The sequence below is a fragment of the Mucilaginibacter lappiensis genome (assembly GCF_900155965.1).
Lineage (GTDB): Bacteria > Bacteroidota > Bacteroidia > Sphingobacteriales > Sphingobacteriaceae > Mucilaginibacter > Mucilaginibacter lappiensis.
Genome location: NZ_FTMG01000012.1, coordinates 57,672 through 115,342, shown reverse-complemented (window position 1 = coordinate 115,342; position 57,671 = coordinate 57,672). Strand labels below are relative to the sequence as shown.

Sequence of the window (57,671 nt, the reverse complement as noted above, 5' to 3'; positions counted from 1 at the left end):
GCTGTAATTGATCCCGAGCATCATCGCAACATTCCTTTATCGCGTTCTTTAAAAAATGCAAGGTAGCCAGGTTTTCAATTTCGTCAAAAAACTGTATCAAATGTTGCTTGCCGCAATAAATACTGTTCAGGTGCTCCAGAAATATCTTTTTCAAATGAGCGTCATCAAATTTTACATCCTGGGGAGATAGGTTGTTAACGGGGGACTTGGTCATCACAACTAATTGATTAGAATATTTTATAAATATACCGTATTATATTGTCATAAAAAGCAAACCAACTGCGTAATAAAAATGCCGCACGGCAACCATTAAAACAATTATATTTGCCCTTATAATTTTTCAATATCATGCTGCAACGTATTCAAAGCATTTACCTGTTGTTTGCCAGCCTTGTGCTGTTTGCTCTTTTCTTTTTCCCTTTGGCCCATAACGTTTATGTTTCCGGCAAACCAGTGACCATTATGGTTACCGGCATATTTCAGGATGTGAACGGCGCGCAGCAAAACACAGAGTCTTTTACAGCACTTACCGCCATAACCGCCATTGCGGCCCTGATACCCTTGGTAATTATTTTTTTATATAAAAATCGTAAACAGCAGATAGCCATTTGCTACAGCGCTATACTGGTATTAATTGGCTACAGCTTTTGGATGGCCCAAACAGTTAAAAAAGCAGTAGGTGGCATACAGCTTGATACGCATACCATGGGAATAGGACTGTTTCTTACATCGATAAGTATCGTATTATTGATACTGGCAGCTAAAAGTATACAGCGCGATGAAAAACTGGTAAAATCAGCCGACAGACTGAGATAGTTTTTTTGTTGGACTGTAGGATTTTAGGACTATAAGACTGAGGGACTTTGAAATTTTTAGGACCGGAGGATTAAGGTCAAAGTTTTTTGATAACAGATAAAAGGAGCAAAGGATAAGGACATAAAAATATTCATCCTTAATCTTTGCTCTTTTTTATTACCCCCTCTTGGTTCTTTACTCCACAAATCCTTACTCCTTGCTCTCGAAATCCAACAGTCCTAAAATCCCAAAGTCCAACAGTCCCCTAAGAATAATCGAAGCTTCCTTTTTTGAACGGTAGTTTAAAAAAGGCGGTTACCACATTTGCTATATGCTTTAGGCGATATCTCAGGTTCTTTTTAACTTTTGCCACACCGTGAACCTCCAGGTTCATAGGTGGGGTTTTGATGGTTCCGGTTTGTGACGAAGTAGGTTGTGGCGTTGGGCGTTTTTCCACAACTACTATCGAATCATAATAATGCACAGAATTTACCGAACGGGTGAAAGAACTCACCGGTAATGATTTTTCGACCGAATGATAAGCATTCAACTGATCAATAAAGTTTTTGGAATACTCAATAAAGCTGCCCCGCCTTTTGTGGCCTCCACCATATTTGAGCCAGTACGAAGTGTGTATATCTTCGCACAAGTAGACGCCATCGGGCTTAACGTGATCAAAAAGCTCTTCATATGATACAATTTGCTGCAGCATAGTGTGCCCACCATCGTCAATTAAAATATCAATTGGTGGAATTTCCTGCTTCACCTGTCTTAAAAACTTACGGTCTGTTTGGGAACCTATCAGTACTTTAATATTTTCCTCTTCAACCGCTTTACAGGCAGGGTTAATATCCATTCCGTAAATTTTTGCTTTATCGCCAAAATAGCTTTTCCACATTTGCAGACTGCCGCCGTGCAGGGTGCCTATTTCTAATATTACAATTTCTTTATCACGGTATTTACTAAAGTGACGCTCATAAACATCAAAATAATGAGCCCATTTATATATTACCCGCTTATCATTCTTATTAAAATATAACTCCAGATCGTTCATTTCAGCTTAATTAACGGCTTTAAACCTACATAAAAAAATTCGACTGCCAAATTGAAATTCAATTCACAGATCTACATATCACCCCATCCCACCATAACTCCCAAATTATCAAAAAGTTATGATATTTTTAAAAATCCACATTACTATTGTATATGAAATATATAATCCCTATCTTTGCGCCCGATTTGGCGATGTTGCCAAATTCGTTATTTTAATTCATGAACCCATTTATTCAACTGGGAATCCGTCATGATATTGTTAATGCCATCTCTGAGTTAGGGTTTGAAAACCCAACGCCAATCCAGGAACAGTCAATTCCGGTATTGTTAACAGGCAGCAACGATTTTGTCGGATTAGCCCAAACCGGGACCGGTAAGACTGCTGCCTTTGGCCTACCATTATTAGAGCTGTTGGATTTCGAAGAAAATCATCCACAGGCACTTGTTTTATGCCCAACACGTGAACTTTGTTTACAGATCACGAACGACATTAAAAATTACGCCAAGCATATGAACAACGTTCACGTTGTTGCTGTGTATGGTGGTGCAAGTATTTCTGATCAGCTACGCCAGATTAAACGCGGTGTACAGATCGTTGTGGCCACACCAGGCCGCATGCTTGATATCATCAACCGCAAGGCGATAGATTTTTCGCAGGTAAAATTCGTAGTATTGGATGAAGCTGATGAAATGCTCAACATGGGCTTTCAGGAAGACATTGACAGTATTTTATCTACCACGCCCGACGAGAAAAAAACCTGGCTGTTCTCAGCCACCATGCCTGCCGAAGTTAGGCGGATCGCCAAAAAATACATGGAGAATCCGTTTGAGCTTACTATGGGCACCAAAAACACTGGCAATGCCAACATTGAGCATGAGTACTATATAGTACGTGCCCGTGACAAGTATGCCGCGTTTAAACGTATTGTTGATTTTAACCCTGATATTTTTGGTATTGTTTTTTGCCGTACCAAGATTGAGACCCAGGATATTGCTGAAGCCCTGATCAAAGACGGTTATAATGCCGATTCTTTACATGGCGATTTGTCACAACAACAACGTGACAAGGTAATGAAACGCTACCGTGAGCGTAACCTGCAGCTATTAATAGCTACAGACGTTGCGGCCCGTGGTATCGACGTTAATGATGTTACCCACGTGATCAACTATTCGTTACCTGACGAAATCGAGAACTACACCCACCGTAGTGGCCGTACAGCCCGTGCAGGTAAAACCGGTATATCTATCGCTATCGTTAACGGTAAAGAATTAGGCAAAATACGTCAGATTGAGCGTGTTATAGGTAAAAAATTCATTAAAGCCGAGATCCCTACAGGTTTTGACGTTTGCGAAAAACAATTGTTCTCCATTGTACATAAAGTACATAACGTAACCGTTAACGAAGAGCAGATTGAACAATACCTGCCACGCATTATCGAGGAGTTTAAAGATATCAGCAAAGAAGATTTTATCAAACGTTTTGCTTCTATCGAATTTAACCGTTTTCTGGATTATTACAAAAATGCTCCTGACCTGAATGCAAGTGTTGAAGAAGGCCGCACCAGGGACAGGGACGATCGTCCGGAACGTGGTGCATCAAGCGGTCCATCAGCTTACACCCGTTTATTTATAAACTTAGGTTCTGTTGATGAATTTAACCGCGGCGATTTGCTGGGTTACATTTGCAACACAACCAAAATAAGCGGCCGTACCGTTGGTAAAATTGATGTAAAAGGCGTTTATTCATTTTTCGAAGTTCCACATGAGGATGTAGAAAAAGTAATGACTGCTTATAAAGAGATCGAATACAAAGGCCGTCCGGTTAGGATAGAAATATCCGGCGAAGGCACCAGTGATAATCGCAGCAGCGGCGGTGGATACCGTGGCGGTGGCGAACGCCGTGAAGGTGGATATCGTGGTGGCGAGCGTCGCGAAGGCGGTGGCGGTTACCGTGGTGGCGAACGTCGTGAAGGCGGTGGTCATCGTGGTAGCAGCGAAAGAAGCAGCTCTGGTGGTGGTTTCCGTGATTTCTCTGGCAAAAGCCGCGAAGATCGTCCGGAACGTCGCAGAAGATTCTAATTAGAAAGGGTCAAGAGATTAGAACCAAGAGTCAAGACAAAGGCCGCCAAAAAGGCTCATTTCTTGATTCTTGACTCTTACTTCTTGATTCTAATAAAAGATTTGTTTTTCATGTAGCTTCTCTGGTAAAGAAGCATTAGTTTTAGTTTAGTTTTGTTAACAAAGCCTTCAGTTGCATCCGCAACATGAAGGCTTTTGTTTTTAGCGGGAAAATTCAACCACGTCTGAGTCTGGGTAAAACAGGGTGAGCTTATGATCGTCCAGATTTTTGATCAGGAATTTGGTAAATGGCCTGCTACCTTGATAGGAAGTGAAGATGGTATCATTCGTTACAAAATAATCTTCAGTAACGGGTTTGCCATCATCCATCGTAAATCCTTTATCAGATATTTCAAGCTTGGTTTCACCATCTTTTGATTGCCATTTGCCTACCAGTTTTTTGTTAACCTGGTGCTCAGGAGCCCTGTTACAAGCAAAAACCAATAGCATCAATCCAATTGTCGGGATCAATAAAGCTTTATGTTTCATATTTAGTTTTTATGCCCCTGGCCCACGCTGCCGGGTTTTGTTATTTTTTCTCTACAGGTTTATCTTTCAATCTAGCTTTGCTAACATAAACATGTTTCCCTTTTTTATTTACATAAAAGTAGTGAGAGTTTTTGTCGATATAAATGGTTTGTCCGTGCGGACCCACTTTTTCAGCATACTTTTTATCAGCTACGGTTGCAGCACCTTTAGATGCAATTTCAGCTGTTTTATGACCAACGCTTGTGGCAACTTTGCCTGTTTTGTCGCCAACTTTTTTAAAAAAGCTAGTATCCTTCTTTGTTTTAGTTTGTGAAAAAGCCGGTGATATTACAAACGTACACACAGCAAGTAAGGCGATTTTGAATAAATTTTTCATAAGGAATTATAGTTAAGTTTATTACTAATATAACAAAATAATCAACTCAATTTTTCGGCCAAATTATTCATTTCCAATGCCGGAGGGCTTTTCCGATATAAAATGGCATAAACAGCATCGCAAATAGGCATATCAACATTGTATTGTTTATTCACCTCTTGTAGGCAATTTACTGCATAATACCCTTCGGCTATCATATTCATCTCCAGTTGGGCCGATTTTACCGTATACCCCTTACCTATCATATTACCAAAGGTGCGGTTGCGGCTAAACTGCGAATAAGCGGTCACCAACAGATCGCCCAGGTAAGCCGATTCCTTGATATCTCTATTGATGGGATGTACCGCATCAACAAAGCGTTCCAACTCCCGTATAGCATTTGATATGAGTACCGCCTGGAAATTATCACCATAACCCACCCCATGGCAAATACCGCTTGCAATGGCATATACATTTTTTAACACAGCACCATATTCGGTGCCATATATATCATCAGATACGATGGTTTTGATATAGCGGGTATTGATCATCCCGGCAAATTCGGCAGCCAGGTCTGTATCCCTTGATGCTATAGTGAGATAAGATAATTTTTCAAGCGCAACCTCTTCCGCGTGACAGGGGCCGCTGATTACCATAAAATCATCAAACGAGATTCCCATCTTCCGGTTTAAAAATTCACCAATGATCAGATTTTCATCAGGCACTATCCCTTTTATGGCTGATACTATTTTTTTACCGGCCAGGTCGGCAGGAGTTATACCTGTCAAGGCGTCTTTTAAAAATGCCGCCGGTACGTTAAGTAAAATAATATCAGCATGCTGTATGATCTCTTTTAGATTGACAGAGATATTTTGTTTTGGCAGTTTAATTTCAACCGAACTCAAATAATGCGGGTTATGCCCAAATTTATGCAGATGTTCAACCGCCTGCACATTCCTCATCCACCAAAAAATTTCCTTTTCTGTGGTATTATCAGCCAGCATTTTTATATTGGCTGTAGCCCAGCTCCCTCCGCCAACAACCGCGATCTTCTTTTTATTTGTATGCATTAAATAGTATTGCCAGGTTTTAATTGACAAAGCAAATTAATGAAAAATTGAGGTAAAAGGAGAAAGGTTTTTTGGAGCAAGGAATAAGGAGAAAGGACTTTTGGAGTAAAGATGGGTTTAAGTATAATTCCTGAACAGGCCGCCACTTTGTTACAAAAGTGGGTTTACATGGTTTACACTTTTCATGGTTAACATTAATTCATTTAATTGATAATCAATTAATTAAATTAATTTACTACAAAATAAGTGTAAACCCAGATTTTGTTAAGTTTAAGTCCACTCCATGTCATTTCGACGAGCAGCAACGGACAGCGTGGAGGCGTGAGGAGAAATCTTCTGCATAGTGCAGGGCTTCAATTGCAAATCGTAGAAGATATTTCGCTGCCGCTCAAGAGATAGTTTCTCTTCGTACCTCGTTCGATGACAACTTCAAGTCCAAGAGACTCCAATGGGACTGTAGCCGGCAGCTAGTTATTCCAAAATTACCTGCTCCAAAATCCTTGTTCCTTGCTCCTAAAATAGTAAGTTTGTTTATAAGCTATATCTATGGATCCATCAGCCAGAGCAATATTTAACCAGCATTTTACAGCAGAAAAATACGAGACTTTCTTAACGAGCCTCAATGATGGCTTGCCCAATCCCGTACCTTTCCGCGTAGCCGAAACACCGATTTTCCTGACCGATGACTTTCGCGATAAACTGGTGGCGGCAGGTAACAGCATCATCGATACTGTTTTGCAACCCGGATTTAAAGAACTTACCGAACGCTCCATTCCCAACAAATGGCGTTTGCCTAATGAAAATGACCACCCTCATTTCATTGCGCTTGATTTTGGTGTTTGTAAAGATGCGGATGGGCAGATAGTACCTAAGCTGATCGAATTACAGGGTTTCCCTTCCTTGTATGGTTTCCAGGTTCATTTGGGTAATACCTATCGTGAAGTTTTCAATATCGATACCAACAAAACCATCTACTCTAGCGGACTTAACGAACAATCATATCTTGAGCTGTTGAAAAAAACCATCCTCGGCCCCTATCAGCCCGACGAGGTGGTACTGATGGATTTAAACGCTCCCGAACAAAAAACCGCGGTTGATTTTTATATCACCCAGCGATACCTGCGCATCCCGGTTATCTCGTTAAGCGATCTGCAACAACAGGGTGATCAGCTTTTTTATGAGGTCAATGGCGAACAAAAACGCATCAGGCGTATTTATAACCGGCTGATATTTGATGAGATAGATGGTGATGATCATATTTTCAACCAGGTAGTTGACATTCGCCAGCCACTTGATGTGGAGTGGATAACACACCCAAACTGGTTTTACCGCATCAGTAAGTTTACTATGCCATACCTGCATGGCGATCATATCCCCAAAACACAATTTTTGCATGAATTAATTCAAATACCTGCCGACCTAGAGAATTATGTGCTCAAACCCCTATTCTCCTTCGCTGGCCAGGGAGTGATCATCGACGTTAAGCCGGATGACATCAAAAATATTACTGATCCTGAAAATTGGATATTACAGCAAAAAGTAAATTATGAACCTGTGATACAAGCGCCGGATGGCGGGGTAAAGGCAGAGATTAGATTATTGTACTTATGGCCCGATGGCAATACCAAGCCTACACTGGCCATCAGCCTGGCCAGGCTTAGCCGGGGCAAAATGATAGGTGTGCGTTATAATCAGGATTTTGACTGGGTGGGCGGAACAATTACTTTCATGTCGAAATAAATAGGAATATTTATTTCGACATGAAAATAACTACTAATAAATTACAACATAAACCTCAAACAAGGCTAAATATTATAACTTTAGCAACCATCACAATGATAATGACAGTTTGGCAAACCCTGATTCTCAATATAAGATACACATAACGAATTAGCCCCAGAGCCAAAACCAGAGCAACCTCCATCGGATCTTACAACAACGCTTTTATAAGCTACATGCTGTATATTACCAGCAGGATCAGGTGCAACAACCATAAAGTTACAAGTGGTCGTCCCATTACTACCATCTCCATTAGGAAAAGGCTGTAAGATACCTCCTAATATGTTTTTTAATTCATTCCTGGTAAGTATTCTACTTACCCCTAAATCAAATGTATTTACTTTCAATCTTTTCATAATTTATCATTCTGCTTTATGACAGTCCAATATATAATATTTATATTAATATAATATACAAAAAAATAGAAAAAATTGTGACTCAACATATTCAAACATAATTTTAGCTTTGGCAAGCTATTTGTTATTTGTTAAGTTTGTATTATGAATATTCAAACCATTATAGTAATTATTCTTTTTGCAGGTGCGGTTTTTTACATCAGCCGTATGCTGTATAAGAGCTTTACAGCAAAAAAGGGATGTGGTGGTAGTTGTAAATGCGGTGTTGATTTTTCTGGTGTAGAACCGGGTAAAACACATAAATAACGCAGTACCCATTCATTAAATCTTCATTTGTAACCCGTACTTTTAAATTTAGAAGTAAACTCACTTAATGTCTTCAAATAAGCAAGTTTTTCAGGCTGATTCACCAGGTAGATGGAATAAATTCAAGTGGCTCAGCCGCATACTTCTTGCAGTACTCATCATTGGGATCATAGCCGTAATAGTTACCATTAAATCAACTTATTACCCCGATCTGCCTAACCTGAACCCGGCTCCGAAAAAAATGTCGAAAGAAGAGCTCGACCAGTTAAAAAGATCAACCAAGTACAAAGCCTTCAAGATTCAAGAATCTGAAATTGAAAAAATGGAGCGAACCAAGCGTCTCCATCAACTTAAACATCCCAATAACAAAGATCGGATAAATGCCGCTTTCTATCATCCTTGGGAGCCGCAAGCCTATTATTCGTTACTGGATAATATAAACAAATTAGATATGATTGTGAGCGAAGGTTTTTCTATTGCTCCACATACTGATACTGTCATTACAAAAATCGATACAGGACTTATCAATCTTAATAAAAAATATAATAAGCCTATACTGCTAACTCTATCAAATTATGTTAATAAAGACAACTTAACTGGGGGATATGATAGCAAAGATGTAGAACGCATATTTAAAAGTAAAACTCTACGGGCAGGATTTATTAAAAGCATAGTAAACGCACTTTATAAATACAAGTTAAAAGGAATCAATGTTGACCTGGATGAAATAAAGGATCGTAATAGCAAAATTTACATTACCTTTCAAAAAGAATTATATGCGACATTAAGTGCCAAAAAGTTTTTGGTAACTCAAAATGTAATCCCTGGAGATGATGAATATGACATCCTGAGATTACAACATGTAAATGATTTTCTTTTCGTTATGGCCATCGATGAGCATAATGAATATAGCAATGCAGGAGACATTTCTAATCAACATTGGGTTGAACAAATACTTGATGATGTATGCAGTAAAATACCCAGTGAAAAAGTTATTTTAACTTTTGCTGGTGGAGCTTATGATTGGCCCGAAAAAAGCGTTGGTCGAGCAATAGGTTACCAACAGGCCATCAGTACCGCGCAGGAAAAACAAAGCAAGATCATTTTTGACCCCTTGTCTGCCAATCTGCATTTTAATTATGTTGATCAGGATAGTCTTGATCATACTATCTATTTTGCAGACGCCGCCACTAACTTTAATGTGATCCGTATGGCTGATGATTGGGCAACTGGTGGTGTTGCATTATGGCGTATGGGAACGGAAGATCCACGGTTATGGTCTTTCTTTCAAAAAAATCTCTCTATTGACTCATTACACAAAACGGGCGTTGACCTCAAGAAATTAACATCTGTAGGTTTAAATAGTCGTAAAAATGTGGAATATGACGGTGACGGTGAAGTACTTGACCTGATCACAACCCCAACTATAGGTGAGATCAATGTAAAACTGGATACCAACAATTTCACGATAACAAATCAACACTACATTAAACTGCCCACCAAATATGTAATACGGCGCTATGGTTATAAGCCTAAAAAAGTGGTTTTAACGTTTGATGATGGTCCCGATCCGGATTTTACCCCGCGTATTTTAGACATTCTTAAGAAGGAAAATGTACCGGCAGCCTTCTTCGTGGTAGGCTCCATGGCCGAAAAGAACATGCAACTGGTACGGCGTGAGTATGAAGAAGGTTATGAAATTGGTAACCATACGTTTTTCCACCCCGATATTTCGACGATTAGTCTTGACCGCGTTGTTTTGGAGCTTAACTCTACCCGCAAACTCATTGAATCCATAACCGGGCGAAGTACCATCCTGTTCAGGCCGCCATTTAATGCCGATGCCGAGCCGCAAACATTGGCCGAGGTTATCCCGGTTGCGGAAAGCCGCAGGCAAAGTTATATTACCATTGGTGAATCTATTGACCCCTGGGACTGGCAGCCTGGTGTAACAGCCGATAGTATTATTGCCCGCACCATCAGGCAAAGAAATGCCGGATCAATGATATTACTGCATGACGCAGGTGGCGACACCCGCGAAGAAACGGTAAAGGCATTGCCCGAAATTATCCACTACTTTAAATCGCATGGTTACCAATTCACTACCATTGCCGATGTATTGGGCAAAACCAAAGCCGATCTGATGCCGCCTATTCCAAACGACCCGCACACCGGGATCCTGGGACCGGTATATGATGTTGCCGTACACGGTTATTATTACATTAACTGGATATTGATCTATATATTTTTATCTGCTATTTTCCTGGCTATTGGTCGTATTGTTTTAATTGGCGTACTGGCGGTAAGGCAACATAGCGAAAATAAAAAGATGGTAAAGGCACGTGGCACCGATTTCCCTTTGCCACCGGTGAGCATCATAGTGCCTGCTTTTAACGAAGAGGTGAATGCTATTGCTACCATACAAAGTCTATTAAAAACAGAATACCCTTCCTTCGAGATCATTTTTGTAGATGACGGATCAAAGGATAAAACATTTGAAGTGGTTTCCGCGGCTTATGAAGGCAATCCGCTGGTCAAGATATTAACTAAACCAAACGGAGGCAAGGCATCAGCCCTGAACTTTGGTATTACCCACGCAAAAAATGATTATGTAATTTGTATTGACGCTGATACCCAGCTAAAAACAGATGCCATTTATCATTTAATGACCTATTTTACTGATGAAGAAATAGGCGCGGTAGCGGGTACGGTAAAAGTGGGTAACGAAACCAATATTATTACCCGCTGGCAATCTATCGAGTACATTACGGCTCAAAATATGGATCGCCGGGCATTTGATCTCATCAATAGTATTACCGTAGTACCGGGCGCTATTGGCGCGTTCCGGAAATCGGCTATATTTAAAGCTGGCGGCTTTACTTACGACACGCTTGCCGAGGACTGCGATTTGACCATGCGCATATTAAAGCAAGGCTATATTGTAAAAAATTGTGCCGATGCTATTGCCTACACCGAAGCGCCGGAAACTATTAATATGTTGCTCAAACAGCGTTTCCGCTGGAGCTTTGGGGTGATACAGAGTTTCTGGAAAAACCGGGATGCGCTGTTTAACAAAAAGTATAAGTTTTTCGGGATGGTGGGTATGCCTAACATTCTCATCTTCCAGATCATATTGCCATTATTTTCACCACTGGCAGATCTGATGATGATATTTGCCCTCTTTGGCGCCAAGCCCGAGAAAATGCTGATTTACTATGTAGCCTTTGTCCTGATTGATTTTATTGTGGGCATCATCGCCTTCCGCATGGAAAAAGAGGATTACAAAAAGCTCATTTACATTATCCCGCAGCGTTTTATGTGGCGCCAGTTGATGTATTATGTGTTGTTTAAATCTATCAGGAAAGCTTTAAAAGGTGAGCTTAGCGGCTGGGGTGTACTCAAACGTACGGGTAATGTTAATGTAGGGAAAGATCAAAACAAGAAAACGCAGCCAGTATACATTATTGCAATAGTGCTGGTGTTAGCTTTAATATCATTCCTATTATATAAACATTTTAGTTAAGATTTGATCGCGCTTACATGAAGTTACTAACTTGGGATGGGCGCGATCAAATTCTAATCAATCGCGCTCAATAAGGCAAACCGCATAAGCTACTACACCCTCCTCGCGGCCAATAAAGCCCATTTGCTCGTTAGTGGTTGCTTTAATGGATATATCCTCTTCGCTGATGGATGCGGCTTCGGCTATATAGGTTTTCATGGCCGGTATATGTGGGTTTATCTTGGGAGCTTCCAGGCACACCATCGCATCAATATTGCCAATACTAAAACCCTTTTCTTTGATCAGCACTACCACATGCTGTAACAGTACCAGGCTGCTGATCCCTTTCCAGCGGTTATCGGTATTAGAGAAATGAAAGCCAATGTCGCGTAAGTTGGCGGCGCCCAACAGAGCATCACAAATAGCGTGTAACAATACATCAGCATCTGAATGGCCATAAGCACCGGAATGGTGCTCTAACTTTACGCCGCCTAAAACAAAGGGATGCTGTTCTTTTAACTGGTGAACATCAAACCCAAAACCTACTTTTATCTTACCCATTATCTCCTGCCCACATTTGTTATACCACCGAAATTTGCTGATAGGGTAAAGCGCAGTGTATTAGCCAAAGGACTATTTTGCTGGCTGGCCGCCAGGTACGAAAAATCGAAATTAAAAATATTATACTTCATGCCTAAACCCAGGGTAAGGTAATGTCTGTCGCCCTTGTCCGGGTTTTCATAAAAATATCCGGCCCTAACCGCAAATTGATGGTTATACCAGTATTCCACACCCGGAGAGAAGCTGATTTCTTTCAATTCTTCACTAAAGCCGCCCGGAGCATCGCCAAATGACTGGAAGATACCTGCCGGTACAGATACATCGTCATCGTGCCCTTTGATAATGTTCCCGTTGGCATCACGTATGGGAGGTGTGGGTACTAATAATTTATTAATATCAAAAGTGGCGGTCAGCTCATTGGTTTCGTCAAGCTCCCAGGTATTGGCCACCCCCAATTTTAAATTCGTAGGTAAAAAGTATTTCGGCCCCACATCGCTATAGCTAATTTTTGTACCAATGTTGGAGATATGTGCACCAAGGGCAAAAAGGTTATTTTCACCATAAGGCTTCTTGTAAAATAGCGACACATCCGCAGCAACTGCATTACCTGGTTTGCTAACCTGTCCGGATCCCTGCGCAAAAGATATACTTGATATACTCGAACGTATATAACGCAGCGTTAATCCTAAAGAAAGATTTTCACCAAATTTACGGGCAAATGAACCATCTATCGAAAACTCATTGGGAGTATACGTACCCAGATCATTTGACTGATCGTCTGTTAATTGTACCGAGCCGTAATTAAAATAGCGCATAGAAGCCCCTATGGTATTACGATCATTTAATTTATGTGCATAGCTCAGGTACGAAAGGCTGATGTCGGGCACCAGGTGCCTTAACCATGGACTGTACGACAATGAAAGTGCATCATTACTCTCCAAAAATGCGAGTTTAGACGGATTCCAGAAATTCGCATTAACATCAGGCGAAATAGCCACGCCGGCATCGCCCATAGCACCCGAACGTGAATCGGGGGATATATTTAAAAAAGGAACCTGCACCGGTATCGCCTTGATATTGCTACCATCAGTACTTGTACCTACTGGCGTTTGTGCAATAGCCGAAATCGGCAGCAAAAAGAGCACGGAATAAACAAAATAGCGAAAGGTAGAAAACTTCATTGGGTGCAATTTAGCTTTAATAATTTAATTCATATACAGGTACGCCCAAAATTTACTCAGCATTTTTAAAGAACGATTGCAATAATTGCTCAATCAAAAAAAGCAAACCAGTGCAACTAATTTCAACAAATTTTCGTTCAAATGCCTGATAATAGTTTGAATTATTTTGAATAATGGTTTGTGCGAAGTAGCATTATATCCATTTTTTTCTAAATTTACCCTATAATATAACCGTAAAAATATGAAAATACTTTTTACTAAAACTGCTTTCGTGCTGTTGGCTGTAAGTGCCGTGGTAAGCAGCTGCAGTAAACAACACGAAACTTCGCAAAAAACCGGGATCGCTTATAACGACAAAACCAATGGTGGTTATGTGCGGTTCAGGCAAACCCATCCTTCACCGGGACCGGGTTTGGTACCCATTGAAGGCGGTACTTTTGTGATGGGTGGCAGCGCAGACCAGGATGTTGCTTATGACTATAATAACGTACGCCGCAGGGTAACCGTTCCATCATTTTATATGGATGAAACGGAGGTATCTAACCAGGACTGGCTTGATTACCTGCACTGGACGGCCATTACCTTTCCAAATGACCGGGAGTTATATTATGATGCTTTGCCCGATACCTTAGTATGGCGTAAACCATTATCATACAATGAACCCTATGTAGATAACTATCTGCGTCACCCTGCATTTCAGGACTATCCTGTGGTTGGTGTAACCTGGGATCAGGCGCAAGATTATTGCCAATGGCGTACGGATCGTACCAATGAAAATATTTTACGTGAAACCGGTAGAATGGTGGCATGGAAAGATTTGAATGGTGGCAAAAATGGCGGTGGTGCTGCTGGAACTACTACTGCCGCCGCTGGTGGAGGAAATGGTGCTGCGCAACCATTCAATACCGATATTTACCTTAACGGACAAATGAAGGGCCCTGGTGTTGATGGCAAAAAAATGATGCCCGATTTGAGCCCTAATGCGCAGGCAGGTACGGGTAAAGGTGGCAAACCTGTTAGGCCTGTACGCATGGAAGATGGTATACTGAAACAAGGTTACCGCCTGCCGTCAGAAGCCGAATGGGAATACGCGGCGCTGGCTTTAGCCGGAAACACTCAATTTGAAAATATTGACGACGGCAAAATGTACCCATGGAATGGCCTGGGCGTGCGCTCGGCCAAAAGCAAAACCCGTGGTTTGATATTAGCTAACTTTAAACGCGGTGCTGGTGATAATGCCGGTGTTGGCGGTTACCTGAATGATAAGGCTGATATTACCGCACCGGTACGTTCATATGCACCAAATGATTTTGGCTTGTATAATATGGCTGGTAACGTAAACGAATGGGTTGCGGATACCTATCGCCAAACTTCATTTGAAGAGTTTGACGACTTTAACCCCTTCCGTGGTAACGAATATTCCAATAAACGCATGGCCGATCCCTCAAAGGGATTGTATGCAAAGGACAAATATGGCCGCCCTATCAAGGATCCGGCTAAGGCAAACAGAAAATTAAAATACAGTGAGCTTTTGGCTCAGCAAGGGCAACGTGCCGATTCAACTAACGCAACAGCAGCTACTCCTGCAAATGCGGTTCCGGCAAATGGAAATGCAGCTAATGCTAATGCTCTGCTTGCTACTAAAAACTCCGGCAAAGCATTTAATCCCGATCTGAGAGGTGAAAAAGATACCGTTAACCTGGCCTTATACGGAAATACTACCCTTGTTAATAACCGTTCAAAAGTTTACAAAGGCGGTTCATGGAATGATATGGCCTATTGGTTAAATCCGGCTACACGCCGCTTTATGGATCAGGATGAATCTAGTGCCGAAGTTGGTTTCCGCTGCGCAATGACCCTGGTTGGTGCTCCCGAAATTTATCCTAATGGCAAACCCCATTATGGTGTTAAAAAAGCGAAAGCTTTCAAATCAAAATAATTAGTATATCTATTATTATAAACACAAAGCGGTCCGTTCATGAAGAACGGACCGCTTTGTGTTTATATGCCCTATGATAGAGTAAATACATTATTTGCGGAGGACTAATTTATTTACAGATCTGTCGAAACAGCCCTTTTTAGGGAATTAATTAAATGATGACGAGAACTAACAAGATGAGATAATAAAGTTTGCTCCTTACTATTATCCCGTATCAACATACAAAAGCCCGGTATACTACTGATACTGGGCTTTTGTATGTTGCAAGCTTAATTAATAGCCCGGATTTTGTACCAGTTTTGAATTAGCTTGTATCTCACGCAGTGGAATAGGAAATACCAGTTTAGGTGAGCTATATTGCAGTTTACCCACGGGTAGCCCCAATCTTTTGGCGTCATGTAAAAAGAACCCTCCTTCAAATGCCAGCTCATGTCGTCTTTCGGCTTTAATATCGGATAATGCAACGGTAGTTAAGTCATTAGCTCCTGCTCGTTCTCTTATTTTATTTATATCACTTAAAGGGGTCGCACCTAAAGCTTTACCGGTTTGCAAATTGCTTTCGGCACGTATCAGGTACATTTCGGCAAGGCGTACAACGTGCACATTTCCAAAAGTGTTATCAAACTTTTTGGTACGATAAAAGGAAACCGAGTTATCAGAATTTAACTTTGGCGTATAAAACTGTCCGCGGGTATCATTAGCATCAAACTCGGCAATAAAAGCCGGATCAATATGAATATCGCCCCGGCCAGAGTTACTTGCTGACGCATAAAATTCATTCATGCTGGTAATACCTTGTTGCTCCGTTACCTGGATAGCGAAAATATCCTCAGGAGTATTATCTACGTGCGATGCTTTGCCTGGAATAGGGAATTCATCGCTATACTTAGCATTTAAAGTAAAAGTTCCTGACGCTATTACTGTATTAGCTTCTGCTCCAGCATTAGTGTAATCACCTTGTTGAAGATATAGCCTGGCCAAAATAGCCGAGGCAGCACCGCTATTTGCATAAAAACTGTTAGTTGCCGGCAATTTAGCTTCGGCTGTTTTCAGATCATTGATAGCCTGTGTATATACTTCTTTTACAGTATTACGTGGTACAAATATGGAGTTATCAACACCTGTGGTCGGCGTTAAAACAATCGGCACAGCCAAATTGGTTGCCGGGTCGCCATCATTCCATGCACGCCCGTATAACCGTGCCAGATCAAAATATATTAGCCCCCGAATAAATTTAGCTTCGCCTTCCATTCTGTCACGTTGGCCTGCATCAGCCTTACTCAAATTGGCTACCACATTGTTGGCCAGATTTATAGCTTGATAAGCTTGCTGCCAGGTATCCAGAACAAAACTATTATCATTAGGAATTGCCTGGTTAGTTATTTGGGTTAAACCCTGATAAGTACCGTTAAATGTAAGAACCGTATCAGTAGCGGCCATTAAATCGGGTTGAACAAATATGCGGCCGCCATATACCCCTGTTTGGGCCATGCGGTTATATGCTCCTACTAATGTGCTTTGCACATCGTTTGAGGTAACAATCGCATTGGTTTGATCAATTTGTTCTTTTGGCTTGATATTTAGCGCTTTGTTACAGGCACTTAAACTTATGGCTGCAGCAAAAGCTGATATATATATGTAATTAATTTTTTTCATCTTCATCATGTTTAATATTATAAACCTACGTTAAAACCAAATGTAACTGTACGCGGCTGTGGTGCCGAGTAAAAATCAACCCCCAGGTTAATATTACCAGACTGATAATCGGTATTTACTTCCGGATCCCATCCTTTATATTTGGTAATTACAAATAAGTTATAAGCATTAACAAATACCTTAACCCTCTCCAACTTCACCTTACTTATAATGTCTTTTGGCAAGTTATAGGCCAATGTTACCGTTTTGCATCGTACATAGGTTCCACTTGATATGTACCTGCTTGATGGATTGGTGCCATTAGCATAAAATGTACGCGGCTCCGGTACATTGGTTATATCGCCCGGCTTGTTCCAGTAATTTAGCTGATCAACGGTTTGGTTATCATATCCATTCCCTGCCGCTGAACTCATATACTGACCAGCCTGGTTATATATCTTGTTCCCAAATACCCCTTGAAAAGTTACAGCAAGTTCAATACCGTTATAACCAAATATATTGGTTATACCACCTGTATATTTGGGTGTGGGGCTACCTAATACTACATTTTGCGCAGCATTGTAATCATTGGTTTTACCACGGTTAATATTACCATTAGCGTCTTTTGTATTTAAATAATATAAAGCATCGCCATTGGCCGGATCAACACCTGCATATTCATGGCCATAAAACACACCTATCGGTTGCCCTTCAATAACCCGGTTAAGGTCATCGCTTCCTAAAACCTGTCCTTTAATGTCTGTCACAATATTTTTATTATATGATGCATTAATGGAGGTTGTCCATTTAAACTTGCCAACTAAATTATCAGATGATATTTGGAGCTCAAAACCCTTGTTGTAAAGTTTACCTAGATTTTGTAGCTGGGTAGATGGTGTTGCCGGCGAAATATTAGCAATCCCTAATGTTCCGGGCAGGTTAACTTCTAATAACAGATCGCGGGTATTTTTTTTGTAATAATCAAAACTTCCGGTTAAGCGGTTATTAAAAAACCCAAAATCAACACCGGCATCTAACTGAGCCGTGGTTTCCCATTTAAGGTTTGGGTTTGCCACCTGGCTGAAGCGCTGACCTGCTGTTCCGTTATAATTAGCCGGCGAAAATAAGCCCAATGCCGAAAAATTCCCAATTTCGGCATTACCGGTTAAACCATAACTAAACCTTACCTTTAAATTGCTGATCAGCTTACTATTCTTTAAAAATTCCTCTTCAGACATTATCCAGCCAACTGAGCCGGAAGGAAAAAATCCATACCTGCTGTTTGAACCAAACCTTGAAGAGCCATCAGTTCTGGCGCTTCCCGAAATCAGGTATTTCCCTTTATAGGCATAGTTGGCCCTTAAAAAGTACGATAAAAAGGTATATCCTTCATCATAGGATGCACCCGTAGTTTTTACAGCCGCAGCCCCTAATTTTTTGTACGCATCTGACGGAAATTCCTGTCCTTGAATATCGTTACCAACTTTTCTTGAATTCTGGTAACTAGTACCCAACGTTAAGTCGAGAGAATGATCAGTACCAAAAAGTGTTTTATAACTAAAATAGTTGTTCGTATTATAATTTAAAACCTGGGTAGTTGTATTTTCCCCAAAACCATCATTGGTAGCAGTATTACGGAATGTTAAACGGCCAAAGTAACTATCCTCTGCCTGGTTCAATTGGTCAATTCCAAACTCCGATCTGAATGTTAAACCTTTAATAATTTCCCAGTTGGCGTACACATTACCTATGGTACGGTAAACTTTTGCCTGGTAATAGGCATTATTCGTACTTAATAAAGGATTGTAATATAAAGGATAATCATCAGCCTCGCCTGGCAAGCTACCACTTAGTAAACCAGATCTTGGATCAATTAGCGGGGTAATTGGCGATAAGGCTACCCCTTGTAACGGAGTACTAAAAAGATCATCATTTGCTATCCTGTTATTAATCGTATTGGCAAAACTCAGGTTAGTACCAATACTTAGGTTTTTATCAACCTTGGTATCGAGATTTACCCTGCCAGAGTATCTTTTAAAGCTATTTCCAAGAACTATACCTGTTTGATTCAGGTACTGGCCACCAATATAATAAGTAGTTTTATCATTACCACCCGATAAATTCAAGTCATATTGTTGTTGCGGAGCTTTCTGAAAAGCCTGCTCTTCCCAATTGGTATTAACTTTACCGGTTTTCCAATCATCGTTACCTGCCGAAAGCAAAGTAAGCTCATCATTCAAAGCTGATTGCTCACTTGCCAAAGCATCATTATAATCGCCACCGCCAATAGTATCTTGTTTGGCCGCTCCTATTGCTGCACGTTGTTGAAGGGCTACATATTGCTTTGAATTTAAAAACTGGCGGTGCCTTGATGGGGTACTGCTACCAAACTGTGCACTAAAATTAATTTTTGTTGCTCCTGCCTTACCCTTTTTAGTAGTAATAACAATTACGCCATTTGATGCCCGTGCACCGTATATAGCAGATGCTGATGCATCTTTCAATATCTGGACTGACTCGATGTCATTAAAGTTAATATCAGCTATAGGATTAGTTGCAGCATCTGTGCTTGATAAATTTTCGGTGGTTATCGGTATACCATCTAAGATATAAAGTGGCTGCGTGCCTGCCGATACTGAAGATGAACCCCGAACTCTGATATTGATACCCTGCCCCAGCTTTCCACCATCAGCCTGTATAACTACACCCGCAACTTTGCCCTGCATAGCCTGTTCCAATGAGGTAACCGGAGTTTCTTCGATCTGCTTGGAGCTGACGCTTGCAATAGAGCCTGTTACAGACGCTTTTGTTTGAGTACCGTATCCCACAACCACTACCTCAGAGAGTTGTTTTGAATCAGACTCAAGCTGTACAATTAAGGGTTTATTGCTAATGGACATTTCCATTGGCTTAAACCCAAGAAATTGAAATAGCAGCACCTTTGCGGTACCTGGAACCGTTAGGCTAAACGTACCATTTACACCAGTTTGGGTACCTGTTCCAGATAAACCCTTCACGGTTACACTTACCCCAGGTAAGGCTGAACCGTCTTTCTGATCTGTTACCTTACCTGTAATAACACGGCTTTGTGCTAAACCAAATGTAATACAAGAAAATAACAACAAAATCGTTAGTAAATTTTTCTTCATATAGTCAATATTAAGTTATGAAAAGTAAGCTAACAAAATTCAGACGCAAAAACAATAAAAATGCTATAAAAACGTTGATCTTGTTACAATTTGCGTTAAATAATGCCTAAAAAGTAAGTAAATTTATTAGAACCCTATCAGAATCTACCCTTTTCTACCTGATCCCAGCCTTTACTTTTATAATCTTTAAACATCAGCTGGCGATTTGATAATATTTTCCATTTTCATGGCTTCCACAGTGCTTAAGCCCAATTTATACAGCAATACATCAAATTGGTATTTGGCGATTACAGAATAAGTACGGGTATAAGGAATATTAAATAACAATGGTTGTTTTTAGGGAAACAACTTATTATAAAGATATCATTATTATTATCAATAACAATAATATAAAAATAACCGATCGGGCGTTTTACTGAGTAAATATATATTGAATAAGGTTTGCGCCCATTTTTAAGGCTTTCAGGCGAGCCTCTTGCGTATCGCCGGCATAAGTACCATAATCTTCCCATCCATTGCCTAAATCGCACTCATAGGTATAAAAGCACACCAGCCTGCCTTTGTAGATAAGCCCGAAACCTTGCGCCCGTTTTCCATCATGCTCATGAATTTTAGGCAAACCGTTTGGAAATGGATATTTTTGATGATAGATGGGATGGTTAACCGGCAATTCCACAAAATCAAGCTCGGGAAAAACCTTTTTCATTTGCGGACGGATAAATTTATCGAAGCCATAATTATCGTCGATATGCAGAAAACCACCTCCCGTTAAATACTTACGCAGATTGCGCGCTTCCTGATCGGTAAATATCACGTTGCCATGCCCGGTCATAAAGGTAAAGGGGTAATTAAACAAAGAAGCACTGCCAACTTCTACTACATCATCATCGGCCTCAAAATTGGTTTTTAGATTTTCGTTGCAAAATTTAATCAGGTTGGGCAATGCAGTCCGATCGCCGTACCAGTCGCCACCGCCATTATATTTAAGCCGCGCAATTTTATAAGCAGGATTATTAAAACTGCTCATGAATATGATGACAGCAAAAGCAAAACAAAAGATTTTAGCTGTTTTCATATACGGTTTAAAAAGTTCACCTCAAAACAGGCTTCAAGCGCTGCCGTTTCAGTACGCAGACGGCTTTCACCTAAAGTTATGGGTTTAAAACCGTTTTGCAAAGCGCTTTCAATTTCGGCAGGGGTAAAGTCACCCTCTGGACCTATCAATATCAGGTAGCGGCCATGCGGCAGTAACTCACCGCGCAGGTTAAGTTTATCGCCGGGTTCGCAGTGAGCTATAAACCTTTGGCCATCAAACGGGCGTGCCAAAAGCTCAGGTAATTTTACCGGTTCATTTAAAACGGGGTGATAGGCTTTGATAGATTGTTTTATAGCTGCTGTAATGATCTTGTTTAAACGATCAACTTTAGCCTCCTTGCGCTCAGACCGCTGACTGATGACCAATGATACCTCATCGATACCAATTTCGGTAGCTTTTTCCAGAAACCATTCTAGTCGCTCTATATTTTTGGTAGGCGCAACCGCTAAATGCAAATAATGGTTACGCTTGTTATAGCTTTCGGTAACCGAGGTAATTTGCAGTATGGTACGCTTGGGGTGTGCATCCTGTATCACCGCGGTATAAAAGCCACCCCGGCCATCAATGAGTTGTACCTCGCTGCCCACCTCCAATCGTAATACACGGATAGCATGTTTACTTTCTTCTTCACTAAGAAAATATTGCGGGTGTGCGGGTTCTATATCGGGAGTATAAAAAAGCTGCATATTTATTTTAGTATCAAGATTTTTGAGCTACATAAACAAGTGCAGTTGTCGTGATACTTGATACTAGCTACTTGATACCGTTTTAATACTAATGCAAATCTACCGCGTCCTCTTCGTTGATCAGCAATTCAAGTTTAACTGATTCAATGTTTTGGTCGGATTTGCGCAGTACAGTAATATTATATCCGTTTGACTCTTTTTGCTCACCCACGTCAGGTATCTTGCCAAATATGTCTCCCAGCCATCCGGATACGGTATCAAAATCACCATCCTCCGGAAGATCATGTGGCAAATGCTCATTTACATCATAGATAGGTGCAAGCGCATTTACGATAAATTCACGGTCGTTCACTTTTTCAACAATAGGTTTTTCCTCATCGTACTCATCCTGTATCTCGCCTACCAGTTCTTCTACAATATCCTCCAGCGTAACCATACCCGCAGTACCGCCAAATTCATCAAGCACAATAGCTATCTGAATGCGTTTCTGCTGCAGTTCGGCCATCAGATCATTGATCTTTTTGGTTTCGGGAATAAAATAGGGTTTGCGGATAATGTTTTTTAATACGATCTCCTCATTCCGGGCCAACAACGGTAAAATATCTTTGGCATGTACAATTCCAATGATTTTGTCGATCACATCATCATAAACAGGCATGCGGGAATACCCTTCGGTAATGATCATATCCAACAGCTCCTCTTTCGTCGAGCTTATATCGATACCAGATATTTTTGTACGGGGCACCATGATATTTTTAACCACACGCTCGTTAAAATCAAACACATTCTGAATAAGTTCGTGTTCGTTTGAGTCCAAAGCGCCCGATTCTTTACCTTGTTCAAGCAGATATTGTAATTCTTCGGAGCTGTGATGGGCTTCTCCACCTTCTAAGGTATTAATACCTAAAAGCCTCAAAATAAAATTAGCAAACCCGTTTAACAGCCATATCAAAGGTTTGAAAAACACAAAGAAAAACCTAAGCGGAAGAGAAACTGCCAGCACGGTACGTACCGATTTTTGAATAGCTATAGATTTGGGAGCGAGCTCACCAAACACAATATGCAATACAGTAATAAAAGTAAAGGCTAAAATATGGCTTGCAGTAATAAAGCCACCAGAGAGGGTTATCCCAATAGCTAAAAATCCTCTGATCACAATGTTGGTGGCAACCTCTTCGCCCACAACACCTAGCGCCAGTGATGCTATAGTAATACCTAACTGTGTTGCCGCCAGATACCCGTCGAGGTTATGCAGTATACCACGCGCAACCTTGGCCACCCCGCTTCCTGATTTGGCCTTTATTTCAATTTGTGAACCCCGCACCCTAACCATGGCAAACTCTGCGGCTACAAAAAAACCGTTGAGCAAAACCAGCAGCACGGTTGCAATTAAATAAAAAGTACTTATTTCGTAATGCGCGGGGTCCATGTATTAATTATTGCGTGACAGGAAATGTACTTTTATACAGATCCAAACTTTCTTGTATCACCTTATGGGCGTAACGAACACCAAGCAAATGCTCAATGGTTACGTTTTTACCTTCCAGCTTTTTGTAATCTTTGAAAAAACGAACGATCTCTGTCATGGCATGTGGAGGCAACTCATTCAGATCATTGATATAATTTACCGACATGTCGTTTTTAGCTACTGCTATGATCTTGTCATCCTGCTCACCGTTATCAACCATGTGCATTACACCTACAACTTTGGCCTCAATGATAGACATCGGGAAAACGTCAATAGAGCATAACACCAGAATGTCCAATGGATCCTTATCATCACAATAAGTTTGCGGGATAAAACCATAGTTTGCCGGATACATTACTGACGAAAATAAAACACGATCAAGTTTTAATAAACCTGAATCTTTATCAATTTCATATTTAGCTTTTGAACCTTTAGGGATCTCGATGATTGCATTAACAACTTCGGGGATATTTTCGCCAGGAGAAACCTGGTGCCAGGGGTGTTGTGTACTCATTTAGTATATTCTGTTTATATTATTTATTTTCTTTTGCTTCTAATACTTTCTTTCTTATATAAGCTACAATTAGGGGAATGGAAGTAGCTATGATCAATCCTAAAACAATGTATTGCAGATAATCTTTTAACTGTGGAAAGCGTTTCCCCAGAAAAAAACCACTTAGGGTAAACGCGCATACCCAGGTTACACTGCCTATAAAGTTAAATAAAGTAAACCTCTTTATATCAACCTTTACCACACCTGCAAATATAGGGGCAAATGTTCTAACTATAGGGAAAAATCTACCTAAAATCAATGCCATGCCACCGTACTTGTTATAAAAATCGCTGGCCAGGGTTACGTACCGTTTCTTAAAAAACAAGGAATCGTTTTTATTGAACAGTACCGGTCCCGTTCGGTAGCCGAACCAATAGCCAGCAAAATTGCCTAATACCCCGGCACCAATAAGTGATAAAACCAATGTGGATATAGTTACATCAACCTTGCCTGCCGAGCAAAGCAGGCCTGCCATAAAAAGCAGATAATCTCCTGGTAAAAAAAAACCAAAAAATAGGCCGGTTTCAGCAAACACAACAACAAGCAAGAGGTAAAAGCCCCCCCTGCTTATAATGGATTGAGCGTCCGTTAAATTTTGAAGGTATTCCCAAAAACTTTCCATTCACTATATCTGTAAAACTACAAATATTAAATCAATTTGCAGTTATTCAGTTATTGATTAAATGAACCTGGCAATAAAATCCGGGTAAACACCGATAAGGATAGTTACCAGCGCCGAGATGATAAATACTACTTTATAGTAGGCAGGTACCACCAGTTCTGTACGATCGGCCGTGCGGAAGTACATGGCAATAATAACTCTGAAATAGTAAAAAATACTAATAATGGCGTTTACTACTGCTATAATAACCAACCAAACATGATATTTGGCCAACGCTCCCGAGAACATGAAAAATTTACCCATAAAGCCCGCGGTAAGCGGTATACCAGCTAGTGAAAGCATGGCAATAGTTAATACAAATGCCAGGAATGGGTTACTTTTCGCTAAACCATTAAAGCTTTCAAAATTGTCGCTGCCGCTTTGTTGCTGTACCAGTATTAAACTGCCAAAAGCAATGATCGAAGCTATGGAGTATGCTGTTGCATAAATAAATACCGAATTAGCCGAGCCTGAACCTAAAGCTACGATGGCAAAAAGCAGGTAGCCGGCATGTGATATGCTCGAAAATGCCAACATGCGTTTAAAGCTTTGCTGATACAGCGCGGTGATATTACCAATAAACAAAGTAATAACAGTGATGACCAATAATACCGGCACCCAAAAATCAGACAATGGCGCAAAGCAGGCTGAAAACAGGCGTAGGAAAGCAGCAAAACCAGCTGTTTTAACTACGGTTGACATGAAAGCGGTGATCAGCGTTGGCGCACCTTCATACACGTCCGGTGTCCAGAAATGGAAAGGAGCTGCACCTACTTTAAAGCAAAGACCTACAATGATCAGCACTATACCGGTGTAAAACATAGGGTCGGCATGTGGGTGGGCTAAAACCCAGTCGCGGATCACTTCCAGGCTAAATGAACCTGTTGTACCATACAATAATGTGATACCAAACAATAGGAAACCTGTTGAAAAAGCCCCCATTAAAAAATATTTTAAAGCTGCTTCATTAGATGCGAAATCGCTTTTCTTGATACCAGCCAGTATGTATAAGCTTACGGACATAATCTCGATACCGATAAACAACATCACCAGGTTGTAGAACGATACCATTACAATGATACCTGCCAGTGAGAACAGAATAATAGCGTAGTACTCTGCCACGTGTTTACTGATCTTATCAAAATATCCTTTTGACAGCATCAGGATAAGTATAGTTGCAATAATGGTGATCCCCGAAAACGCGATTGCAAAATTATCAAACATCATCATACCGTGGTATATAGGCAAGGCAACATTATTCCATTGGGCAATGGCCAAGCCTAAAGCCACCAATAAACCAATAATAGTAACCGGTAATAATGATTTTGTAGCCTTATACAAGCCAAGGTACAAAAGCACTATAGGTAAAACAGATATGATGATTAAAGTATTCATTTTATGTGAAATTCTAAATCCTAAATTTTAAGCTCTAAATCCTAAGCTCTAAAATCGAACTTATTAGTTGTAATTATTTTTTTTAATTAGTATTCTTCAATTTTTCAAGTATCGCTCCAAAAATTTTCATCAATTCCGTTGCTTCCTGAATTAATGAATCTCTTTTTAGTGCCTGTGTTTCATTTAAGTCAATCAATTTGAGCCACAATATACTTTCTTTTGCTTCCTTCCGGCAAATCTTCACCCGGTGGGAAAAATCATTACGGCTAAAACTTTCATTAGCTTCAATAAAGTTCGCAGCTACCGAACCAGATGATCGAATAAGCTGTTTATAATATTCAACGTTATGTATATTTTTATCTATTGTTTTTAAAAATTCCTTACAGTTATTAGCAAAGTCAAATGTCCTATCTTCTAAATTATACTTTCTGACATTATTTTCTTTAGCATCCATCTCAAACCATAAAATTTAATCATCCCTATTTTAGAAATTACTTTTATTTAGAGTTTAGAAATTAGAGTTTAGAGTTTCCTTTAATATTGTTTAATCTTGATTGTTTGTATTAAATTATTAACCGCGGCCTCTGATATGTGCAGGATAGGATGCGGATAAATACCTATTGCGATGATCAGCATGCAAATAATACACAAGGTTAGCTTTTCAGATCCGCTGATGTCTGTAAAAGTGGCGGTTAATTCGTTGGTTTCGCCCTGCATTACATTTTTGTACATACGCAGCATGTATACCGCGCCAAAAATAATGGTTAAACCCGCAACTGCAGCCAGTGCGATATTGAAATAATGATATGCACTGTACTCAAACACACCGTTCAGCAGTAAAAATTCGCCCACAAAACCATTGGTCAAAGGTAAACCTACTGTTCCCAGCACTATAATTAAAAAAGCTATTGAAAACTTTGGCGCAACTTTGGCAATACCGCCAAGCTGGCTGATATCGCGGGTATTTAACCTCCGGCTAATGATATCCCAAATAAAGAACATACCTACCACATTGATACCATGGTTAAGCATCTGGATCATGGCACCCTGAACACCTACTTCTGTCCAGGCAAATATACCCGCAGCTATAAGGCCAACGTGTGCTATGGACGAATAAGCTACTAAGCGTTTACCATCTTTTTGATTAAAGGCAATCAGTGAAGCATATATGATACCGATTACTGCCAGTATCATAACCAGCGCCTGCCAATGTACAAAACCAAGCGGTGCATTCGGTATTAACCAACGGATAACACCATAAATACCCATCTTCAGCATAATACCTGATAACAGCATAGTACCCGCTGTTGGCGCTTCGGTATAAGTATCAGGTTGCCAGGTATGGAAAGGAAATAAAGGCATCTTGATGGCAAAGGCCAGGAAAAATGCCCAGAACACCAGCGACTGATGTTTGGCATCCAAACCAATGCGATAAAACTCATGAATATCATACGTTTTGCCTGGCGATTGCAGATACAGGTAAATGATACCCACCAGCATAAATAACGAACCGGCAAACGTGTATATAAAAAACTTAATAGTGATGCGGATCCGGTTTTCGCCACCCCACAGGGCACATATAAAATAGATAGGGATAAGCGCTGCTTCCCAGCCTACGTAGAATAAAAAGCCGTCTAATGCGGTAAATACTACCAGCAAACCGGCCTGCATAAACAATATCAATCCATAAAAAGCACCTTCGTTGTTATACTTGTGCTGATAGGTTGATAAAACAATAAGCGGCACAAGCAGCGTGGTTAACAATACCATCACCATGCTGATACCATCGATACCGGCACTAAAGTAAATACCAAATTTAGGTATCCATGGTACATCAATGGCAAACTGGGTAGTTGCATCTGGTATAAACTTACTCAAAAATAAGCCGGCAATTACCAGTTCGGCAACTGAGAAAAATAATGCAGCGTGCTTAGCAATCCCATTTTTTAATAAGGCTACTATAACTGCGGCAACTACTGGTAAAAATATTAATATACTAACGGTCATGTTATATGGTAAACGCTTATCGTTTATATTTTAGTTAATCCAAATATGCTATACGCCAATACAGCAATAATTCCAAGTACCATGATAAATATGTAGAAACCTACATTACCGGTTTGCAGTAAGCGCAAACCCTTGCTGGTTTCAATAGTACCCTTGCCTAATCCGTTCACTAAACCATCAATGCCCAGGCGTTCCACCACATTATAAAAGAAAGTGGACAGAAAATCCAAAGGTTTACGTATGATCAGATCATACAGCTCATCGATATAAAATTTGTTGTAGGATATGCTGGTTAATGCAGGACGCTCTTCGGTATCTGCTACCGGTACACTTCCATTTTTAGCATATTTAAACCAGGCATAAACAAGCGCCACTAAGGCAACACCTACTGAAAAACCCATCAGTATAAATTCTGTGCTTGCCTGCAAATGATGTTCGCCCAAAATAGCATTTGATTTCTCGAACACCGGCGCCAGGAAATGTTCCAGCTCATGATGACCGCCCAAAACTTCAGGGACACCAATCATACCGCCGATCATCGAAAGAATAGCCAATACGATCAATGGGATGGTGATGGTTGCAGGCGATTCATGTACATGGTGCTCCTGCTCATGTGTACCACGGAACTTTCCGTAAAAAGTAAGGTACAGCATCCGGAACATATAAAATGAAGTCAACATGGCGGTAAATACACCAATCACATAAAAGGTGGTGCTATGTGCATAAGCGTGAGCCAGAATTTCGTCTTTGGAAAAGAATCCGGAGAATGGTGGTATACCTGATATGGCAATAGTACCTATCAGCATGGTAGCAAAGGTTATTTTGATCTTACCTTTTAAGCCGCCCATTTTGCGCATATCCTGCTCGCCACTCATAGCATGGATCACCGAGCCTGCGCCCAAGAACAATAAAGCTTTGAAGAAAGCGTGTGTCAACACGTGGAAGAAAGCACCTGTGTAAGCACCTACCCCTAAGCCTAAAAACATGTATCCTAATTGCGATACGGTTGAATAGGCCAGTACCTTTTTAATATCTGTTTGTGTTAATGCAATTAATGCGGCAAACAATGCTGTTGCCAAACCAACAATGGCTACCAGCTCCATAGTAAACGGAGACAGGGAATAAAAAATATTGGAGCGGGCTATCATATATACACCAGCTGTAACCATGGTAGCCGCATGTATCAATGCCGACACCGGAGTTGGGCCGGCCATTGCATCAGGTAACCAGGTAAACAATGGTAGTTGAGCCGATTTACCCACAGCGCCTACAAAAAGCAGCAGGGTTATAGCGGTTAAGGGTACCGTTTGGCTGGCTGTTAAAGAAGCCGCTTTGGGAAATATGATAGCAAAATCAATGCTGCCAAAAATATGTATGATCAAAAATATGCCTAATAAAAAGCCCAGGTCACCTATACGGTTCATGATAAAGGCTTTCTTAGCGGCATCTGCATAACTTGGATTGGTATACCAGAAACCGATAAGCAGGTATGAGCATAAACCTACACCTTCCCAGCCAATAAACATGATGAGGTAATTTGAACCCATCACGAGTAAAAGCATAAAGAATACGAACAGATTGAGGTAAGCAAAGAATTTACCAAAACCGTTATCATCATGCATATAGCCTATCGAATACAGGTGGATAAGGAAACCAACACCCGTAATGATCAATAACATAATAGCACTCAGCTGATCAACCAGGAACGCGAAAGGAATTTTTAGCGCGCCAACAGAGATCCAGTCGAAATAAGTAACATTAATAGGGTGCCCGCTTGATTTGATCTGGAAGAAAACTGCCAGGCTTAAACCAAAAGACACCAGTACCAGCAAGCTGCCAATAAAGCCAATTACGTTTTTTGATAATGAATTGCGGCCAAGTCCGTTAATAATAAAACCGGCTAACGGTAATATGGGAATAAGCCAGATGTATTGATTCATATTTTATGTTATACGTTTTACGTACTACGTTATACGTTTTTTTATCTGATCGTCATTGCGAGGGACGAAGCAATCTCTAAACTTGCAAATCCGATCTGCTTATCGGGGATTGCTTCGTACCTCGCAATGACGGTTTATTATAATATTTTAATTTATTTTCCAAATCCGAAATCGAAATTCCGAAATCCGAAATCACTCTACCACTTCAGCCTGTTCAGCACATTGATGTCAACCGAATTGGTATTACGATAGATCATCACAATGATGGCTAATCCTACTGCAACTTCTGCAGCCGCTAATGCCATGATAAAGAACACGAAAACCTGTCCGCTGGCATCGCCCCGGTAAACCGAGAAAGCGGTAAGCAACAGGTTAACCGCGTTAAGCATCAACTCAACCGACATAAAAATCACGATGGCGTTACGGCGTATCAGTACACCCATTACGCCTATCGAAAAAATAATGGCGCTTAGTAATATGTAATGATTAAGCGGTACCGCGTGTATGGTATTTGTTAAACTATCCATTATGATGCAGTTTTAGGGTCTTTAGTAGCCAGTAAAACAGCGCCTACCATTGCCGATAACAGCAATATAGACGACACTTCAAATGGCAGTAAAAATTCATTAAACAATACTTTACCCAGGTTTTTCACCAGGCCCAGATCGGGATTTTTTAAGATCACCGGGTTTGATGTGGCTACCAGTTTTAATGACGATGCCAAAGCTACCGCCAGGATACCACCACCAAACACACCCGCTATTTTCACCATAAATGGCTTTACCGGTTCACTTTCCTTGTTCAGGTTAATGAGCATCAGCGTATACAGGAACAGTACCAGAATGGCGCCCATGTACACAATAAAATTAACAACGGCCAGGAACTGGGCATTCAATAAAATATAGTGAACCGTGAACGTAAAAAAGGTAAGTATCAGGTAAAGGATACTATGTACCGGATTTTTGGCCGTGATCACCAGTATCGAAAAGAATATGGACAAAAACGCGATGAAGTAAAATGTACTCATGTTTATATTTACAAAATACCCTTGCCCGCTCAAAGAGTTGGGCAAAGGTATAAAACTTCTTTATTGATTTAAGGGGGCCTCTACTAATTTGTCTTTACCGTAAATAAAATCTTTCCGCAAATAGTCGGCAGGTACAATATCACCGTCAAGATAAATGGCTTCCTTTGGGCAGGCCTCTTCACACAATCCACAGAAAATGCAACGCAGCATATTTATTTCATAAACAGCGGCATACTTTTCTTCGCGATATAAATTTTCCTCACCCGGCTGGCGCTCTGCGGCGGTCATGGTGATGGCTTCTGCCGGGCATGAAAGCGCGCACAATCCGCAGGCGGTGCAGCGTTCTTTACCGTTCTCATCACGTTTCAGGGAGTGCATACCACGAAAGTTCTCAGAAAACTCGCGTTTCTCTTCAGGATAACTGATGGTAACCGGTTTCTTGAAAAAGTGCTTCATGGTAGTAGCCAGGCCACTAACAATGGCAGGCAAGTAAGCACGCTCCATAAAATTGAGTGGCTTTACTTCCAGTACTTTTTTCTTATTACTTAATGATTCCATTTTAATTAATATCCAAAGTGTGTAAGTAATGTACTACCTATACCGGTAAGCACAATGTTGGCAATAGCCAGTGGTATTAATATTTTCCAGCCCAGATCCATCAACTGATCATAACGGAAACGCGGGATAGTCCAGCGAACCCACATGAAAAAGAAGATGAACACCAATATTTTAAAGAACAAAACAGCGAAACCAAATAACGGCCCCCAAGTTGGCCCTAAAAGGTTGTTCATCCAATCCATTCCCGGATAGTTATAACTCCCCCAGTATAAAGTAGCCATTACCGCCGATGATATGAACATGTTTATATATTCTGCAAAAAGGTAAAAACCCATTTTCATTGATGAATATTCAGTATGGTAACCACCCACCAGCTCGGTTTCGCACTCCGGCAAATCAAATGGGGTACGGTTGGTTTCTGCAAACGCGCAAACTATAAACAGGATGAAACCAAGCGGCTGGCGTATTATATTCCAATGCCAGCTATGTTGCTGTTCGGCAATTTCCCGCAGACTTAAAGTACCGGTTAGCATTAGCAACGCGATAATGGACAAACCCATTGAAATTTCGTAACTGATATTTTGCGATGCCGCGCGAATAGCACCCAGCAACGAATATTTATTATTTGATGCCCAGCCACCTATCATTACACCATAAACACCTAAGGATACCACGCCAAATATATACAATACACCTACGTTGATATCTGTAACCTGCAGGTCAACGACATGACTGCCAATGGTCATTTTTTGCCCCCAAGGAATAACTGCCGAACCGATACAAGCCGTTAATATGGCCAATGATGGCCCAACGATGAACAGAAAAGGCGTTGCATTAGTTGGGATGATCTCTTCTTTCAGGAACAGTTTACCGCCATCGGCCAAAGGTTGTAAAAGCCCCCAGGGACCGGCGCGGTTAGGACCAATCCTATCCTGGAAAAACGCGGCAACCTTACGCTCGGCATAGGTTGAATACATGGCCATCACCAGGCTGATCACGAAAATGATTAATATCAGGCCAATTTTAATTAATATATCTGCAGTTGATCCCATTATAAGCGTGTGTCTCGTTCAAATTGTTCTTTATTCGCTTCCATCAGTACCGGGTTGGTTTTCACCACGGGCAGCGGTATAAATTCATAGTGATTGGAGCTGATCACCGATTTATGCGATATCTTGCGTGGGCCTTCAATAATCCAATCGGCTGTTTTCTTTTTATCAAAACGGCAGGTATTGCAAATAAACTCTTCCACCTCGCCATAAACATCTTTACGACCGGTTACCCTGATCACATCCTCGCCTTTATACCATAAAGTAGTTTTACCACAGCATTTATCGCAATCGCGGTGTGCATCTACAGGTTTGGTAAACCATACCCTGTTTTTAAAGCGGAAAGTTTTATCAGTTAACGCGCCTACCGGGCACACATCGATGATGTTTCCTGAAAAATCATTATCAACCGCTTTAGAGATATAGGTAGAGATCTCAGAATGATCGCCCCTGTTCAGGATACCGTGTAAACGGGTATTGGTGATCTGATCGGCAGTGAACACACAACGGTAGCAAAGAATGCAACGAGTCATGTGTAACTGTATCTTATCGCCAATGTCTATTTTTTCAAATGTACGACGGTCAAACTCGTAACGGGTTTTAGCAGCGCCATGCTCAAAACCTAAATCTTGCAAATGACACTCACCAGCCTGGTCACAAACCGGGCAATCCAACGGGTGATTGATCAATAACATTTCAACCACACCTTTACGGGCCTCAATCACTTCGGGCGAGGTAATATTCTGCACTTCCATGCCATCCATTACCGTAGTACGGCAGGAGGCTACCAGTTTAGGCATAGGGCGCGGATCCTTTTCAGAGCCCTTGCTTACTTTAACCAAACAGGTACGGCATTTACCGCCGCTGCCTTCCAGCTTGGAGTAATAGCACATCGCAGGCGGAACAATATCGCCCCCAATCTGCCTTGCGGCATTCAGTATGCTTGTTCCCGGTTCTACTTCAACGGGTATTCCGTCTATGGTTACTTTCATCTTTAAGTCAAAATTAAAAATTCAAAAGTCAAAACTACTTTTGAAGATTAATAATTATTGAGGCAATGATCTTTGAAAGCTCATCTGCTTCATTAATCAAATCTTTTATTTTATCCTTCTCCATACTTATAGTGTCCCTGATCAAACAGAGCCAATATTTAGTTTCGTTCGAAGATTTTAAGGCTATCGTATAGAAATTCTTAAAATCTTTTAATGAGCTTCCGGACTTACCTTCCACCACATTTGCTCCTATTGAAGTTGCGCTTCTAAGCAACTGGTCAAAAATCGAAAAGTAAATTCTATCGTAGTTTGCAGTTGATATAAATTGAATTACCTCTTTTGAAAATTGATAACATCTATGCTTAATGTCAAAAGGCTTTTCACTCAATGCTTTCTATTTTTGAATTTTGACTTTTTAATTTTGACTTATCCGGCCACCGGCTCGGGCGTAGGTAACGGATCTGCATAATGCGCTAATCCATAATTCCTTGAAACCGCTTCACTTGCATTAGTCACGTGCCATTCAAATTCATCTCTAAAATGGCGGATGGCACTTGCCACCGGCCATGCTGCTGCATCACCCAGCGGACAAATCGTGTTTCCTTCAATTTTTTTAGAGATATCAACCAACAGGTCCATATCACTTTGTTTACCATGACCGTACTCTAGGCGGTGCAATACTTTTTCCATCCATCCAGTACCTTCACGGCATGGCGAACATTGTCCGCAGCTTTCGTGATGATAAAAACGGGCGAAATTCCAGGTATTACGAACAATACAGGCATCCTCGTCATAAGCAATAAAACCACCCGAACCCATCATAGTACCTGTTACAAAACCACCATCGGCCAATGATTCATAGCTCATTAAGCGAGGTTCGTTATTAATGGTTTTCAGGATGAGGTTGGCCGGTAAAATAGGCACTGACGAACCACCGGCAACAACTGCTTTCAGGCGTTTGCCATTGGCAATACCGCCGCAATATTCGTCGGAGTATAAAAATTCTTCAACCGGCAAACCCAGGTCAATTTCGTAAACACCTGGTTTTTTCAGGTTACCACCGGCTGAGATCAGCTTGGTTCCTGTACTGCGACCTATACCCAGTTTAGCGTATTCATCGCCACCTTCGTTGATGATAGGCACAACTGCTGCTATGGATTCTACGTTGTTTACCACCGTTGGGCAGCCATACAACCCCGCAATAGCCGGAAATGGTGGCTTAATACGCGGGTTACCACGTTTGCCTTCCAATGATTCTAACAGAGCGGTTTCCTCACCGCAAATGTAGGCACCCCCACCTGGTTGTACATAAAGCTCCAGATCGTAACCTGAGCCTAAAATATTTTTACCTAAAAAGCCTTTTGCTTTTGCTTCGGCAATGGCTTTTTCCAGTATCCTGATCTGCGGCATCATTTCGCCGCGAACATAGATAAATGATGTATTGGCACCTAATGCAAAGCTCGATGTGATCATACCCTCAATGAGCAAGTGAGGAATGTAGGTCATCAGGTAACGGTCCTTAAAAGTACCGGGTTCAGATTCGTCGGCGTTGCAAACCAGGTAACGTGCCACGCCTTCCGGCTTAGCCAGAAAGCTCCACTTCATACCGGTTGGGAAACCCGCGCCGCCACGACCACGCAAGCCCGACTTCTTTACCTCTTCAACCACCGCGTCTGGCGACATGGTTTTTAAAGCTTTTTCAACAGAAGCGTAACCACCCTTGGAGCGGTAAACATCAAAAGTATTGATGCCGGGTACGTTTATATGTTCTAATAATAATTTGCGTCCCATGATACTGTTAATTTTTTGCCTTTGCTGTTAAATCGCCGATCAATTTATCTACCGAATCGTTAGTTAAATTCTCGTAAAAAGTATATTCAGGGCCAATTTGTAAAACCGGACCAAAGCCGCAGGCTGCCAAACACTCCACACCGCGCCAGCTAAACAAGCCATCGGCAGTAACTTCGCCTTCTTTTACACCCAGCTTTTGCTCAATATGATCCATGATCTTTTCGGCGCCTACCAGGCAGCAACCGCTGGTACGGCAAACCTCCAGTACATATTTACCCTGCGGGCGTAAAAAGTACATGGAATAAAATGAGGCTACTTCGTATACCTCAATTGGCAGTATCTCCAAATAAGTAGCCACTTTATCCATAGCAGGTACGCTCACCCAGCCAAACTCGGCCTGTACCAGGTGCAATATCGGCAGTAAGCCTGATTTTTGTTTCCCTTGCGGATAACGGCTTACGATATCATCAAATTTACTGATCAGTTCCGGCGAAAAATCAACCGGTACCTGAGTATCTTCCACTTTAAGCATCTAACTCTCCGGCTATAACGTTTAAACTACTCATGTTAATAATAGCGTCTGATAATAACATACCACGGCTCATTGGCGCATACATCTGGTAATTGATAAAGCTTGGTCTGCGGAAATGCAAACGGTATGGGCTGCGCCCACCGTCATTCACCAGGTAAAAGCCCAGCTCGCCATTGGCACCTTCTACCGAATGATATACTTCGGTATTTGGAGTTGGAATTTCGCCCATCACTATTTTAAAGTGATAGATGAGGGCTTCCATGTTATTATAAACTTCTTCTTTTGGAGGCAGGTAAAACTCAGGCACATCGGCATGGAAAATGTCAGTTGGCTCTTTTTCCAGTTTTACCAGGGCCTGCTCAATAATGCGCAAGCTTTGCCACATTTCTTCGTTACGTACCAAAAAACGACTGTAAACATCACCATTGGTACCAACAGGCACTTCAAAATCAAAATCTTCGTATGATGAGTATGGGTTCATGGCCCTTACATCATAATCAACACCTGTCGCACGTAATATAGGGCCTGTCCAGCTATAGCTTAAAGCGGTTTCGGCAGTAACAGCGGCTACATCTTTGGTGCGGTCAACAAAAATACGGTTACGGTTAAACAGCGATTCAAACTCTTTCAGCGTAACCGGGAAATTCTTCAGGAAGGCACGCAGCTTGGCAAAAGCGATGGTATTAAAATTACGCTCAAAGCCACCTATGCGGCCAATATTGGTAGTGAGGCGCGATCCGCAGATCTCCTCATATATTTCATAAATAGATTCGCGGTGCTCCATCATGTACAGGAAGCCTGTAAATGCGCCGGTATCTACACCCAATACACCGTTACAGATGATGTGGTCAGATATACGGGCCAACTCCATAATGATCACCCGCAGGTAATCCACACGCTTTGGGATTTGGATGCCCAACATTTTTTCAACCGTCATGTGCCAGCCCATATTATTAATAGGCGACGAGCAATAGTTTAACCGGTCGGTAAGCGGGGTTATCTGGTAAAAAGGTCTGTGTTCGGCAATTTTTTCAAACGCACGGTGTATATAACCAATGGTTGATACGCCGCTCACAATTCTTTCACCGTCGAGCTGCAGCACGTTCTGGAACACACCATGGGTTGCAGGGTGCGTTGGGCCCAGGTTAAGGGTCGAAAGCTCGTTTTGCGGATCGTTGTCTATATATACAGGATGATTTTGCATCAGTATAGTTTTTTATTTAGATATGAGATTTGAGACGTGAGATATGAGATTTTTGAATGACCTATCAAGGAAAAGAGTCTCATATCTCAAATCTAATGTCTCATATCTCATCAATTTATCTTCCGAAGAAGTAATCCTTTTTATCAACACGGTTTGGATCCTCCAGCGGAAATTCTTTTCGCATCGGGAAGGCCTCCATGTCATCAACATTCAGTATACGGCGCAGGTCGGGGTGGCCGTCAAATATAACCCCAAAAAAGTCGTACGTTTCACGCTCCATCCAGTTGGCACCCTCCCAAACTGTAGTAGCTGTAGGGATATGTACGTCGCCATCTGCCAAGAATACTTTAATACGGATGCGGGTATTGGTGGTTAAACTGTGCAGGTGGTAAATAATACCTATCTGCTTTTCCTGCTCCGGATAATGTATGGCGGTAATATCTGTTAAAAATATAAACCGGAGAGCGTCGTCGGTCTTCAGAAAAGCTAACAGATCTATGATCTGCTCACGGCCGGTTTCCACGGTAAGTAAACCATAAGGTTCGCCCACAAGGGTTACCTGCTGATCAAACTTTTCAGCAATTCTTTTTAAAAGCTCTTCGTTAGGGATCTGGGCCATTATTGAATTCCGTATTTAGCTAACAATTCCTGGTACTTAGGTTCGTTTCTTCTGCGAAGCGATTCTGTTTGCACCAATTTTTGAATATTTATAAAGCCATCAATAATAGCTTCCGGGCGGGGCGGACAGCCGGGTACGTAAACGTCAACCGGTATCACTTCATCTATACCCTGCAAAACAGAGTAAGTGTCAAATATACCACCACTTGAGGCACAGGCGCCAACAGCCATTACCCAACGGGGCTCGGCCATTTGCAGATATACCTGCCTCAATACAGGAGCCATTTTTTTGGCGATAGTACCCATTACCATTAACAAATCGGCCTGGCGTGGCGAAAAGCTTAAACGCTCGGCACCAAATCTCGAAAGGTCATAATGAGAAGCCATAGTTGCCATAAATTCGATACCACAGCATGAAGTGGCAAATGGCAGGGGCCATAATGAATTTGAGCGTGCTATACCTATTACTTTATCAAGCGAGGTAGCAAAAAATCCGGCGCCTTCTACTCCAGCAGGAGCGTCAACTAATTGAATATCACTCATTGAACTATTTTAATAGAAATCCGCTATCCGGAAAAGACGGATAACGAGCGCAAATTTACAATAATAACCATGTAAAAAGTACACAATGGCTGTACAGAAGCTATATTTAGAATCGTTCTAAAGAAATGTTTCGGGTTCGCGGATCGAGGTTCGGGTAACGAGCGTCAGATCCCGAATCTCACTACCCGAACCTCGATTCATCAACCTCGAACCTGATCAATCCCAGTCTAAAGCTTTCTTCTTGATTACGTATATAAAACCTAACAAAAGTGTAGCCATGAAAATGAACATTTCTATCATACCTTTGGCGCCCATTTCTTTGAAATTTACGGCCCAGGGGTACATAAATATTACTTCCACATCAAACAGCACAAACAATATGGCTACCAGGAAATATTTAATGGATATGGGGGTACGGGCGTTGCCCACTACTTCGATACCCGATTCAAAGGGGGTTAATTTGTCCTTGGTTTTACGCTTTGGACCAATTTTATGCGTTACAAACATGGTGGTTACCACAAACCCTAAAGCCACTAACATTTGAATAATGATGGGCAAATAATTAAGCGGTGTACTATGTAATTCCATGCTGCAAATATACTAATGCAACCATAATAAAAAAGGCCTCTTTTACAAGAGGCCTTTTTTATTTTTAAGCTTCAAGTAGCAGTACAACATCACTGTACCTGCTACTATAACACTTTATTTTCCTTTACTAGCTCCGCCTTTACGAGCAAAGAAAGCAATTACTTGTTTATTGGTTGGGTCATTATCCCGGGCTTTGGTATAATTATCAGTTGCTTTGGTTAAGTCTTTCTCTTTATACTCGTAATAAGTACCTAAATATACATAAGCTTCGGCCAGATCTTTTTTGGTCCTGTCGTCTGCCGGTGTACCCTTGGCTAGTGTAAGCTCAATAAACTTTTCATAAAAAGGTTTTGCATAACCTTTAATGTTATTACGGTCAGCATCTTTATAATCATTTACATAAGCACGATATTGGTATGCAACAGCCGTATTAGGACTCTTCTGAGTAATATAGCTAAAAGCAGAATCAGCCTTAGTTAATAAAGCAGTATCCGCTTTACCAGATCTTAGTTGGCCGGTATACCCAAAGTAATAGCCTGTACCTTCTCTTAAATAATCATTAAGCGTAACGGTACGACCACCTTTTTGGATAACCTCTCTGTAAGCATCACCTGCTTGAATATATTTTTTCTGGCTATACAGCGATTTAGCGATCTCGGCATAAACCTCTGTCTGTGTTGAATCCAATGTTAGTGCTTTTCTTAAAGTATTGATACCTACAGAATCCTGACCAGCACACATTTGTAAACGGCCCAGGTATAAATAATCACGAGGAATAATACGTTTTGGCTCGGCTTTCTGGAACCAGGCATTCATAGCAGTTAAACCAGCAGCACAATCTTTGTTCTCATAGGCTGCATAAGCCAGGTAACGGTATGCCCTTGCATTGGTGTTTGCTGATTTTGAAAGATCGGCAGCTACTTGCTGCAGGGTTTTATAATCACCGGCCATCAATAAGAAGTCTCCATAGTGCATTTGCGATTCAACAGACTGATCGGTCAGGCTGATATATTTTTTATAATGATCAGCTGCCTCTTTGATCTTCGCTGATGCCATTTTAGGGTCGGTAGTTGACCAGCGGACATCTGTTTCAGCCCATTCGCGGTAAGCCGGACCATAATTAGGGTCGATAGCTAACGCATCCTGAAATTGTTTTTCAGAATCTTCAAAGTTATTGGCAAATTGCCATAAAACACCGGTAGCTACTTTTGCAGCAGGATTTTTAGGGTCTAGGGTTGATGCATCTGAGTAAGCCTGGTAAGCTTCGTTGCTCTTTAATTGTGAGCGGTACGCGTTACCTAAAGTGATTAATAAATCGGCATCTTTAGGATTTACCACTTTACCTTTTTGTAAAACGGCTATAGCGGCATTGGCATCAGCCGGGGCTACTTTTGCGCCAGGTGCAACCAATAAATAAGCCTCACCCACATATTGGTATGGTTTTGAGCTTTTACCAGCCAGTGCAATGGCCTGGTTAAAGTTGTTAGTTGCTCCGGAGTTATCTTTATCTAAACGGGCAGCAGCACCTAAACCGGCATAATTTAGTGCAGATTTAGCATTTACAGCAATACCTTTGTTAAAGGCAGCTTTTGCCGAGTCGGCATAATCTTGTTTGATGTATACCCAACCCAGGTAAAAAAAGTTTTCATCCTTATCGGCTTGTGTTACCGTAAGGTTTTTAAGCATCGATTTAGCTTTCTGATACTGTTCGGCGTCAATAGCTTTTTTGGCGTCGGCTAGACTTTGCGCAAAAACTGATGAACCTCCTAATAACAGTCCTAATGATGCCGTGGCTATTTTACTGATCATTTTCATCTTTAATTAAAATTTATTTTTAATACTAATCTCTCTCGTTGGTATAGAATCGGGCAACAGGCCTGATTTTAGTATGATACGCTGACCTACCTGGCTGCCTAAGAAATTAGCAAACCCCATAGCCAAGCCTACCTTGCTTGTACAGTTGATTATATAAAGCCCCCTGCTTAAAGGGTACTGTTTTAGGACAAGTGACTCTTGTGATGGTTTAAAATAAGTGTCCGGGTATTGTTTATTTGACTCATCCCTGACACCTACTATCTTAACTTTTTCAACATATCCCGCATAGTCCTTGTCTGGGTCATTCAACCAGCTAAAACCGGTTATGCCCAAAGCATCAGGGTGCTCGCTTACATATTTTAAAACCTCTTTATTTGATTTGAGGGCGTAAATATTTTTCTGTGTAAATCCCTTGCTTCCGCTGAAGTCCTTCAAATACCTTACCAAACTTGAATTAGGGTTATCAAAAACAATGGTTTTGTTTAAATCGCCCTGTCCGGTGAGCAGTTTTTTCAATTCGCCTACAGTAATGGTAGTATCATTAGAAGCTTTGTTTACAATAAGCGCTACAGCGTCAATTGCAAAACGCAATGTTTCAATAGCCAATGTTCTTTTTGTGAGCACGGCACGTTCGTCGGCGGTAAGCTCGCGCGACAGGATAGCCACGCGCACACTATCATTTAACAGGCTATTTACAGCCGCATTCTCTGTTTTATACAAAACATTGATTTTGGCATTGGGGTTTGAAGCAGAATAAATATACAGCTCCTGATCTAAGATTGGTGAAAAAGAAGCATCGGCCACAAAAGTTGCTGAACCTGATTTAAGGTCATTATCAGTATGAATTTTTGCCGGTTTTTGTTTACAGGCCTGCAAGCCTCCAATTAAAAACAATGCAAAAAATAAAAGTTTACCGTTAAAATTAATCTTCATACTGATCCTTCTTAAACAACCTCGAAAACCGCAGAATGGAATAAGCAATAACAAAGGCTCCAAAAAGTAAGCGCTGATATCGCGGTAACTGTAAAGGCAATTGATCCCAAAACATGATCATTAAGCCTAAAACGACAAAACAAACAAAGGTGACTGCGCCTAAAATAAACAAAAACCGCCTTTTGGGCGATTTTTGTTCTTTATTAAAATTAAGTGGCATTATTCGCTCGCTAACGTAAAGCTGATTGGAACGCTGTATTGTACACGCACCGGACGACCATTTTGTATACCTGGTTTCCATTTTGGTGAGTTTTTCAATACACGAACCGCTTCCTCATCGCAACCGCTTCCGATACCTCTTGTAACCTTAATATCGGTTAAAGAGCCATCTTTTTCAACTACGAAGGTAACAATTACACGACCTTGAGTTCCGTTTTCACGGGCAACAGCCGGGTAACGGATAGATTTACCCAAGTAAGCGCCGAATTTATCCAAACCTCCCGGGAATTCCGGAACCTGCTCTACCGAAGTAAAGATCTGGTTAGGATCGGCTTCTACTACTTGTTTAACATCGGAGTTACCTACCGGCTCATCAATTCTGATGTCGGCGTTAGGGTCACCTTTCTGATCTTTCTGACCAGGATCGGCAACAGCAAGCTCTTTTACCGTTGGCGGATCTTTCTCCTTAACCTCGTTATCAGGTTTCACAACCGGAGGCGGGAAACGTACCTGGTCAACCTTTGGTTTTGGTGGTTCAGGTGGCGGCGGAGGTGGTTTTTTGGTTTGATCCACGGGTGGTGGAGGTAACAGCACAACGTCTGTTATCTTCACTTTTTGATCAGCTTTAGGGATAAGTCCCTGAATCCTGTTGATGATAGTAGGTAAAGCAACAACAAATACAAACACAATGATAGCTATAACAAGCGCCCTTGATGTATTCTTGGAGTTATCCCTTCTCAGCTCATAAGCCCCGTAGGCCTTATTTCTGCTACTAAAAACAACGTCGATCCATTTCTGATCTAATATGTCTAATTTCGATCCAAACATCTTTTAAGATTTAATGGGTGTTAATAACGTTATTTAAATTATTTATTATCCTTGTATAAACCGTCTTTCTTGAGTAACTCAATCTCAACAGGTGAAATATCAACAATACCGTAACTGGTAATGTTGGTGATGTTCATCTCATCAAGCGCGCTAACTACATTTTTGTATGTTGATTTATCACTTGGTTTAATTACAACAAACATCGTTTTACCGGTTTTTTCCAAAACTTCCTTACTTTTATCAATAAGGGTTTTACGTAAACCATCTTTGCCATAATTATCAATGGTTGGGGCCGATTTTCCTGGTTCACCAAGATACCATTCCAACTTATCATCGCTGCCTAACAACAAAGTTAGTGAACGTGAAGCTGCAATAGCCAATTGATCTTTGGTTTTTTCATCTTTATCAGGCATAGCAAGGTCCATTGCTTTTGGCTTGGCCAATGTAGTTGTCATGATAAAGAAAGTGATCAGCAGGAAAGCGAGGTCAACCATCGCTGTTAAATCTACACGGGTGGATTGCTTTTTACTGCGAACCTTCCCGCCCTTATGTTTGCCTCCCCCGGAGGTGTCTAATTCTGCCATGATCTTTTATTTTTTAGGAGCAGTACCACCGCCGCCTAAGTTGGTTATTAAACTAAACTTGTTCACTTTTTGCTTTTGCAAAATGCCTATAACATCCTTAATAACCGGGTATTCTTCCTTGCTATCGCCTTTTATCGCAATACGCAGCTGCGTATTGTGTAATGCTACAGTAGCTTTACGGGCCTCACGGATCCAGTTAAACAATTCGTTACTTACAGAATCGCGGGGGATACCAGGTTTGTTAAGTTTTTTCTGGTCATCAGCTGATAAAGCGATAAACTGATGTATCTGAGCAAAGGGAACACCTATAGATGTAATCGTAGAAAACTTGTTTAATTCATCAGGGGTAAACGTTTGTTTATATATATCGCCCATCTGAATTAAGGTTTGCTTGCGCAGGTCTACTCCCTCCATTCCAAAAAATGCTTTCTGTGAACCTACAGAAATGGTGGCGAAGTCTGACTCCGGAATCGGCTGTTGTATCGATGATTTTGGCACATCGATAGGAACCGGGTCCTCGGTACGAACTTTCGCGGTCATGATAAAGAAAGTCAGTAGCAGGAAGGCCACGTCGCACATGGCGGTCATGTCAATCGCTGTACTCTTTCTTGGAACTTTTATCCTTGCCATATTTGATTTTTTTTTAAAATATATAGTATTAAATAATTATAACATCCACGCATTAGTCCTGATTATATAGGATATACAAATGGGGGGACGAAAGCTAATTAACCTATATATTTATTATCTGTTGGCATTTTTGTGTGATGAAGCAAATGTTTGTACAATGCTAAATCCTGCTTCGTCGATAGCGTAAGTTAACTTGTCAATTTTCGATGTAAATACGTTGTACATTACGATAGAAACAGCAGAAGTACTGATACCGAATGCAGTGTTGATCAAAGCTTCAGAAATGTGTGCAGATAGTTCGATCTGATTTGGTACACCTGATACCGCTAATGAACCGAAAGCCTTGATCATACCCACAACCGTACCTAACAGACCTGTTAATGTACCGATAGATACCAAAGTAGCGATGATAGTTAAGTTTTGCTCTAACATTGGCATTTCCAATGCAGTTGCTTCTTCAATGTCTTTCTGGATAGCCAAAGTTTTTTGGTCAACATCAAGATTTGGTTCAGCTTCCATTTCAGCGTATTTTTTCAGTGCCGATTTGATAACGTTTGCTACAGAACCTTTTTGTTTGTCGCATTCTGCAGAAGCCGCAGCGATGTTACCAGCGTTTAATAAAGCTTGGATCTTTCTAACAAAAGCATCTACACTACCTGTACCAGAAGCTTTACCAATAACTACGAAACGCTCGATAGAGAAAACGATAACCATTAATAAAAACGCCATGATAACCGGTACAATTACACCACCGCTATGAACTTGTCCAAATGGATCTGTTGGGTAACCATTTACGTCGCCGCCTTTAAAGTGGCTAGGATCGCCCAGAACGAATATGAAAATAAGTGTAGTAACAATCAGACAGATTGGAATAGTTAAGGATGCAAACAAGCCAGATGCACTTGAGCTTTCTTTGTTAACAGGAGTAGTTGGTTTTGTTGGTGCGTTTGCCATTACTTTTAAATTTTAGTTTTAGTTTTTGTTTATATTATAAGTTTGTTAAATGTGCTTTTAATTAGCGAATAACAAAAATAGAATTTTAATGAAATAAAAAAATCTTTTATGTTATTCTTTACAATTTTTTAATACCGAATTACATTTTGTGCTTAATTGGTCATTATTAACGTAACAATGCTTAAATATTGTGTGTTGCCACGACAATTATTTGCAATGAAAACCATTTTTTTTTAGATTATCAAGCCTTAACTGATAAAAATTGTGTTATTAATATGTTACAATATTGGTTTTAAAGCCATTTCATAGCGGCCGGGAGTAGTATAACGCTAAAAGTTTTTTTTTATTTTAGTGTATGTTATACGCTTAGCTATTTTTTTATCCGGCGTGTTTATGCCTTAATTATCCCCCCGCTTTTTTAGCTTTATATCCATCTGTTTGCAGCAGGGTTAAAATTTTATCCCTGAAATCGCCTTGTATCAATATTTCTCCGTCTTTTACCGAACCACCTACCCCGCATTTAGTTTTTAACTTTTTTCCAATAAGCTCCAGATCGGCATCGGTACCAACAAAATCCGTAACGCGGGTAACCAGTTTACTGCCCCCTTTACGATCAAGATAAATTTTAAGGTTTTGCTGCTGCGGAGGTAGCGTTTGTGCGGCTTGCCCTCCGTTTTCCTGGTATTGAAAATCAGGATCTGTAGAGTATACTACCCCTGTGAAATTTTTCTTAGCCATAATTTCTATCTGGTTCGTGTTACCGGGTTCGTGGTTCGTGTTGCGGATGATGGGTGTTTGCTTTTGGCTACCCGAAACGCGCAACACGAGCCACGTACCTCAAACGCCTTAATTCTTTTTATAGGTTGGGCCCACAATAACTTTTAACGAACTGGGCACTATATTAATATGTATAGCAGTCCCCATTACCTGCGGCTCGCCGTCAAGATGTATAGGGCCTTCGGTTTTGCGGGTTACATTAATTTGCTTGCCGCGTATAATTTCTACATAACTGGTACTCTCTGATGTTTTGGTCAACATCCGGATACCCATTTCCGGGAAACGCCATAATGGGAACTTCCTGATCAGGCAAACATCCAATAAACCATCCTGTACCGATGCATTGGGTGAGATATGCGCGTTGTTGCCATATTGCGATGAATTGGCAATGCTGAGCATAAATGCCTTGCGCTCATAAACTTTACCGTCAATTTCAATATGGTATTCCTGTTCATCATAAGTGGCTATCTCCTGCATAGATGATTTGATGTAGGATATAAAGCCTCGTTTTTTGCCGTGCGAAAACACCTCGCTGATATGGGCATCAAAACCCATACCCGCCATATTAAAAAATGGCTTCCCGTTTATCGTACCCGAATCAATGTTTTCTGCTTGGCCGTTTACCAGGGCTTGTATGGCCTGGTTAGGGTTCATGGGAATACCTAAAAAGCGGGCCAGGCCGTTGCCCGATCCATAAGGCACTATGCCCAGGGCCGTATCGCTTCCCACAATGGCCGATGCTATTTCATTTACGGTACCATCGCCGCCTACGGCCACAATAATATCGTACTTACCCACCGCCTCCAATGCAATGATGCGCGCGTGTGATATACCATCGCTAAAAACAATGGTTGCATCAAACACCGCCTTATCAATATTTTGATCAATAAGATCAGGTACACCGTCCTTCTTCTTCCCACCCGATATAGGGTTTATTATAAATAACGCTTTACGTTTCAATTATCTGTATTATTTCAGCCCCCAAAAGTAAATGTATTTTCGGCTTTGTGAAATTTGTTTTATTTTTGCCACCCGAAAGTGGACTGATTTAATTGCCTTGTACACATAAGGCTGGATTGCAACCACGTAAAAAAGTGCTAAAACCAACGCTTCTTTTTACCTCGATCCGTTAAAACTTACTCCTTTCGGTTTTATTAATTAATTTTTTATCAAACTTATATGCCATACTTATTTACCTCTGAATCCGTATCAGAAGGACACCCGGATAAAGTTGCAGACCAAATATCAGACGCACTGATTGACCATTTTTTGGCGTTTGACGAAAATTCAAAAGTTGCCTGTGAAACACTGGTAACTACCGGACAGGTAATTTTAGCCGGCGAGGTAAAATCAAAAGCTTATTTAGATGTACAAAAAATTGCCCGCGAAGTGATCAATAAAATTGGGTACACCAAAGGCGAGTACATGTTTGATGGTAGTTCTTGCGGCGTGCTATCGGCTATTCACGAGCAATCGCCGGATATTAACCAGGGGGTTGACCGTCAGGCTAAAGAAGAGCAAGGCGCCGGCGACCAGGGTATGATGTTTGGCTATGCCACGGTTGAAACCGACAACTATATGCCTCTGGCATTGGATATTGCCCATGCCCTATTAATTGAGCTGGCAGCTATCCGCCGCGAAAACAAGGAAATCAAATACCTGAGGCCTGATGCCAAATCGCAGGTTACTTTGGAGTATAGCGACGATAACAAGCCACAACGCATTGATGCCATTGTGATATCAACCCAGCATGATGATTTTGATGAAGAAAAAACGATGCTGGCCAAAATCAAACAGGATATCATCAGCATCCTTATTCCACGCGTTGAAGCTAAATATCCAAAATACGCCCACTTCTTTAACGATCAGATCAAATATCACATCAACCCAACTGGTAAATTTGTTATCGGCGGGCCGCATGGTGATACCGGCTTAACCGGTCGTAAAATCATTGTAGATACCTACGGCGGTAAAGGTGCACATGGTGGTGGTGCTTTTTCGGGTAAAGATCCTTCAAAGGTTGATCGTTCCGCAGCTTATGCAACCCGCCACATCGCCAAAAACCTGGTAGCTGCCGGTGTTTGTGATGAGGTACTGGTTCAGGTTTCCTACGCTATTGGCGTGGCACAACCGATGGGAATCTACGTAAACACCTATGGCACAGCCAAAGTAAAGTTGCACGACGGCGAAATAGCAAAAAAAGTAGAGGAAGTATTTAACATGACCCCATACGCTATTGAAACCCGCTTTAAACTGCGTAACCCTATATACAGTGAAACCGCCGCTTACGGTCACTTCGGCAAACCAAATGAAATAGTAACCAAAACGTTCATTGCCCATGATGGCAGCGAACTAAAACGCGAAGTAGAACTGTTTACCTGGGAAAAACTGGATTATGTTGACAAAGTAAAACAGGCTTTCGGTTTGTAAAATTTATTATACCCATATAAAATAGCGATGAGTGAATACTCATCGCTATTTTTGTTGATGCCTACCCCAGCTTAGATGTTTGTAACATCATTCACTATCTTTATGTATAAAAATAACATCGATGGGACACAAGAATGTTTGCTTAAATTGTAAAATAGCTTTCAATATGATAGCTACTGAAGTGAGAGATGCTACATGCCCTCATTGTGGAAAAGTCATGACTTACATGTCTTACAATTTTAGACCGCCCAGAAAATCAGATAATACTAAATGGGAAACAGTAAGATACCTTGTAGCTCATGGATTTATATATAATCATATTTATGAGCCTATTCCTGATAACCCTAACGGGGCCACGAGAACAGCTATCTATCCGGAAACCTTACGGGAGGCAAAAGAGTTTGTCGAAAAGCATAAGAAGATAGGTGAACGTTATCTGGAATATCAACGTCAGCTGTAATTAACAATGCCTTCCCCGCCGCAGTCGCTCGGCTCTTGCCCATAGCCGTTAACTCCCGCTACGGCGAGATTAGCGCAGCGTATCTCGTGGTTCGCATGGTTAAAGCCTCCGGCTTTTGTTCAGCTGAAAGCTGAAATCATGCTTCCCCTTTATTAATTGTAGAGACACATTACATGCTTCTCCTAACCCACGTTTTTACCATTTGATAATCCACCCTCATCTTTTCTCCCCTAACTTTGTTATCATAAAAAAGAAAAGATCATGTCACGTATATTCATAACAGGATCGGCAGATGGGTTGGGGCAGATGGCCGCCCAACTGCTGGTTAAAGCCGGGCATTCGGTAGTACTGCATGCCCGTAACGAGCAAAGAGCCAGGGAAGCTCTGGCGGCAGTACACGGCGCCGAAACTGCGGTAAGCGGCGACCTCGCCAGCATCAAAGAAACCGTTGCCCTGGCCCAAAAGGTAAATAACCTGGGTTTGTTTGATGCCGTTATCCATAACGCTGCCGTGGGCTATACCGAACCGCGGCGCATAGAAACTGTAGACGGCCTGTCGCATGTTTTCGCGGTGAACAGTCTGGCTCCTTATATATTAACTGCGCTGATCCATCAGCCCAAACGCCTGGTATACCTCAGTTCGGGTTTGCACCGAAGCGGGGATGCTTCATTGAAAGACCTTACCTGGACCGACCGCCGCTGGGACGGCTTTAGCGCCTATGCCGATTCTAAACTGCATAACGTGCTACTGGCCTTCGCCGTGGCCCGCGAATGGCTCAGCGTATTTTCAAATGCTTTGGAACCTGGCTGGGTAGCCACCAAAATGGGCGGCCCCGGCGCACCGGATAGCTTGGCCGATGCGCCCAAAACGCAGGTATGGCTGGCCATCAGTAACGAACCGCGAGCCATGGTATCGGGCGAATATTTTTATCATCTGCAGCACCGTCCTTTTTTGCCGGCAGCGGCTGACCCAGAGGTACAGGAAAAGTTTATGACCGAGTGCGCCCGCATATCGGGAGTCCAATTCCCGGCATAATGATTGTCCGTTAAAAAAATGACAATACATAAAGAAGATTTTACCATTTGGTTAAGTATTCTATCCGTTTTGTTTACGAAACTTTGCACCATATTTAAAATCCACATATACCATGAATACAACAAAAATAGGATGGATCGGTCTGGGCAATATGGGTATCCCTATGTCGCAGCAGCTGATCAACGCAGGTTATCCGGTAACCGTTTACAACCGCAGTAAAGCAAAAGAAGCATCCCTGAAAGCCATGGGTGCGGCTATAGCATTATCACCCAAAGAATTGATACAGCAAACCAATGTAGTTTTCGTCATGGTTTCCAACGATGAGGCCATCAGCGATATATTTACTGGAAAAGATGGTTTATTGAGCGCTAAAGCTAAAGGCAAGATCATCATCAACATGAGTACTGTATCTCCTGCTATCAGCAAAGAAATGGCTGCGTTGTGCCGCGAGCAAGGCAGCGACTACCTGGATGCACCCGTATCAGGCAGTGTAAAACAGGCCCAGGAGGGTACACTAGTGATCATGGTAGGTGGCGCCTCTGCTACTTATGAGCAGGCCAAACCCATATTGGAAAAACTGGGTAAGCTAACCTTGCTGGTAGGCGAAACCGGGGCGGGCAATACCGCCAAGCTGGCTATTAACACCTTGTTGAGCTTTCATGTGCAGGGGCTGGCAGAAACCGTACTATTTGCGCAGCAAAATGATATCAAAACCGAGGATATGCTTACCATTATCAATAACAGCGCACTGGGTAATGTGGTAGCCAAAATAAAAGGAGAGGCTATTTTGAACGATAATTATAAGGCAGCATTTGCACTGAAACATATTGCCAAGGACCTGCGCCTGGCCAAAGCCGAAGGCCTCAACTCACCACTGGCTAAAATAGCTTACCAAACTTTCCAGGAAGCCGAAGCCCAGCATGGCGAAGAGGATGTGATCGCTGTGATTAAACAGGTAGGAAAATAATTGAGGGGGAGGCTCATTCTGCCTTGTTTTTTCCCATATGTCATTGCGAGCGCAGCGTGGCAATCTCATCGCGTTCTGATCGATAAGAATAGCTACGAGATTGCTTCGTCGTTCCTCCTCGCAATGACATGATTCTGGTTTGTCAATCCGTCTCACATGAAGAGTGCTTTTAAAACCCAGTTTTTTTGTCATCCTGAACGTAGTGAAGGATCTATTCTGCGACATGCACTATTCAATAATAGATGCTTCGCTCCGCTCAGCATGACAGTATGTTTCCCCCTACACCTTCAACACAAACCGCAACAATCCCAAAGCCAAACTTAACAATATCAGGTATATCACATTGAGCTTAAATCGCTGCATCAAAACAAGGGTTACCCCTATCCATACTGTTGACAAAACATTCAAATGATGCCATGACAATCCACCAGGAAAAACAACATCTTTACCCAGGAACAAAGTCAGGTTCAGAATCACACCTACGACGGCAGCCGTAACCAGTTTCAATATCTGACTCACTATCTCGCTGCCATGTGATTTTTCGATTAACGGTCCACCGGCAAACACATATAAGAAGCAGGGCAAAAAGGTATAGAATATGGTAGCGAAAAGCGCTATGCTGCCCATAGCTATGGAAGCATGGAAGTGATTAAATCCCGCCATAAAACCCACAAAACCCACCACAATAATGAGCGGCCCCGGTGTAGTTTCGGCAAGGGCAAAGCCATCAACCATTTGCGATTTGGATAACCAGTTCAGTTTACCAACCGCAAACTGAGCCACGTAGGGCATCACGGTATAGGAGCCACCGATGGTGAAAAAGGCGGTTTGGGTAAAAAACAGGATCAATGTTTTCCAGAATAAAAAATCTGGACTAAACAGGTAAAAGAATGCAAGGGGCAGCAACCACAAAAGCAGGAACACCAGCAATTGCATCAACAACTGTTTGAGCTCAAATTGATTTTCGGTAACCGAAAACTTATTCACAAAATACTCCTGCTCGTTACTTGCCAGTTGCTCTTCCTGCCCGGCATCAACTTTCAACACTCGTGGAAAGATATACCTAATAAGAAGGGCCAGCAAAATAGTAGCGATGATGATGGTAAGCAAGGGTATATTAAAAAAGAAGATACAGACAAACGCTATACCTGCCACCACATAATGCAGAACGCCCTGTAGTGACTTTTGCCCAACCTTAAACAAGGCCCCTATAATAATGGCAATCACGGCCGGCTTGAGTCCGTTAAACATGGCATATATCCAGGGCAGGTTTCCGTATGATACATAAATGATACTCAATCCCAGTAAAATAAACATGGAGGGCAGCACAAACAGGGTACCGGCTGCCAGTCCGCCTTTACGGCCATGCAATTGTTTGCCTATATATATGGCCAGTTGCTGTGCCTCCGGACCGGGCAACAACATACAGATACTCAGGGCATGAAAAAAGCGGCTGTTACTGATCCACTTCTTTTTATCCACTAAAAAATCATGCATGATGGCGATGTGACCGGCTGTACCGCCAAAGCTGATCCAGCCTAATTTGAACCAAAATTTCAGGGCTTCTTTAAACTCAGGGCGCCCTGCAGATAGCTTGTCCGGCATCTTTAAAAATACGAAAAAATACGCGTCAGACCAAATAAAAAGACCCTTAATTCTTCGTTTTTATACTTATTTATGCGCTTTTTTAACCCGCTGCCTGGCTAACAAACCATCCACAGAAAATGCCCCGGCACCTGTGATAATTAACGATATTAGTCCGCCAATATATAGTAGGTTGATCTCATAACCGGGAGGACCAAACTTCGGCCCCTGGGGTGTTAAGCCGATGGTATTCACCGAGCTGAAACCAAATTTGAGTTGTACGGTGATCATGGCCACCAGCATGGTCATGATAAGCGGAATAGCCACCAGTGTAGTAAAACCCCCTGCCATCAAAGCCAATCCTCCCCCAACCTCTGTTAAGGGCACCAGCCATGATGTAAAATGAGGAAAAGGAACACCTGCCTGTGCGATCAGCTTTTCAAAGCCAGCGGGGCCACGACTCAGTTTCACCCAACCATGCACGATAAAACCAAATCCCATCACCAATCTTAAAATCAAAGGAGCGTATTGTTGATACTTTGTGTTCATGTGAGGTTAGTCTTTTTACAAAGCGATTCCTTACAATCGATTTGATTTTTTTGTATGATCAGGGAAATCGCTTTTAGATTAAGGCGCTGATAGGAGGCACCTACCGGAGCCGCTAAATGTATTGTTTTCTGGCTACAAACAGGTTACTCCTCCGGAGTCAAATAAATGCCACAAACACAACTCCGGAGGAGTAACCTGTTTATAGTAAAATACAGAAGAAATCCCGGCTCCGTAGGTGCCGCCTGTTAAACGCAGTTACCTATTCAGGCGCTAAGGAGTTTGCTTATTCCGCCGAGTTTTTCGCACATCGTATCAAAGCAACAGCCCGGTTATCTTTAGCAGATAACCGGGCTGTTTAGTTAAGACAAAACAAAAACCGACCGTTTGGTATGTAGTCAATTGTCTATTCATAAATTAATACTTTTTAAAGTTTTTAAAACACATCAAAAATTTATTGAAAATTGTTAAAATGGCGTTATATCTAATTAGACATGGCAAAAGTGATGTGTTTTTACTCTGTTTTCGACTAAAAAAATTGTTAAAATTCGAGCTTTAAAAAGTTTTGTCCTCTTAAACTTTACCAAATACCGCGATACCATTGTGCCCGCCAAAACCAAAAGTATTACTCATGGTTAAACTCACCGGGTGACTGATAGCTTCCTGCAAAACAATGTTCATACTGTCTGGTACTGCGGGGTCAAGCTCCGTAGTATTAATGGTAGGTGGTATCAAGCTGTCGCGCATGGCCAGCAAACAGATAATAGCCTCAATGGCCCCTGCCGCGCCCAGCAAATGTCCAGTCATGGATTTGGTAGCGCTGATTTGTATATTGTTCTTTTCGTTTTTGGTTAATACCTGTATCGCCTTCAGTTCGGATAGGTCGCCCACTGGTGTTGAGGTGGCATGCATGTTCACATAATCCACATCGAAAATGGAAACTCCCGCCTCTTCCAAGGCCAGCTGCATACCTTTGGCTGCGCCTAAACCTTCGGGATGGGTAGCTGTCATGTGGTAGGCATCGGCGGTCATGGCGGCGCCACGCACTTCACCATAAATATGAGCGCCACGTTTTACGGCATGTTCATATTCTTCCAGGACCAATGCACCTGCCCCTTCACCCATGATAAAACCATCGCGGTGGGTATCAAATGGACGGGAAGCACCCTGAGGATCATCATTCCGGGTCGACATGGCTTTCATCGAACTAAAGCCACCAAAGGAAGCCGGCGTAATAGGGGCCTCAGAACCGCCTGTAATGATCACTTTGGCCTTACCTAATCGGATATAATTAAAAGCATCCATAATGGCTGTATTTGAGGTAGCACAGGCTGATACGGTAGTATAGTTGATACCCATATAGCCATGACGGATAGAGATCATCCCAGAGGCCATATTGGTAATGAGCTTAGGCACAAAAAACGGACTGAACCGTGGATGACCGTCGCCCAGGGTATATTCACGCACTTGCTCTTCAAAGGTTTCCATACCGCCCTGGCCCGATCCCCAGATCACACCCACATCAAATGGGTCCATCTTATCCAGCTCGAAGCCCGAGTCTTTGATGGCCTCGTCTGATGCTACCAGTGCATATTGGGTAAAAGGATCGGTACGTTTAAGGTCGGCCCTGTCCAGGAAATTAGCAGCGTTAAAATCTTTCAGTTCGCAGGCAAACTGCGTGCGGAACAAAGTGGGGTCAAAATGGGTGATGCGTGCGGCAGCGCTTTTGCCTGCTACTACGTTTTTCCAAAAATCTTTTACTTGGTTGCCAAGCGGGGTTAGCGCCCCCAGGCCGGTTACCACTACTCGTTTTAACATGGTTTTAAACTTTAAATAAAATTTGGCAAAAGTAATTATAAAAATACCGTATGGTATATTGATAATGTAAATATATTTTTCGCCTCCCGGTTACGCGTTTTTACCAAATGGTAAGTGGATACGCTCATAACTCGCGGAACTTTGTGCTATCAAATAATTTATATCATGAACACACAAAATCAAAACAGCAAACTACAGGATAAACGAATTATATTAATGGGTGGTACATCGGGCATTGGCCTGGCTACCGCCAAAGCAGCGGCAGAAGAAGGCGCTCAAGTGATTGTGGTATCGAGCAGCCAGCAGCGGGTTGATAGTGCCCTGGTCGAGTTGCCTGAAAGTACCGCAGGCTATGCGGTTGACCTAAGCAAAGAGCAAAACATCAAAGCATTTTTTGACGGCATAGGCAGTTTTGACCACCTGGTATACACCGCGGCCGAAAATATCAGCTTAATTTATGTGAACGATCTGGAGCTGGGAAAAGCACACGACTATTTTAACCTGCGTTACTGGGGCGCATTGGCATCCATAAAATATGGAGCACCGCATATCAATCAGGGTGGTTCTATCTCCTTAATGAGCGGCATTGCGAATCCTCGTCCGGGATCGGGCTGGCTGTTAGGGGCTAGCATTTGCGGTGCTATAGAAGGTTTAACCCGTGCCATGGCTGTTGAACTGGCACCGGTGCGTGTAAACGCAGTTTCGGCAGGCGTTGTAAAAACTAATCTATGGAATAGTATACCTGAGGCCGATCGCGAGGCTTATTACAAAACAGTTGGTGAAGCACTATTGGTAAAACGCGTGGGTGAAGCCGAAGACATAGCCCAGGCATTTACCTACCTTATGAAACAACAGTTTACCACTGGCCAGATATTGATCACCGATGGAGGAACGGTGTTGGTTTAATGGATAAAGTAAAGACTTACCAAGTTTTGAAAACTTGGTAAGTCTGAATTTCATGTTGCGTCACCTATGAATTGAAATTTAGCCGATAATATTTATGCAAAAGTGGGTTTACACTTTTTTTCGATATAAATACACAATAATCTGATTATCAATAGAATAAATCAATGTTAACCATGAATTATGTAAACCATGTAAACCCACTTTGTTATATGATTTATGATACAGCCTCAATCAGCCCTGCTAACGTATATTTTTCCGGATACGACTAAGCGATTGGGGAGTGATACCTAAATAGCTAGCAATATCTTTTAAAGGCACGCGCAATGCGATATCAGGATTTTGCTCCACAAATAGCCGATACTGCTCTTCGGCTGCTTCGCCAAGGTAACGGTTACGAACATTTACCTTGTGTATCAGGTGTTGCTGATTAACATGATCAATCACCTCGCGCAGGTAAGGTAGTTGCGTATACAAAGCCACTAGTCTGGTTTTGGTTATCACCATGATCTCGGCATCGCAACAAGCCTGAATTGCTGTTGGGGTGATGCTGCCTTCATTAAAACTTTGCAAAATGGTACACAGATGGTTTTCGGGATAAAAAAAATGAGTGATATCCACACCCCGTTCATTATGGGTTGCTATGCGTACTACACCCTTGCAAACAAAATACATTTCGGAGCAAACGCGGTGCCCTTTAAACGGGTACTCACCCTCTTTAAAACTTTTAAGTTGAAAGGCTTCCAGGATTAGGAGTGCATCTTCATCAGAAATGTATCTGAACTGTTGAAAATAACTGATAAGCGGATTGGGCATACGTTTTTGAGAACTAATGGTCAGGCAAATATATCAAAGCTTTGGAGTTCCTTCTCCTCACCGTTAATGATGATGGAAAGCCGATGTTTCCCGGGATAAAAAGTACGGGTAGTGATGAGCTTAAAGGATTGCTTTCTTTTAACCACTGCCCTTTCGCCGGGCAGATAAAGCCGCTCACTTATCTTGAATACCTTTTTGCTCAGCTGCCCATTCGCTTTATTATAATACACACCATATTCCAACCTTACGGTTTGTTTTTCGGCATGATCGTTGGTTACCGTAAAAGTAAATTCCAGGCTGTCCCCTATCTTAACTTCGGGTGTCAGGATTTGGAAATCAGTCATGGTGATACTTTTACTCTCCAACCCGTAATGTTGCAGTATTTCGGCATGGCCGCTTTTTAAAAGGGTGCGACTGGCATGTTTTATTATAGCATCAGTTTCTTTACTAACCCCATGCCACTGGCGAACAATGGCTATCATTACCTCCGGGTGATCTTTGGAGATATCGTTCAGGTTATTGGCTACACTTTTACGCACCCATTCAGAGGGATCGTTCTTTAAGTTTTCTAAAACGGCCAGCACTTGTGTGGGATCTTTTTTCAATGCAGGTATGGCCAGCCCCCAGGGCAGTCGTGGTCTGCTGCCCTCACTTGCAAAACGGCGTACTTTATAATTTTCATGTACCGACCATAGTTGCATTTGCTTCATTATCTTTTCGGTATATTTTAGTAAAAAAGGTCGCACCGCAAACTCACAGCTTACAAACTGGGTGATAAATTCCAGAGCCTTTACAGCAACCTCATAATCATCAAGGCCATAAACCTCTATATAATCGGGCAAGAACATCATAGCCAGGCTGTCCTCGCCAAAATGTTCGACACGCAAACGAGTGATGATCTTTTTCACCACTTCTGTAGCAGTTGTAAAATTAGCCGGCATAAACTCATGCAGTACGATGGAGTTATGCCGCATCCGTTCTTTTAAAGCCTTGTTCTCATACCCATCCATAAAAATAAGCGACAGGAAACGCTTTTTATCAAAATCAGGAAGCACATGGGTAAGTACTTCTGTAAAGCGGCCATAAAACGCCGGCGAATAAATATCTTTTAACAAGCTGCTCATTGGTGGTATTTAACCTCTAAGGTATTAATTACCCGTTGGTTTTACCACTCCCCATCCCAACGGGTTGGATAGCATATAATACTTATCACTCTATAATAATACATGTTTAAACGAATAATATCACAACACTTTCATAATTAGTAGAAACCAACCCTTCCATAGGGTACCTAATATTAATTAATTTTCTCCTTTATTAAGAAACACAAAATCAGAAAATCAATTATTTCCTGTTGATAAAAAACCATAAAGTGT

56 protein-coding genes (1 of these 56 only partly in view) are annotated in these 57,671 nt (G+C 41.6%); 11 read left to right on the top strand and 45 right to left on the bottom strand.

Annotated elements, in window-relative coordinates; translation table 11 throughout:
* Window positions 1-214 carry the start of a DUF892 family protein gene (locus tag BW976_RS20365; RefSeq protein ID WP_076375918.1) on the bottom strand. Its footprint begins 317 nt before the window's first position, so only the first 214 of its 531 coding nucleotides appear in the window; it begins with the start codon at window positions 212-214; the stop codon falls past the left edge of the window.
* A gap of 134 nt (window positions 215-348) precedes the next feature.
* On the opposite strand from BW976_RS20365, the gene BW976_RS20360 reads away from it, so the two are divergent.
* Window positions 349-816 (top strand): DUF4293 domain-containing protein, encoded by a 468-nt coding sequence (locus tag BW976_RS20360; RefSeq protein WP_076375916.1) that lies wholly within the window; start codon window positions 349-351, stop codon window positions 814-816.
* A 244-nt stretch (window positions 817-1,060) separates the two neighbouring features.
* On the opposite strand, the gene BW976_RS20355 is transcribed toward BW976_RS20360, so the two are convergent.
* Entirely contained in the window at window positions 1,061-1,849 is a 789-nt protein-coding gene (locus BW976_RS20355; protein ID WP_076375914.1) for a class I SAM-dependent methyltransferase, read from the bottom strand.
* A 218-nt stretch (window positions 1,850-2,067) separates the two neighbouring features.
* Here BW976_RS20355 and BW976_RS20350 point away from each other — a divergent pair, with 218 nt between their 5' ends.
* Complete coding sequence (locus BW976_RS20350; protein ID WP_076375912.1) at window positions 2,068-3,927, top strand: DEAD/DEAH box helicase; 1,860 nt, start codon at window positions 2,068-2,070, stop codon at window positions 3,925-3,927.
* Between the two features lie 201 nt (window positions 3,928-4,128).
* Here BW976_RS20350 and BW976_RS20345 read toward each other — a convergent pair whose 3' ends face one another.
* Genes BW976_RS20345 through BW976_RS20335 form a run of 3 tightly spaced genes read right to left on the bottom strand, consistent with a single transcriptional unit; the run spans window position 4,129 to window position 5,880 of the window.
* The gene (locus tag BW976_RS20345; RefSeq protein WP_139332365.1) at window positions 4,129-4,455 is read right to left on the bottom strand and encodes a hypothetical protein; all 327 of its coding nucleotides are present in this window, start codon (window positions 4,453-4,455) and stop codon (window positions 4,129-4,131) included.
* A gap of 40 nt (window positions 4,456-4,495) precedes the next feature.
* Window positions 4,496-4,831 (bottom strand): hypothetical protein, encoded by a 336-nt coding sequence (locus BW976_RS20340; RefSeq protein ID WP_076375908.1) that lies wholly within the window; start codon window positions 4,829-4,831, stop codon window positions 4,496-4,498.
* 41 nt (window positions 4,832-4,872) lie between these two features.
* On the bottom strand, window positions 4,873-5,880 hold the full coding sequence (locus BW976_RS20335; RefSeq protein ID WP_076375906.1) for an NAD(P)H-dependent glycerol-3-phosphate dehydrogenase: 1,008 nt from the start codon (window positions 5,878-5,880) through the stop codon (window positions 4,873-4,875).
* A 546-nt stretch (window positions 5,881-6,426) separates the two neighbouring features.
* Here BW976_RS20335 and BW976_RS20330 point away from each other — a divergent pair.
* Window positions 6,427-7,620 carry a hypothetical protein gene (locus BW976_RS20330; protein WP_076375904.1) on the top strand — a complete coding sequence of 398 codons (1,194 nt, stop codon included), beginning with the start codon at window positions 6,427-6,429 and terminating at the stop codon, window positions 7,618-7,620.
* Window positions 7,621-7,700: 80 nt separating this feature from the next.
* Here BW976_RS20330 and BW976_RS20325 read toward each other — a convergent pair whose 3' ends face one another.
* The gene (locus tag BW976_RS20325; RefSeq protein WP_076375902.1) at window positions 7,701-8,015 is read right to left on the bottom strand and encodes a hypothetical protein; all 315 of its coding nucleotides are present in this window, start codon (window positions 8,013-8,015) and stop codon (window positions 7,701-7,703) included.
* Between the two features lie 144 nt (window positions 8,016-8,159).
* Here BW976_RS20325 and BW976_RS20320 point away from each other — a divergent pair, with 144 nt between their 5' ends.
* Window positions 8,160-8,321, top strand: coding sequence for a FeoB-associated Cys-rich membrane protein (locus BW976_RS20320; RefSeq protein WP_076375900.1), 162 nt, complete (start codon window positions 8,160-8,162; stop codon window positions 8,319-8,321).
* A gap of 67 nt (window positions 8,322-8,388) precedes the next feature.
* Window positions 8,389-11,844, top strand: a complete 3,456-nt coding sequence (locus BW976_RS20315) for a trifunctional glycoside hydrolase family 18/polysaccharide deacetylase/glycosyltransferase family 2 protein (RefSeq protein WP_084192284.1) — start codon at window positions 8,389-8,391, stop codon at window positions 11,842-11,844.
* A 57-nt stretch (window positions 11,845-11,901) separates the two neighbouring features.
* Here BW976_RS20315 and ispF read toward each other — a convergent pair whose 3' ends face one another.
* A complete protein-coding gene (gene ispF, locus BW976_RS20310; protein ID WP_076375898.1) occupies window positions 11,902-12,384 on the bottom strand; it encodes a 2-C-methyl-D-erythritol 2,4-cyclodiphosphate synthase in 483 nt (160 codons plus the stop codon).
* Complete coding sequence (porV, locus tag BW976_RS20305; protein ID WP_076375896.1) at window positions 12,384-13,565, bottom strand: type IX secretion system outer membrane channel protein PorV; 1,182 nt, start codon at window positions 13,563-13,565, stop codon at window positions 12,384-12,386. Before porV ends, ispF begins: the two co-directional genes overlap by 1 nt.
* A gap of 241 nt (window positions 13,566-13,806) precedes the next feature.
* Between porV and BW976_RS20300 the strand changes: the two genes are divergently transcribed.
* Entirely contained in the window at window positions 13,807-15,504 is a 1,698-nt protein-coding gene (locus tag BW976_RS20300; RefSeq protein WP_076375894.1) for an SUMF1/EgtB/PvdO family nonheme iron enzyme, read from the top strand.
* 273 nt (window positions 15,505-15,777) lie between these two features.
* Here BW976_RS20300 and BW976_RS20295 read toward each other — a convergent pair whose 3' ends face one another.
* The 32 genes from BW976_RS20295 to BW976_RS20140 form a co-directional block, all read right to left on the bottom strand.
* Window positions 15,778-17,160, bottom strand: a complete 1,383-nt coding sequence (locus tag BW976_RS20295) for a RagB/SusD family nutrient uptake outer membrane protein (RefSeq protein ID WP_076375892.1) — start codon at window positions 17,158-17,160, stop codon at window positions 15,778-15,780.
* 17 nt (window positions 17,161-17,177) lie between these two features.
* A complete protein-coding gene (locus BW976_RS20290) occupies window positions 17,178-20,288 on the bottom strand; it encodes a SusC/RagA family TonB-linked outer membrane protein (protein ID WP_076375890.1) in 3,111 nt (1,036 codons plus the stop codon).
* Window positions 20,289-20,474: 186 nt separating this feature from the next.
* Window positions 20,475-20,615 (bottom strand): biotin/lipoyl attachment domain-containing protein, encoded by a 141-nt coding sequence (locus tag BW976_RS29500; protein WP_175614146.1) that lies wholly within the window; start codon window positions 20,613-20,615, stop codon window positions 20,475-20,477.
* Window positions 20,616-20,700: 85 nt separating this feature from the next.
* Window positions 20,701-21,363, bottom strand: coding sequence for a DUF4159 domain-containing protein (locus tag BW976_RS20285; protein ID WP_076375888.1), 663 nt, complete (start codon window positions 21,361-21,363; stop codon window positions 20,701-20,703).
* Window positions 21,360-22,070 (bottom strand): 16S rRNA (uracil(1498)-N(3))-methyltransferase, encoded by a 711-nt coding sequence (locus BW976_RS20280; protein WP_076375886.1) that lies wholly within the window; start codon window positions 22,068-22,070, stop codon window positions 21,360-21,362. The genes BW976_RS20285 and BW976_RS20280 overlap by 4 nt, the downstream gene beginning before the upstream one ends.
* Before the next feature lie 88 nt (window positions 22,071-22,158).
* Window positions 22,159-23,499 carry a hemolysin family protein gene (locus BW976_RS20275; protein WP_076375884.1) on the bottom strand — a complete coding sequence of 447 codons (1,341 nt, stop codon included), beginning with the start codon at window positions 23,497-23,499 and terminating at the stop codon, window positions 22,159-22,161.
* Between the two features lie 7 nt (window positions 23,500-23,506).
* On the bottom strand, window positions 23,507-24,052 hold the full coding sequence (locus tag BW976_RS20270; RefSeq protein WP_076375882.1) for an inorganic diphosphatase: 546 nt from the start codon (window positions 24,050-24,052) through the stop codon (window positions 23,507-23,509).
* A gap of 19 nt (window positions 24,053-24,071) precedes the next feature.
* On the bottom strand, window positions 24,072-24,713 hold the full coding sequence (locus BW976_RS20265; RefSeq protein ID WP_076375880.1) for a DedA family protein: 642 nt from the start codon (window positions 24,711-24,713) through the stop codon (window positions 24,072-24,074).
* A 57-nt stretch (window positions 24,714-24,770) separates the two neighbouring features.
* On the bottom strand, window positions 24,771-26,147 hold the full coding sequence (locus BW976_RS20260; RefSeq protein ID WP_076375878.1) for an NADH-quinone oxidoreductase subunit N: 1,377 nt from the start codon (window positions 26,145-26,147) through the stop codon (window positions 24,771-24,773).
* 82 nt (window positions 26,148-26,229) lie between these two features.
* Complete coding sequence (locus tag BW976_RS20255; RefSeq protein WP_076375876.1) at window positions 26,230-26,601, bottom strand: four helix bundle protein; 372 nt, start codon at window positions 26,599-26,601, stop codon at window positions 26,230-26,232.
* 80 nt (window positions 26,602-26,681) lie between these two features.
* Window positions 26,682-28,154 carry a complex I subunit 4 family protein gene (locus tag BW976_RS20250; RefSeq protein ID WP_076375874.1) on the bottom strand — a complete coding sequence of 491 codons (1,473 nt, stop codon included), beginning with the start codon at window positions 28,152-28,154 and terminating at the stop codon, window positions 26,682-26,684.
* 23 nt (window positions 28,155-28,177) lie between these two features.
* Entirely contained in the window at window positions 28,178-30,094 is a 1,917-nt protein-coding gene (gene nuoL / locus BW976_RS20245; RefSeq protein ID WP_076375872.1) for an NADH-quinone oxidoreductase subunit L, read from the bottom strand.
* A gap of 197 nt (window positions 30,095-30,291) precedes the next feature.
* Window positions 30,292-30,621, bottom strand: coding sequence for an NADH-quinone oxidoreductase subunit NuoK (nuoK, locus tag BW976_RS20240; RefSeq protein WP_076375870.1), 330 nt, complete (start codon window positions 30,619-30,621; stop codon window positions 30,292-30,294).
* Window positions 30,621-31,121, bottom strand: a complete 501-nt coding sequence (locus tag BW976_RS20235; protein WP_076375868.1) for an NADH-quinone oxidoreductase subunit J family protein — start codon at window positions 31,119-31,121, stop codon at window positions 30,621-30,623. The genes nuoK and BW976_RS20235 overlap by 1 nt, the downstream gene beginning before the upstream one ends.
* A gap of 60 nt (window positions 31,122-31,181) precedes the next feature.
* Entirely contained in the window at window positions 31,182-31,679 is a 498-nt protein-coding gene (locus BW976_RS20230; protein ID WP_076375866.1) for a NuoI/complex I 23 kDa subunit family protein, read from the bottom strand.
* A 5-nt stretch (window positions 31,680-31,684) separates the two neighbouring features.
* Window positions 31,685-32,731 (bottom strand): NADH-quinone oxidoreductase subunit NuoH, encoded by a 1,047-nt coding sequence (gene nuoH, locus BW976_RS20225; RefSeq protein WP_076375864.1) that lies wholly within the window; start codon window positions 32,729-32,731, stop codon window positions 31,685-31,687.
* Window positions 32,731-33,720 (bottom strand): NADH-quinone oxidoreductase subunit G, encoded by a 990-nt coding sequence (locus BW976_RS20220; protein WP_076375862.1) that lies wholly within the window; start codon window positions 33,718-33,720, stop codon window positions 32,731-32,733. The genes nuoH and BW976_RS20220 overlap by 1 nt, the downstream gene beginning before the upstream one ends.
* 34 nt (window positions 33,721-33,754) lie before the next feature.
* On the bottom strand, window positions 33,755-34,108 hold the full coding sequence (locus BW976_RS20215; RefSeq protein WP_076375860.1) for a four helix bundle protein: 354 nt from the start codon (window positions 34,106-34,108) through the stop codon (window positions 33,755-33,757).
* 38 nt (window positions 34,109-34,146) lie between these two features.
* A complete protein-coding gene (nuoF, locus tag BW976_RS20210) occupies window positions 34,147-35,511 on the bottom strand; it encodes an NADH-quinone oxidoreductase subunit NuoF (protein ID WP_076375858.1) in 1,365 nt (454 codons plus the stop codon).
* A gap of 7 nt (window positions 35,512-35,518) precedes the next feature.
* Window positions 35,519-36,043 carry an NADH-quinone oxidoreductase subunit NuoE family protein gene (locus BW976_RS20205; protein ID WP_076375856.1) on the bottom strand — a complete coding sequence of 175 codons (525 nt, stop codon included), beginning with the start codon at window positions 36,041-36,043 and terminating at the stop codon, window positions 35,519-35,521.
* Window positions 36,036-37,247, bottom strand: coding sequence for an NADH-quinone oxidoreductase subunit D (locus BW976_RS20200; RefSeq protein WP_076375854.1), 1,212 nt, complete (start codon window positions 37,245-37,247; stop codon window positions 36,036-36,038). Before BW976_RS20200 ends, BW976_RS20205 begins: the two co-directional genes overlap by 8 nt.
* Window positions 37,248-37,362: 115 nt before the next feature.
* Window positions 37,363-37,866 carry an NADH-quinone oxidoreductase subunit C gene (locus BW976_RS20195; protein ID WP_076375852.1) on the bottom strand — a complete coding sequence of 168 codons (504 nt, stop codon included), beginning with the start codon at window positions 37,864-37,866 and terminating at the stop codon, window positions 37,363-37,365.
* Window positions 37,866-38,408: an NADH-quinone oxidoreductase subunit B gene (locus tag BW976_RS20190; protein ID WP_076375850.1), complete on the bottom strand. Its 543-nt coding sequence runs from the start codon at window positions 38,406-38,408 to the stop codon at window positions 37,866-37,868. Before BW976_RS20190 ends, BW976_RS20195 begins: the two co-directional genes overlap by 1 nt.
* Before the next feature lie 216 nt (window positions 38,409-38,624).
* Window positions 38,625-38,996 (bottom strand): NADH-quinone oxidoreductase subunit A, encoded by a 372-nt coding sequence (locus BW976_RS20185; RefSeq protein WP_076375848.1) that lies wholly within the window; start codon window positions 38,994-38,996, stop codon window positions 38,625-38,627.
* A gap of 114 nt (window positions 38,997-39,110) precedes the next feature.
* A complete protein-coding gene (locus tag BW976_RS20180; RefSeq protein WP_076375846.1) occupies window positions 39,111-40,811 on the bottom strand; it encodes a tetratricopeptide repeat protein in 1,701 nt (566 codons plus the stop codon).
* A gap of 6 nt (window positions 40,812-40,817) precedes the next feature.
* The gene (locus tag BW976_RS20175; RefSeq protein WP_076375844.1) at window positions 40,818-41,744 is read right to left on the bottom strand and encodes a PstS family phosphate ABC transporter substrate-binding protein; all 927 of its coding nucleotides are present in this window, start codon (window positions 41,742-41,744) and stop codon (window positions 40,818-40,820) included.
* A 219-nt stretch (window positions 41,745-41,963) separates the two neighbouring features.
* Window positions 41,964-42,791 carry an energy transducer TonB gene (locus BW976_RS20165; RefSeq protein ID WP_076375840.1) on the bottom strand — a complete coding sequence of 276 codons (828 nt, stop codon included), beginning with the start codon at window positions 42,789-42,791 and terminating at the stop codon, window positions 41,964-41,966.
* A 38-nt stretch (window positions 42,792-42,829) separates the two neighbouring features.
* On the bottom strand, window positions 42,830-43,375 hold the full coding sequence (locus BW976_RS20160) for an ExbD/TolR family protein (RefSeq protein ID WP_076375838.1): 546 nt from the start codon (window positions 43,373-43,375) through the stop codon (window positions 42,830-42,832).
* A gap of 6 nt (window positions 43,376-43,381) precedes the next feature.
* Window positions 43,382-44,005, bottom strand: a complete 624-nt coding sequence (locus BW976_RS20155; RefSeq protein WP_076375836.1) for an ExbD/TolR family protein — start codon at window positions 44,003-44,005, stop codon at window positions 43,382-43,384.
* A 114-nt stretch (window positions 44,006-44,119) separates the two neighbouring features.
* On the bottom strand, window positions 44,120-44,959 hold the full coding sequence (locus tag BW976_RS20150) for a MotA/TolQ/ExbB proton channel family protein (protein WP_076375834.1): 840 nt from the start codon (window positions 44,957-44,959) through the stop codon (window positions 44,120-44,122).
* A gap of 402 nt (window positions 44,960-45,361) precedes the next feature.
* Complete coding sequence (locus tag BW976_RS20145; RefSeq protein ID WP_076376077.1) at window positions 45,362-45,697, bottom strand: translation initiation factor; 336 nt, start codon at window positions 45,695-45,697, stop codon at window positions 45,362-45,364.
* A gap of 108 nt (window positions 45,698-45,805) precedes the next feature.
* Window positions 45,806-46,696: a diacylglycerol/lipid kinase family protein gene (locus tag BW976_RS20140; RefSeq protein WP_076375832.1), complete on the bottom strand. Its 891-nt coding sequence runs from the start codon at window positions 46,694-46,696 to the stop codon at window positions 45,806-45,808.
* A 219-nt stretch (window positions 46,697-46,915) separates the two neighbouring features.
* Here BW976_RS20140 and metK point away from each other — a divergent pair, with 219 nt between their 5' ends.
* The 4 genes from metK (at window position 46,916) to BW976_RS20120 (ending at window position 50,628) form a co-directional block, all read left to right on the top strand.
* Window positions 46,916-48,166: a methionine adenosyltransferase gene (metK, locus tag BW976_RS20135; protein ID WP_076375830.1), complete on the top strand. Its 1,251-nt coding sequence runs from the start codon at window positions 46,916-46,918 to the stop codon at window positions 48,164-48,166.
* A gap of 166 nt (window positions 48,167-48,332) precedes the next feature.
* Window positions 48,333-48,626, top strand: coding sequence for a hypothetical protein (locus tag BW976_RS20130; RefSeq protein WP_076375828.1), 294 nt, complete (start codon window positions 48,333-48,335; stop codon window positions 48,624-48,626).
* A gap of 261 nt (window positions 48,627-48,887) precedes the next feature.
* Window positions 48,888-49,661, top strand: a complete 774-nt coding sequence (locus BW976_RS20125) for an SDR family NAD(P)-dependent oxidoreductase (RefSeq protein WP_076375826.1) — start codon at window positions 48,888-48,890, stop codon at window positions 49,659-49,661.
* A 112-nt stretch (window positions 49,662-49,773) separates the two neighbouring features.
* Complete coding sequence (locus BW976_RS20120; protein ID WP_076375824.1) at window positions 49,774-50,628, top strand: NAD(P)-dependent oxidoreductase; 855 nt, start codon at window positions 49,774-49,776, stop codon at window positions 50,626-50,628.
* A gap of 279 nt (window positions 50,629-50,907) precedes the next feature.
* Here the strand turns inward: BW976_RS20120 and chrA are convergent, their stop codons facing one another.
* The 3 genes from chrA to fabF all read right to left on the bottom strand — a co-directional run bounded on the left by chrA (window position 50,908) and on the right by fabF (window position 54,576).
* Window positions 50,908-52,233 (bottom strand): chromate efflux transporter, encoded by a 1,326-nt coding sequence (gene chrA, locus BW976_RS20115; RefSeq protein ID WP_076375822.1) that lies wholly within the window; start codon window positions 52,231-52,233, stop codon window positions 50,908-50,910.
* A gap of 66 nt (window positions 52,234-52,299) precedes the next feature.
* Entirely contained in the window at window positions 52,300-52,761 is a 462-nt protein-coding gene (locus BW976_RS20110) for a DoxX family protein (protein ID WP_076375820.1), read from the bottom strand.
* A 570-nt stretch (window positions 52,762-53,331) separates the two neighbouring features.
* Window positions 53,332-54,576, bottom strand: coding sequence for a beta-ketoacyl-ACP synthase II (gene fabF / locus BW976_RS20105; protein WP_076375818.1), 1,245 nt, complete (start codon window positions 54,574-54,576; stop codon window positions 53,332-53,334).
* A 165-nt stretch (window positions 54,577-54,741) separates the two neighbouring features.
* On the opposite strand from fabF, the gene BW976_RS20100 reads away from it, so the two are divergent.
* Entirely contained in the window at window positions 54,742-55,482 is a 741-nt protein-coding gene (locus BW976_RS20100) for an SDR family oxidoreductase (protein WP_076375816.1), read from the top strand.
* A 240-nt stretch (window positions 55,483-55,722) separates the two neighbouring features.
* Here the strand turns inward: BW976_RS20100 and BW976_RS20095 are convergent, their stop codons facing one another.
* Both BW976_RS20095 and BW976_RS20090 read right to left on the bottom strand, forming a co-directional pair.
* Window positions 55,723-56,295 carry a Crp/Fnr family transcriptional regulator gene (locus BW976_RS20095; RefSeq protein WP_076375814.1) on the bottom strand — a complete coding sequence of 191 codons (573 nt, stop codon included), beginning with the start codon at window positions 56,293-56,295 and terminating at the stop codon, window positions 55,723-55,725.
* Between the two features lie 20 nt (window positions 56,296-56,315).
* Entirely contained in the window at window positions 56,316-57,419 is a 1,104-nt protein-coding gene (locus BW976_RS20090; protein ID WP_076375812.1) for a DNA alkylation repair protein, read from the bottom strand.
* Window positions 57,420-57,671: the final 252 nt, after the last annotated feature.

Excerpts from the sequence above, each read along its gene's own strand:
- BW976_RS20360 (WP_076375916.1), top strand. The coding sequence starts at position 349 with ATGCTGCAACGTATTCAAAGCATTTACCTGTTGTTTGCCAGCCTTGTG.
- BW976_RS20355 (WP_076375914.1), bottom strand. The coding sequence starts at position 1,849 with ATGAACGATCTGGAGTTATATTTTAATAAGAATGATAAGCGGGTAATA.
- BW976_RS20350 (WP_076375912.1), top strand. The coding sequence starts at position 2,068 with ATGAACCCATTTATTCAACTGGGAATCCGTCATGATATTGTTAATGCC.
- BW976_RS20345 (WP_139332365.1), bottom strand. The coding sequence starts at position 4,455 with ATGAAACATAAAGCTTTATTGATCCCGACAATTGGATTGATGCTATTG.
- BW976_RS20340 (WP_076375908.1), bottom strand. The coding sequence starts at position 4,831 with ATGAAAAATTTATTCAAAATCGCCTTACTTGCTGTGTGTACGTTTGTA.
- BW976_RS20335 (WP_076375906.1), bottom strand. The coding sequence starts at position 5,880 with ATGCATACAAATAAAAAGAAGATCGCGGTTGTTGGCGGAGGGAGCTGG.
- BW976_RS20330 (WP_076375904.1), top strand. The coding sequence starts at position 6,427 with ATGGATCCATCAGCCAGAGCAATATTTAACCAGCATTTTACAGCAGAA.
- BW976_RS20325 (WP_076375902.1), bottom strand. The coding sequence starts at position 8,015 with ATGAAAAGATTGAAAGTAAATACATTTGATTTAGGGGTAAGTAGAATA.
- BW976_RS20320 (WP_076375900.1), top strand. The coding sequence starts at position 8,160 with ATGAATATTCAAACCATTATAGTAATTATTCTTTTTGCAGGTGCGGTT.
- BW976_RS20315 (WP_084192284.1), top strand. The coding sequence starts at position 8,389 with ATGTCTTCAAATAAGCAAGTTTTTCAGGCTGATTCACCAGGTAGATGG.
- ispF (WP_076375898.1), bottom strand. The coding sequence starts at position 12,384 with ATGGGTAAGATAAAAGTAGGTTTTGGGTTTGATGTTCACCAGTTAAAA.
- porV (WP_076375896.1), bottom strand. The coding sequence starts at position 13,565 with ATGAAGTTTTCTACCTTTCGCTATTTTGTTTATTCCGTGCTCTTTTTG.
- BW976_RS20300 (WP_076375894.1), top strand. The coding sequence starts at position 13,807 with ATGAAAATACTTTTTACTAAAACTGCTTTCGTGCTGTTGGCTGTAAGT.
- BW976_RS20295 (WP_076375892.1), bottom strand. The coding sequence starts at position 17,160 with ATGAAAAAAATTAATTACATATATATATCAGCTTTTGCTGCAGCCATA.
- BW976_RS20290 (WP_076375890.1), bottom strand. The coding sequence starts at position 20,288 with ATGAAGAAAAATTTACTAACGATTTTGTTGTTATTTTCTTGTATTACA.
- BW976_RS20285 (WP_076375888.1), bottom strand. The coding sequence starts at position 21,363 with ATGAAAACAGCTAAAATCTTTTGTTTTGCTTTTGCTGTCATCATATTC.
- BW976_RS20280 (WP_076375886.1), bottom strand. The coding sequence starts at position 22,070 with ATGCAGCTTTTTTATACTCCCGATATAGAACCCGCACACCCGCAATAT.
- BW976_RS20275 (WP_076375884.1), bottom strand. The coding sequence starts at position 23,499 with ATGGACCCCGCGCATTACGAAATAAGTACTTTTTATTTAATTGCAACC.
- BW976_RS20270 (WP_076375882.1), bottom strand. The coding sequence starts at position 24,052 with ATGAGTACACAACACCCCTGGCACCAGGTTTCTCCTGGCGAAAATATC.
- BW976_RS20265 (WP_076375880.1), bottom strand. The coding sequence starts at position 24,713 with ATGGAAAGTTTTTGGGAATACCTTCAAAATTTAACGGACGCTCAATCC.
- BW976_RS20260 (WP_076375878.1), bottom strand. The coding sequence starts at position 26,147 with ATGAATACTTTAATCATCATATCTGTTTTACCTATAGTGCTTTTGTAC.
- BW976_RS20255 (WP_076375876.1), bottom strand. The coding sequence starts at position 26,601 with ATGGATGCTAAAGAAAATAATGTCAGAAAGTATAATTTAGAAGATAGG.
- BW976_RS20250 (WP_076375874.1), bottom strand. The coding sequence starts at position 28,154 with ATGACCGTTAGTATATTAATATTTTTACCAGTAGTTGCCGCAGTTATA.
- nuoL (WP_076375872.1), bottom strand. The coding sequence starts at position 30,094 with ATGAATCAATACATCTGGCTTATTCCCATATTACCGTTAGCCGGTTTT.
- nuoK (WP_076375870.1), bottom strand. The coding sequence starts at position 30,621 with ATGGATAGTTTAACAAATACCATACACGCGGTACCGCTTAATCATTAC.
- BW976_RS20235 (WP_076375868.1), bottom strand. The coding sequence starts at position 31,121 with ATGAGTACATTTTACTTCATCGCGTTTTTGTCCATATTCTTTTCGATA.
- BW976_RS20230 (WP_076375866.1), bottom strand. The coding sequence starts at position 31,679 with ATGGAATCATTAAGTAATAAGAAAAAAGTACTGGAAGTAAAGCCACTC.
- nuoH (WP_076375864.1), bottom strand. The coding sequence starts at position 32,731 with ATGGGATCAACTGCAGATATATTAATTAAAATTGGCCTGATATTAATC.
- BW976_RS20220 (WP_076375862.1), bottom strand. The coding sequence starts at position 33,720 with ATGAAAGTAACCATAGACGGAATACCCGTTGAAGTAGAACCGGGAACA.
- nuoF (WP_076375858.1), bottom strand. The coding sequence starts at position 35,511 with ATGGGACGCAAATTATTATTAGAACATATAAACGTACCCGGCATCAAT.
- BW976_RS20205 (WP_076375856.1), bottom strand. The coding sequence starts at position 36,043 with ATGCTTAAAGTGGAAGATACTCAGGTACCGGTTGATTTTTCGCCGGAA.
- BW976_RS20200 (WP_076375854.1), bottom strand. The coding sequence starts at position 37,247 with ATGCAAAATCATCCTGTATATATAGACAACGATCCGCAAAACGAGCTT.
- BW976_RS20195 (WP_076375852.1), bottom strand. The coding sequence starts at position 37,866 with ATGGCCCAGATCCCTAACGAAGAGCTTTTAAAAAGAATTGCTGAAAAG.
- BW976_RS20190 (WP_076375850.1), bottom strand. The coding sequence starts at position 38,408 with ATGAGTGATATTCAATTAGTTGACGCTCCTGCTGGAGTAGAAGGCGCC.
- BW976_RS20185 (WP_076375848.1), bottom strand. The coding sequence starts at position 38,996 with ATGGAATTACATAGTACACCGCTTAATTATTTGCCCATCATTATTCAA.
- BW976_RS20180 (WP_076375846.1), bottom strand. The coding sequence starts at position 40,811 with ATGAAAATGATCAGTAAAATAGCCACGGCATCATTAGGACTGTTATTA.
- BW976_RS20175 (WP_076375844.1), bottom strand. The coding sequence starts at position 41,744 with ATGAAGATTAATTTTAACGGTAAACTTTTATTTTTTGCATTGTTTTTA.
- BW976_RS20165 (WP_076375840.1), bottom strand. The coding sequence starts at position 42,791 with ATGTTTGGATCGAAATTAGACATATTAGATCAGAAATGGATCGACGTT.
- BW976_RS20160 (WP_076375838.1), bottom strand. The coding sequence starts at position 43,375 with ATGGCAGAATTAGACACCTCCGGGGGAGGCAAACATAAGGGCGGGAAG.
- BW976_RS20155 (WP_076375836.1), bottom strand. The coding sequence starts at position 44,005 with ATGGCAAGGATAAAAGTTCCAAGAAAGAGTACAGCGATTGACATGACC.
- BW976_RS20150 (WP_076375834.1), bottom strand. The coding sequence starts at position 44,959 with ATGGCAAACGCACCAACAAAACCAACTACTCCTGTTAACAAAGAAAGC.
- BW976_RS20145 (WP_076376077.1), bottom strand. The coding sequence starts at position 45,697 with ATGGCTAAGAAAAATTTCACAGGGGTAGTATACTCTACAGATCCTGAT.
- metK (WP_076375830.1), top strand. The coding sequence starts at position 46,916 with ATGCCATACTTATTTACCTCTGAATCCGTATCAGAAGGACACCCGGAT.
- BW976_RS20130 (WP_076375828.1), top strand. The coding sequence starts at position 48,333 with ATGATAGCTACTGAAGTGAGAGATGCTACATGCCCTCATTGTGGAAAA.
- BW976_RS20125 (WP_076375826.1), top strand. The coding sequence starts at position 48,888 with ATGTCACGTATATTCATAACAGGATCGGCAGATGGGTTGGGGCAGATG.
- BW976_RS20120 (WP_076375824.1), top strand. The coding sequence starts at position 49,774 with ATGAATACAACAAAAATAGGATGGATCGGTCTGGGCAATATGGGTATC.
- chrA (WP_076375822.1), bottom strand. The coding sequence starts at position 52,233 with ATGCCGGACAAGCTATCTGCAGGGCGCCCTGAGTTTAAAGAAGCCCTG.
- BW976_RS20110 (WP_076375820.1), bottom strand. The coding sequence starts at position 52,761 with ATGAACACAAAGTATCAACAATACGCTCCTTTGATTTTAAGATTGGTG.
- fabF (WP_076375818.1), bottom strand. The coding sequence starts at position 54,576 with ATGTTAAAACGAGTAGTGGTAACCGGCCTGGGGGCGCTAACCCCGCTT.
- BW976_RS20100 (WP_076375816.1), top strand. The coding sequence starts at position 54,742 with ATGAACACACAAAATCAAAACAGCAAACTACAGGATAAACGAATTATA.
- BW976_RS20095 (WP_076375814.1), bottom strand. The coding sequence starts at position 56,295 with ATGCCCAATCCGCTTATCAGTTATTTTCAACAGTTCAGATACATTTCT.
- BW976_RS20090 (WP_076375812.1), bottom strand. The coding sequence starts at position 57,419 with ATGAGCAGCTTGTTAAAAGATATTTATTCGCCGGCGTTTTATGGCCGC.